The sequence below is a fragment of the Dyadobacter ginsengisoli DSM 21015 genome (assembly GCF_059568735.1).
Genome location: NZ_JCANTY010000009.1, coordinates 1 through 57,671 on the forward strand (window position 1 = coordinate 1; position 57,671 = coordinate 57,671).

Genomic DNA, 57,671 nt, shown 5'->3' on the forward strand with positions numbered 1-57,671 from the left:
AGCTGAGCAGTACTAATTACCCAACAGCTTGCACATTTAAATCTTTATCTTCATCTCTTCTACTTCCAATATGACATGAAAAGAGTCAAAAGTTCAGGAGTGAATACACTCTGAACTCATCAACTCTAACTCAAAGAGCTTGTTGGTGGCTATTGGAACGGCCGGGGTCGCGATCGACTTCACCTCTTCCCATAGCGAACAAAAAACCAACGACGAACTTGTTGGTGGCTATTGGAACGGCCGGGGTCGCGATCGACTTCACCTCTTTCCATAGCGAACAAAAAACCAACGACGAACTTGTTGGTGGCTATTGGCCCGGTGTTCACCTCTTCCCATCCCGAACAGAGAAGTTAAGCCCGGGTCCGCCGATGATACTTGGATCAAACCTGGTAAAGTAGGTAGCCGCCACAATTATTAAACACGCAAAAAGCATCCCCCATAAAGGATGCTTTTTGGCGTTTAAAGCCCCACAAGCAAACACATACCCCACAATATTTATAAAGCGCCCTATCTACTAATCTTTCACGATTGAAATGCCAAGGGGTACAAGAACTTAACATCTGGTAAGAATCAATCCTTCTTAGTAGATTCCCTTATTACTAGATTAGTAGGTAGGACGATTTCCTGAATGGGGTAGCCGGGTTTTTCAATGTGCCTGATCAAGATTTCACAGCTTTTTTGCCCGATTTCAAAAGCGGGTTCGGCGATGGTAGATAAGGATGGCGATATAATTTTCGATGTGGGATCATTTGTAAAGCCTATTACACCTACTTCCTTACCGACCGGGATGCCATTCTCTTTTAACCATAAGATAGCCCCGATAGCTTTTCGATCATTCACCGCAAACACTGCATCGGGAATCGACTTATTAGTGAACAAAATTTTCAGATCCTCTTTACCATCTTCATCACTGAATCCGGAATGGATGATACCATGGGGGTTAAGGTGATATTTCTGCAGCGTATCCAAATAGCCCTGCATACGATTTCGCGTCAGATTCAATTCAAGCGGGCCTGTGATATGTGCGATCTTTCGGTATCCTGAATGAATCAGATGCTCTGTTGCCATGCAGGCGCCTTTGTAGTCGTCCTGCGTAATAACGGATGTGCCCACAGACTGGGCAACCCGATCAAAAAATACGAGTGGCAAGTCGGCGTCTGCAAGCTCATGATAATGAGTGAAATCGGTGGTTTTGGACGTGATACATGCAAGAATTCCATCGACGCTGGTTGGAGATAACTCCCTTACGATTTTGGTTTCCCAGGAGGGGGAGTCGCTGGTTAGGTACAGTATCACCTGATATCCTTTCCCGAACGCAAAGTCCTGAATACCGGTAATAACAGTTGAAAAATAATAGTTGGTGATGGAAGGGATAATGACCGCAATTTTATGTGTACTTCTTTTTACAAGCCCTGTTGCATTGAAATTAGGGCGATAGTTCATTTTGGCGGCGGCATCCAGCACCAGTTTCCTGGTTTCAGAGCTCACATCATAAGTGTCACGCATCGCTCGCGATACGGTCGCAACCGAAATACTCAGCGCTTTGGCTATGTCTTTAATCGTGGTATACTTCCTGGGCATGGATTTTAGTATTCTCAGGCAAAATGGAATCTTGATTTCGATAACGTTCTCGCTACTATTTAAGGTAAAATTCTGAAATGACGCTATAAAACATTGTAAAATTGCAGGAAGACAATAGTTTTTGTTTCTTATCCTATACTGGAATAAAATGAAGAAGCGTGAATTTTTAAAAATAGCGGGACTAGGCGGTATCGGCCTGGCCAACATGAGTGCAACTCAGAGCGCGCTCCCGGACAATGCTCATAATCTGAAAGACAGAAAGCAGCTTTTTAACATGAGCGGTTACGCAGCCCCAAAAATCGACACGGTACGTATAGGGTATATCGGTATGGGTAACAGAGGCGGGGGAGCAATAAAACGAATTGTCCATTTGGCCAATGTACAAGTCAAGGGTGTTGCAGATATCATCCCGGAGAAAGCAGATAACGCGAAAAAGCAGCTCATGGAAGCAGGACACAGTCCGGATGCTTATTCCGGTTCACCGGATGCCTGGAAAAAATTGTGTGAGCGCAAGGATATAGATTTGATCTACATCACTACGCCATGGAATTTACATGCCCCAATGGCACTTTACGCAATGGAACATGGAAAACATGTGGCAGTGGAAATTCCTGCCGCGACAACTGTTGAAGATTGCTGGAAACTCGTGGAGACCTCCGAACGTACCAAAAAGCATTGCATGATGCTGGAAAATTGTTGCTACGATTTTTTTGAATTGCTTACTCTCAATATGGCACGTCAAGGCTATTTTGGAGAGATTGTTCACGTGGAAGGCGCGTATATCCATGATATTTTTGATTCACTTTTTGCAAAAGAGAAACGCTATGATCTCTGGAGACTGAAGGAAAACCAGAGAAACGGCAATTTGTATCCAACACACGGCTTAGGACCTGTTGCACAAATATTGGATATCAATCGGGGCGATAAAATGGACTACCTCGTTTCCATGAGCAGCAATGATTTCATGCTGCAGGCAAAGGCAAAAGAGCTTGCTGTGAAAGATTCAGATTTTAAATCTTTTGGAGATAAAACATTTCGGGGGAATATGAATACGACGACTATTAGGACGGCGAAAGGGAAGACCATGATGTTGCAGCATGACGTGTCGTCACCACGCCCCTATTCACGACTTCATCTTGTGAGTGGTACCAAAGCCGCTGCACAGAAATATCCTTTGCCGGAGGAAGGAACGTCCGGTCGCATTTCCCACGGACACGAATGGATGAACGAAGAAGAATTCAAGGCACTGGAAAAGCAATATCAGCCGGAAATAGTGCGGCGGGTAGGTGAGCTGGCCAAAAAGGTCGGCGGCCATGGTGGAATGGATTTTCTGATGGACTGGCGTCTGATCGACTGCCTGCGGAACGGGCTGGCATTGGACCAGGATGTTTATGACGCTGCGTCATGGAGTGTCATATCGCCCCTCAGCGAATGGTCGGTTGCAAATAAATCAAACTCGATAGATATACCCGATTTTACGAATGGATCGTGGAAAAAAAATAAGCCGGTGGATATCACACTAAAAGAAGGAGGAAACACGGAAGTAAAATCATAAAAAGATGAAAATTTTTATTTCAGAAAGCAAGGAGGAGTTGGGGCAAAAGGCGGGAACCCATGCGGGTAACATAATCAGGGATATAATTAGTGAAAAGGGCTATGCCAATGTAATATTAGCAACAGGAACAAGTCAGTTTGAAACGCTCAGCCAGCTGGTCCTTGAAAATGATATTGATTGGTCGAAAGTCACCATGTTCCATCTGGACGAATATATCGATTTACCCTTGTCGCACCCTGCCAGTTTCAGAAAGTATCTGCAGGAGCGTTTCCTGGCAAAAGTGAAACCCCTGAGGGCCGTATACCTGATCAATGGAGAAAATGAGCCGGCATCAGAAATTGAGCATTTGAACGACGCGATCAGCAAACACCCCATCGACGTTGCCTTGGTAGGTATCGGAGAAAACGGGCACCTGGCGTTTAATGATCCGCCGGCTGATTTTCACACCGAGACTCCCTACCTCATTGTCAATCTGGATGAACCCTGCCGGCGTCAGCAAATGGGAGAAGGATGGTTCGCGTCGTTAGATGAAGTACCCTCTAGGGCGATTAGCATGTCAGTGCAGCAAATCATGAAATCGAAACATATTATTTGTTCGGTACCCGATGCAAGAAAGGCGATCGCAGTCAGAGACAGCCTTGAGAATGAGGTGAGTAATCTGTTTCCGGCCAGCATTCTGCAACGGCATGCAGATTGTGTTTTCTTCCTCGACAAAGAGTCGTCAGAGTTATTGCTGGAAAATGAGTTCCGTGGCTAGCCTTCCGTCATCGGGAAATTACTAGTGTTCAGAGGTAAAAATCAGTAGTAGAGCTACTTATTAGATAAACCTAAACCTAAGAATTATGGAGGCACCGTCAATGACTGTTGAAAACAATGTCAAAAAAGCCAGTATACCCGGCAGACTGGCATCTATGGATGCCCTCCGGGGATTCGATATGTTGATGATATCGGGCGGCGGCGCCTTTATTTTTCTACTGGGAGGTAAAACGGGGATCGGTTTCATAGACGCCGTAGCAGCTCAGTTCGAACATCCCGAATGGAATGGATTTACCTTTTTTGACTTCATATTTCCGTTATTTTTGTTCCTTGCAGGTACTTCGCTTTCTTTCAGTGTGTCGGGTGCGCTGGGCAAGGGTATTTCCCGGCGCGAGATTCTGGCGAAGATATTTAAGAGAATGCTTATTCTGATTGCGTTGGGTATTCTCGACAAGAATGCGCCAATGGATATCTTCGACCCTGCGCACATACGCTATGGAAGTGTGCTCGGGCGTATCGGGCTCGCGACTTTTCTGTCGGCTGTTTTATTCATGAAGTACGATTGGAATCAGAGGCTATACATTGCAATCGGAATTCTGATCATATACTATCTTACGTTAATCCTGGTTCCTGTACCCGGGTATGGCGCGGGCGATCTGTCATTCGAAGGGAATCTTGTCGGCTGGGTAGATCGTAATTTCATGCCAGGGAAGCTCAAACAAGGGACCTATGACGAGCTTGCCCTGCTCACGCAATTTCCTGCACTTTGCCTCACTATTCTCGGATCGCTTGCCGGCGACATTCTGTTGAAACCAGATAGCAGCGCCGAAAAGCTAAAAAAACTGCTTCTAATGGGTGTAATAGGGGTGATCGTTGGCTTAACATGGAACATGCTATTTCCAATTAATAAACACCTCTGGTCAAGCTCCTTCATTATGCTGACAAGCGGAATGGCCTTCATCATGCTTTCGGTTTTCTACTGGATTATAGACGTGAAAGGTTATCAAAAATGGTCGTTTCCCTTCCGCGTCATCGGGATGAACTCGCTGGTGATTTATCTGGCAGTACGCTTTGTCGACTTCAATGCCTCATCCAAGTTGTTATTTGAAGGTATCTATAAGTACGCGGCCGAACCATGGCATGAGGTCTACAATGCATTGGGCGGCTTTGTGCTCGTATGGCTGTTCCTATATTTTCTTTATCGCCACAAGATTTTCGTCAAAGTTTAAAATCAATCATGAAAACAGAACCAGAAGGCACTTTCGCAAGCAGTAACCGAAGGACATTTCTGAAAACTGCGGCGAAGTCCGCGGCATTTCCGTTGCTCGGAGCGCCAGTGGTGTTTTCAAAGAGAGCTCCTGATTTTATCAATACTCAAAATGCATTGCCGATGATCCCTGAAAAAAGCCTGATAGGCGCTTATGGCCCTTGGGCCGTTTCGTTATTACCTTCGGTCCCGCCACTGTCTTTCCGTAATTCCAAATGGAGTAATCTCAATACCTGGCACAAAGAAGCTCTCGCCAAGACCCGCGAACTGGTTGCTGCGCCGGAAAAGCCTGCGACGCCAAAGGTCACTGTTCTCAAAAAGTACGTTTACGATGGGCTAGAAATAGAAGAGCTATCGTGGCAACTGCCTTATGGTCGGCCAACGCAGGCAGTTTTGCTGAAACCGCAGGGAGCGAAGAAGCCATTGCCAGGTATTTTGGGTTTGCACGATCATGCCGGAAAGAAATATTTTGGTTATAGAAAGATCGTAAAAACGTCTGATGAGCAGCATCCATTGTTACAGGAACATCAGAAAGAGGACTATGGAGGCAAGGCCTGGGCCAACGAGATTGCAAAGCAAGGCTATATCGTTTTGGTTCACGATACCTACGCTTTCGGGAGCCGGAGAGTTTACTTTGAAGATGTGAAAGGTCTGAACTGGGGAGCCGTAAATACAGCGGGAAAAAGCGATCTTGATCCTGAGAAAACGGAAAATATTGAGATTTACAATCAATGGTCGTCTGAGCACGAACATGTGATGTCGAAATCACTTTTTTGTGCCGGGACTACCTGGCCGGGTGTTTTTCTGACAGAAGACCAGGTAGCACTCGATATCCTATGCAACCGCCAGGACGTTGATGCGGGGCGTGTCGGCTGCGGCGGGCTATCGGGAGGTGGTTTGCGTACCGTTTATCTGGCGGGGCTCGATCCCAGGATCAAATGCGCGGTATGCGTGGGATTTATGACTACCTGGAAGGACTTGATACTGAATAAATCATTCAATCACACCTGGATGACTTACACACCGCTACTTCCCCAATATCTTGATTTCCCTGAGATCCTCGGTTTGCGGGCTCCGCTTCCAACACTCGTGCTGAACAATAATCAGGACGAACTTTATACCCTGCCCGAAATGAAAAGCGCTGACAGCATCCTGAGGGAAGTCTATCAGAAAGCCGGGGCATCGGAAAAATACAGGGCTTCATTCTATGATGGGCCGCACAAATTTGATGCCGATATGCAGAAAGAAGCTTTCGCCTGGTTCAGCAAATGGTTGTAACATTATCTCAAGAACACTTCCGCCCAGCGAAGATCTTCCGGCGTCGTAATTTTGATGTTCTCATAACTTCCCTCGATCAGACGGATGGGGTATCCTCTGCTTTCCAACACGCTGGCACAATCGGTAAACGATTCGTGGTAATCGGATGAGAATGCATCGCGCATCCAATCTATTCTGAAAGTCTGAGGAGTTTGTACCAGCCTGAACTGGTTGCGATCCATGGCTTTGTTGCTGTCATTTTGGCCTATTGCCCGGATCGAATCTTTCAGCGGGACGCTCACCACCACCGCGCCGTGTTCGGACGCCTGAGCGAAGCTTTGGGAAATGATCTTTTCGGAAATCATTGGTCGCACGCCATCGTGTACGGCCACAGTACATTGTTCTTCGGTGATGTGATTCAAGCCGTTCCTGACCGAGTGAAACCGGGTAGCTCCGCCGGCCACGAGTTCGTGTGGTGTAGTGTATTGATGCGCACCGCACAGCTCTTCCCAGTACTTGAACTGACCTCCCGGCAATACAACAATAATTCTCAATGCTTCCGAATACCGATTAAATGCATTGATGGTATGCATGAGTACGGGAATGCCATTGATATTCAAAAATTGTTTGGGGATGTCGCTTTTCATGCGGCTCCCGCTTCCTCCCGCTACAATGATGGCGTATTCCTGCATGGTGTTACATCATAAAAAAATGGTCATCTATGTCAGGATCCTCATCGCTGTCCATAAATGACCATTGGTTTTTAGAAATCAGGATTATATGATCAACATAGCGTCGCCATAAGTAAAGAATTTATACTTCTCCTTGATTGCTATTTCGTACGCCTTCATGACCAAGTCAAACCCGCCAAATGCGCAGGCAGCCATCAGTAGGATCGATTCAGGTAACTGGAAATTCGACAATAATGCATTGGCGATTTTGAAATCGTAGGGAGGGAAGACAAACTTGTCCGTCCAGCCTTCGACCGCTTTGAGATGCCCGCTGGCAGAAACTGACGATTCTATCGCTTTGAGAGAGGTGGTTCCTACCGCACATATGCGTTTTTTTGCGTCGATCGCCTTGTTGACGACATCAGCACTCGCCTGGGTAATGCGGTAGTTCTCTGAATCGGTTTTATGCTTCGTCAGATCCTCGACGTCGACGGTCCGGAAAGTCCCCAAACCCACGTGAAGCGTAATGGGCGAAAAGTCAACCCCTTTGATTTCAAGGCGTTTCATGATCGCCTTGGTAAAGTGCATACCTGCAGTAGGTGCTGCAACAGCCCCTACATGTTCGGCAAAAATCGTCTGAAAGCGTTCACGATCGGCACTCTCGACCTTGCGGCGGGAAATGATTTCGGGAGGAAGCGGTGTTTCGCCCAGTTCGTCCACGAGTTTCATGAATGCGTCATTATCGCCGTCATAAAGGAACCGGATCGTGCGTCCGCGTGAAGTGGTATTGTCAATCACCTCGGCTACGAGGTCGCTATCTCCAAAATATAACTTGTTTCCAACGCGGATTTTGCGGGCCGGATCTACCAGCACATCCCAAAGGCGCATTTCGCGATTCAGCTCGCGCAGAAGAAATACTTCAATTTTTGCGCCGGTTTTTTCTTTTTGACCATACAGACGGGCGGGAAATACTTTGGTGTCGTTGATCGCCATGACATCGCCGTCATCAAAATAATTGATCACGTCGGCAAAGGTTTTATGCTCGATTTCGCCGGTTTTGCGGTGAACAACCATCAGGCGGGACTCTCCGCGGTCGGAAGGATGAAGTGCAATTAAACTCTGGGGAAGATCAAACTTAAATTCGGATAGCTTCATAGCTGGATATTCTGTGAAATGCTTTGGTCGTAGAAATGTGATGATCAAGTGCAGAAGTGCTTTCTGACATTCAATACAACGGTATTATAGCAATAATTAACGTATAAGGTACACCCCTAGTGAAAGAAAATTTATCACGGAGAATACTTGCAAACGAATTTCAAAATCCATGAATTTTGTGAAATTCGACCTTATCTTAAATAAGTCCGCAAAAGTACGAATTTTTTTAAAATATTTCAATAATTACCGTTGATTTAACGCGGGGAAAAACGACGATCCCTCCATTTTGATGGTTTTGCACTCAGTATCTCATCCTGAACAGGTTCGCTTTCCGGTCCCGACCGTAATAGGTATGCTGAAATCAAAGCGGCAAGGGCCGTATCGCCGGAAGCGGTATTTGTACTTAATCTATCCGGGTGAAAATGCTTCGATACGAAATTGGTGTCGAAGCTGCCGTTTACAAAGGCATCATGTTCCATCACAAACCGGCAGAACGGCAAGGTAGTTTCCACGCCGGTAATCTGGTACTCATCAATCGCACGGACCATCTTCCGGATTGCAGTTTCCCGGTTTTCACCGTAAGTGATCAGTTTCGCGATCATCGGATCGTAATAAATCGGGATTTCCATACCCTGCTCAAATCCATCGTCGACGCGGACGCCGTTGCCATCCGGCTTGACATAAGTATGTAATGTGCCGATGTCGGGCAGGAAATTATTTCGCGAGTCTTCGGCGTATACCCGGATTTCAATGGCGTGTCCACGAATTGCGAGATTTTCCTGCGTCAGGCTCAATGGTTTCCCTTCTGCGATCAGGATCATCTGTTTGACCAGATCGACGTTGGTGATCAGTTCGGTCACCGGGTGTTCGACCTGAAGTCGGGTATTCATTTCGAGGAAGTAAAAACGATTGTTTTCGTCCATGATAAATTCCACGGTACCGGCACCGTAATAGCCGCAGGAGCGCGCCACATCAACGGCGCAACGCCCCATCTCCGCCCGAATTTCAGGTGTGATGGAAACAGACGGCGCTTCTTCCACGACTTTCTGGTGCCGTCGCTGAATGGAACATTCGCGCTCGAAGAGATGAATGATGTTTCCATGATGATCTCCCAATACCTGAATTTCGATGTGTTTGGGTGAGGTAATGTATTTTTCTATAAAAACGGAACCGTCGCCAAAGGCCGCCCGTGCTTCGCTGACGGCCCGGTCCATTTGTTCGTCAAATTCTTCTTCGCGCTCCACCACGCGCATGCCTTTGCCACCTCCACCCGCACTCGCCTTGATCAGGATCGGGTAGCCAATGGTATTGGCCACGCGTTTGGCTTCGTCGCGGTTATCGATGGCGTGCGGTGTGCCCGGTACCATGGGTATATTGTATTGCGAGGCGGCTTGTTTGGCGGCCAGTTTACTGCCCATGATCTCGATCGATTCCGGTGACGGACCGATAAACAGCAGGCCGGCATCGTTGACTTTCCGTGCAAATCCCGCGTTTTCGGAAAGGAATCCGTAACCTGGATGGATGGCATCCACATGCAGGTCAACGCAGACTTTCAGGATTGTATCGATATTGAGATAAGACTCCGACGACGGCGCCGCGCCTATGTACACAGCCTCGTCCGCATAACGCACGTGCGGGGATTTCCGGTCGGCCTCGCTGAATACGGCGACCGTGGCGATATTCATTTCACGCGCGGTACGCATAACGCGTAATGCGATTTCGCCACGGTTGGCGACCAGGATTTTTTTGATCTGGGTCATTTAATTGTTTGTCAATGCTGCTGTTAACGGTAAAAGCATGCATTGTAATTGACACTACTCATCGCAACTGGTTACTGCTATGCCGGAGATTCATTTTTGTGATTGCCTTTGGGCTTTTTGAAGAACGTGATAAACATGTGTAACAAGATCCCAACGTTTTCCGGTATGTTTCAAGCAAACCGATAGGATATGAATAGAACCGGAGGCTGCTCCGGTTTACTCTGAGAATGGGAAGCCGGAATTAATGCGGGGTCAACTTTTCGGCGAGGAAGGGCTGGCTTGTGTAACAAACGGCAGGTTGACAATGAGCAATGGCTACGTGGATAATTGGACCAGCAACTGGCAATAGAGCTCGAAAAAATTGTCATAGAAAATGGCACCCTCCCCATGTTCCCGGCCTTCTCTGCCGGGAAATCATTGTATGATTGCCGCCAGATTGTTAAAGGAATACTGCCATTGCATATGAGAAATCGCTGAGCGTATTTTTAGTGTACTTAGAACAAAGAGTTAGTGTACTTAGAACAAAGAGGATGTTAAATGAAAACAAAATCCATTACTCGCCATTTTATAGGTCTTGCGTGCATCGGTCTGATGTTCAGTGTAGTTGGTTGTCGGACCGATAATGCCCAGCCGGAACCACAATCGCCACCTTTGCGAACGGTTGGCGAAAAGTTGCTGATCGCTTCAAGTTCAAACTTATTGCAAGGGATTGAAATGATCGAATATAATGCCGATCAAAAGCCGGAAAAGATCATAGTTCGGGGCGTCGGTAACGTTTTACATGTCGTTTATGAGGCCAATAAGGTGACGTATGACATCACCAAATTTGGAAAAGTATATGCGAGGAGAGTATATGAGCTGGAAAATGGGATCGCTGGAAGATCAATTTTCTACAGTGTGGATAGTAGTGGAACGGCCACTGAGAGTACAGTTACAACCTATGCATATAAAGCGGGGAAGTTATATAGGGAGACTGTAACGCCCATAGGACAGTCTGGCGGGTTCTATTGCGAGTATATTTATGACAGTGCGAATGAAAATGTGGCTACAAGAGAGATCCACGACCTTGATGGCAAGCTTCAAGAACGAAGGACTTATGAATACACGAATATTGCTGACAAATCTGTATTAGTTAACCAATGGACTGCCGCCAATGTGGACGGAATGCTTTTCCCACAGAGGTCGAAATATCTGTTAGACAAAATGACGGTGGAATATAATGGTTCCGTTTTGCATTCAACATTTAGTTATGAGCTCGATCAGCACGGTTATGTGGTGAAAGGGAGAGAAATCAGCGACGAGGGGCATCATAAGGAAGTAGAGTGGACTTACCACTGGCAGTGACTTCGTAAATTCTTTAAAAATTCCTCAGTCCCGGCACCACCGCCGGGATTTTTTGTTGGTGGGAAAATACCGGATTCATTCATAGGCATATGGCTCCATTTCTGCTATTTTACTAACTTACCGTAAGTTGCAATGACAACGGTCTTTTTAAAGTAAGTGTAAATTATTTATTTTTGCATTTATCTAACATTTATATCATTGCTTACCCACATAAATTAAGAGAGAGTGGATATTTTCGAGAAATTGCGTAACAACTCAGGTCCGATCGGAACACCGGCCAAAATGCTGAACAGCCACCATTATTTTTCGTTTCCGATGCTGGAAGGAGAACTTGGGCCGCGCATGAGGTTTATGGGCCGTGAAGTGCTGAACTGGAGCCTCAACAATTATCTGGGGTTAGCCAATCATCCGGAAGTACGCAAAGCGGATGCAGAAGCCGCGGCTAAATGGGGACTTGCCTATCCGATGGGTGCCAGGATGATGTCCGGGAATTCCGTTTTGCACGAAACTTTTGAAAAAGAGCTGGCGCAATTTGTCGGTAAAACAGACGCATTTCTATTAAACTACGGTTATCAGGGTGTCATGTCTGCCATCGAATGTTTGTGCGATCACCGCGACGTGATCGTGTACGACGCTGAATCGCACGCCTGTCTGATTGACGGAATTCGTCTTCACAAGGCTAAGCTGGGCGAATACTACAAGTTCAATCATAATGATATGGTGAGTCTGGAAAAGAACCTGATCCGGGCTACTAAGCTTGCCAACGAAAAAGGCGGCGGCGTTCTCGTGATTACCGAAGGGGTTTTCGGGATGTCAGGCAAGGTGGGTGACCTCAAGGCCATTGTGGAGCTGAAAAAGAAATATGATTTCCGCTTGCTGGTCGACGATGCGCACGGTTTCGGAACCATGGGCGAAACAGGCGCCGGAGTTGGCGAATTGCTGGGTGTTCAGAAAGAGATCGATCTGTACTTCTCAACTTTTGCGAAGTCCATGGCGGCGATCGGCGCATTCATTGCTTCGGACGATCCGGAGATCATTATGTTCCTGAAATACAATATGCGGTCGCAGACTTACGCCAAGGCACTTCCGATGCCGTACGTGGAAGGTTGCCGCAAACGTCTCGAGATGATCAAGCAAATGCCTGAACTGCGTTCCAAACTGTGGGAGAATGTGAGGGCAATGCAAGATGGCTTGCGTAGCCGTGGATTCAACATCGGTGAAACTGAGTCGCCTGTAACGCCGGTGTTCCTGCATAGCGAAGGCGGTGTGCCGGAGGTGACGCGCATGGTGCGCGACCTGCGCGAAAATATGGGTGTGTTCTGCTCGATCGTGGTGTACCCCGTGGTACCGAAAGGCCAGATCATGCTCAGAATCATCCCTACTGCGTCTCATACGCTGGACGATGTCGAATATACTTTGAATGCATTTACAACGCTGGCTGAAAAACTTAAAAACAGGGTTTATCAGAGCGACGACGTCCAGGAGGTCGTGGAATAATCATAAAACCGCGTTTTTTCGCGCACAGAGGGCTTTTTTTAGAGAGGCCCTCTTTTTTATTGAATTTTTGAAAATATTTTTACTAGATATAACTAACTGTTATTGAATGACTTACTTGATGGTAAATAGTTAATTGTATTTTAGGAGTGTTTTTTTTTGTTTTTTGGGTTGCTAAAATGGTTTTAATTACTAAATTTCGGTCAAAACATGCGTTTTTAGCGTGTGAGAGGCATTTTTAAAACTAAAAAACAAAGAAAACATGGCAAGATTCGATGAAGTAAAGGATTTAATTCTTTCGCTTGAAGGCGATTTCGATAAGTTCTATAACAAGGGAAACCAGGCAGCTGGAACGCGCGTTCGTAAAGGCATGCAAGATCTGAAGACGTTGGCTCAAGACATTCGCGCAGAAGTTCAGAACAAGAAGAACGAAGGCGAAAAATAACGAAGCACACGGAAGATTTTTGAGCCCCGGCGGATACCGTCGGGGCTCTTCCTTTTTCAGAACTTTTCTTGGTTGATCATCGATGCAACACCGCGGGTAGTAACCTTCTTGGTCGTGGCATCATAGATTTCCGTAGAAATTTCGGCGATGTGTTTTTCGGGATTGATGGACACGATTTTGAAAACAGCACGATACTGTGTATCGACAAACATAGGCCGGAGAAACTCGACGGTTTGTTTGAGGTAAATGGAGCCGAAGCCCGGGAATTGGGTCCCCAGCACTTTGGTAAAAACAGTTATGCCGAGCATTCCGTGAATGATCGGTTTTTTGAATGAGGTCGTGGCTGCATATTCGGCATCGAGGTGGACCGGATTGTTATCACCAGTCAGGTCGGCAAAGGCCTGTACCTGTTCCTGTGTAAACTGGAAAAAATAGTCGAATGTAGCATCGACAATGGGTTCTATTTGCATATCGGGTAGGTTACCTGCTTTAAAAATACTGGCAAATATTGCATCCTTCCACCTGAAACGCAAGAAGCCGCCTGGCGGTTGGCGGCTTCTTGTATCAGAAAGTTTACGAGTCTATTCTTCGGCTTCTTCTGCCATTACGGTTACTCCGTCATCTTCGTTCAGTCCATCGATGTTTTTGGTAACCCTGGAATTGTTTCGCTTGTTTTTAAATTTCTTAACCTGCATTTTCAATGTATCTATTGCTAAGTCAGTGGCTTCTTCAAATGTTGTTCCCTGCTCTCTCACAAACATCGTTCCGCCAGGGACGTAGAGCTTAACTTCCAGGAGTTTGGTATGTAACTTGGCATTGTCATTTTTGTCGAGCTTAAGGAATACCTCTCCACTGGTGATCCGGTCATAGAACGTATCCAGTTTATCCAATTTTTGTTGAATGAAGCTCAACAGCTTGGGATCGGCATCAAAGTGAATTGCTTGCATCTGCAGTCTCATAAGCACACGTCATTTAAATGTAAAACATATTTCCAACCGCCTTCGCGATATTCATACCGGAGTCCTATTCATCTTCGGATAGTTATAAAAACTGTCTCTAAACCGAGTGACCTCCTGGCTAAATCCGTCCTAACGGTAGATTAAATAAAGGGAAATATTAAGTTAATGTCAAGTAATGTCCGTGGTTTTTAGGGATTATTATTTATGCCCAAAATTAGGGGAATGAGGTACTAAGCCTCCTCCAAAAGTGTCCTGAATGAGACATATTGCCCGTTGAAAAGCGCGTGATGGCGTTCCTGCAACCCGGGCTGAAAGCTGGTTTGGTAAGCCAGAAAATCCTCCATCGTCCGAAACCTGAACTGAGTGGTGTAAGTGGAGCCCTCGTTCTCGATTTCGGTCAAAAGCCTCAGCACTTTGCACTCGAGAGGCAATGTCGTTGCCAGAATTTCAGGAATATGGACGGACTTCATATAGTTCAGCCAATCTTTTTCAGCCTGATGGCTGATATTGACCGTAATGTTATAGATGATCATTTTACAAAAGTTTATTGTTTGCGAGTTACATTTGCGTGCATATAGTTATTCACCGTAATCAGTAGTATCATGAATATTCTTCTACACGCCCATTCGGGCCTCCGTTATGTGGTGTTAGGACTTTTGATCGCAGCTGTTTTTGCAGCTTATTCCAATTGGCAGAAAGGCAGCCAGGAGGACAGCAAACTTTATCTGTTCACATTGATCGCCACGCACACGCAGCTGCTGATTGGCCTGGTACTTTACTTCATGAGTCCCAAAGTTAACTTTGATCTGATCAGCGAGAAAGTATTTCGCTTCTATTCGATAGAACATGTGTTCATGATGCTGATCGCCATCGTGCTGATTACATTGGGAAGGGTTCGCTCGAAGAAGCTCAACGGCGCTGAAAAGCACCGCACTGTCTTGTATTTTTATGCAATGGCACTGATTATTATATTGGTCGCGATTCCCTGGCCGTTCCGTAACCTTGGATCAGGTTGGTTTTAAGGGCCATCGGCAGCCGGCTATCGGCCTTTTGATTCGATAGCCGACTGCTGACAGCCGAAGTATTAACCGAACAGATCGCTTGACAAGTAGCGATCGCCCCGATCGCAGATAATGAATACGATCACGCCTTCCTTTAATTCCTTGGCCAGTTCTATGGCACCCCAGGCCGCTCCTCCGCTGCTCATTCCTGCAAAAACAGCCTCTTCGCTGGCCAGTCGCCGGGTCGTCAGAACCGCATCTTCCTGCGTAACCTCGATAACGCTATCGACGCGGTCCCGCTCGAAAATTTTAGGCAGGTATTCTACTGGCCATTTACGGATTCCGGGAATGCTTGAACCGTCCGTAGGCTGGCAGCCCACGATCTGAATTTTGTCGTTTTGCTCCTTTAGATATCTCGATACACCCATAATGGTACCGGTGGTGCCCATGGATGATACGAAATGTGTGATTTGCTGATCCGTATCCCTATAAATCTCAGGTCCTGTTGTACGGTAATGTGCTTTCCAGTTGTCGGGATTGGCAAATTGGTTCAGCATAAAATAATCGCCATTAGCGGCCTTTTCTTCCGCGAGGTCACGGGCACCTTCCATAGTTTCGGTAAGAACGACTTTGGCTCCGAACGCTTCCATGGTCAATACACGCTCCCGCGTGGAATTTTGAGGCATGAGCAGTTCGAGTTCCAGATCGAAGAGGCGGGCAATCATCGCCAATGCGATGCCGGTATTTCCGCTGGTGGCCTCAATAAGTTTCATGCCCGGCCTTATTTCTCCGCGGTCCAGCGCCCCTTTAATCATGCTGTATGCTGCACGGTCCTTGACGCTTCCTCCGGGATTATTCCCTTCCAGTTTACCGAAGAGTCTTACGTTGGGGTTGGGATTGATTTTCTTTAGTTCAACAAGAGGTGTATTGCCTACCAGATCCAGTAATGATGACATGGGATTGCTATTCGTGATATTGTGATTCAAAAAGGTACGCACGTATTAAAAGATAGACAGAAGCTTCGTCTTTCTTTTTTAACACAAATCAACAACATCGAGAAGGCACAAAGAATGCCCGCACGCAGGAAAATGTGGAAAAGTAATGGGTTAAAAGCATATTTACCCTATTAAATTAATGGGATGCAAATATACCTGAATATTTATTTGGTTTGGGTAAAAAAGTCCAGCGTGCCGAGGAGGAACGCGGCGATGGAGCTGCTGTGTGTACCGCCGGGGACTGGTATGAGCTGTACATTCGTGGCTCCCTGCGCTTGCATCGCGTTAAACGCTTTCTCGGAATTGAAGTAGAAAACCAGTGGATCTCCGGTGCCATGGTAGAGTCGTGTCGGTGTTTTGGGCTTCCAGTTGTAAACGTCGTTGTCTGCAATGGCATCGATAAAACCTTTGTCAATACCGTCGTTTAGTGCTTTTTTAAATGAATCGTTAAGCGCCAGATGAAAACTTCCGGAAATCAGAACATCTTTACCCGAAGCGGTGATTTGGGAAGCATATTTGTCGGTGAAGTAATAGGAAGCAGGTTTGTTGAGTTTGTAAATACGGTCGTATGTCAGCAAGACCCAGAGATAAAGGGAGTTGTAACCGGCAACACCTTCTGTTTTTGTATTAATAATATACTTCATAAAGGCCGTTTTATCATAAGCACCCGCTCCACAGCTGGATGCCCTCAGATTGAATTCGGACGACGCTTCCTCTTCAATTTTCTTTTGCAGCGACATCGTAGCATATCCACCTTCGGAATAGCCTGCTACATACAATTTTTCGTCCCATTTCACTTCCGTCTGGCCTTTAAGGAACTCTTTGGCTGCCCGTAGCATGTCCAGCGTAGCCGAAGCAAGGCTTGCGCGATGCTCATACGGGTGCGGGAGATCTGACGAAGCACCGTAACCAATATAGTCGGGATAAGCTATAATGTAGCCCATGGAACCGAAAAGCGACCCGAAAGACGCTGCTTCAGAGTCGTCCTGAAAGTTGGACGGCGCGTCGTTTTTATCGGTGATCGTACCGTGCTGGACGCTGATCATGGAAACGGGCCCGGTTACGGACGGTACTATGAGGGCGCCTGAAGCAGTGATGTCGGTACCGTCGGTGTTTTTAGTCTTGTAGGTAATTTTATAAACCTTGACGCCATTTTTGATATAGCCTGCTGCCAGAGGAATAGCCTGTTGAAGGATCTGTTCTTTGGTCAGCGTCTTGATGGAGGTGCTTTCCTTAAGATAGATATTTTCCTCCACAGGAGGTACCGGGGTACCGTCATCCTTGCAGGAATTGAGAATAATAAGGCTCCAAAGAAGAAAAAAGGACAGTTTTCGCAGCAGGGCAGAGTAGGTAGATTTTTGCATAGCTAAAAGATGAACAGGTCATTATACTCTGCTAGTAACGCATAATGACCTGTTTTTGATGACAGTTTGTCCTTTTTCTCGAATTAAATTTTACTCATGTACCAGTTGATCATTCGGGCCGTGGCGTCTGGACGCTCCACCATGCCCATATGGCCGGCTTCTGAGAGTATCAGCGGGTAGCTTTTTTTCGGAAATTCGGAGACACTGATTACGCTTTCGAACGGGATCAGCTTGTCTTGCATTCCGATGATGAACAGTACAGGAAATGGCATTTTGGCCAGCACTCCTGTACGGTCCGGACGGTTTCGCATGGCGGTAATACCAGCGATGAGCGCGTCGGCGGGTAATTTTCCGAAGTAGCTGATATGTTCCTTGATACGCTCGGGGTAAAGTTCCTTGTAACGGTCGCCGAATAGGTTCGGAGCTGTATTCTTGATGAATGATTCGGTACCGTAATTGCGCAGAAGATCGATCATCTGGTTGCGTTGGTGCTTTTTGGCCTCATCGTCGGCATAGGCCGTAGAATGAAATAATCCGAAGCCTTCCAGCATACTCCCGTATTTTTCGGCGAATGCCAGCGAAATATACCCACCCATGGAGTGGCCGATCAATGTACATTTCCGGATGTTGGCGTTAGTCAGAAATCGATGTAATTCATCGGCATAATCTTCAACCGACTGGCAAGAGGTGAATAGTGAAATATTAGGTCTCACCACTGTATAGTACTCATTGATAGCGGCGTCGAGACTGTCCCAAATCGTGTCGTCTATGCCATGACCATGTAGTAAAACCAAAGTTTTCCGGTGTAGATTCATATAGATTTGCATTCAAGGTTGAGAACTTGTTTGCCTAAATATACTAAACCTTCTCCCGTTTATGGCCTTAGTGGGCAACTTTCGCCATTTCCTCTTCGCGCAGCGCACGGCGTAATATCTTACCCACATTGGTTTTCGGCAACTCTTTGCGGAACTCTATTTGCCTTGGACATTTGTAGCCGGTCAGGTTTTCCTTGCAGAATGCCCGTACTTTTTCCTCGGTGAGTTCGGGGTCTTTTTTGACTACATAGATTTTGACCATTTCCCCGGATTTGTCATCGGGAATACCCACACAAGCGACCTCCGCCACGCCCGGGCACTGGGCTACTACATCTTCGATCTCGTTGGGATACACGTTAAAGCCGGAGACCAGAATCATGTCTTTTTTTCGATCTACGATTTTGAAGAATCCATCCGGGTCTTCGATGCCGATGTCTCCCGTTTTGAACCAGCGTCCGCTTTCATCTTCCAGGATCACTTTGGCTGTTTCATCGGGGCGGTTGTAATAGCCGAGCATTATCTGAGGGCCCTTGGCACATATTTCACCTTTTTCCCCCACAGTTGCCCAGGTTTCATCGTCCCGGAGAATACGCATTTCGGTGCTGGGGAACGGCAGACCGATCGTACCTTGTTTGTGACGTCCGTTCAATGGGTTCACAGACAGCACCGGAGCAGTTTCGGAAAGCCCGTAGCCTTCGACTAACGGACAACCGGTTGCTTTTTCCCAGCGTTCTGCCACTATTTTCTGGAGTGCCATTCCACCTGCAATCGTTATTTTGAGGTCGGTGAAATCGACAGAAGCAAAATCGGGATTGTTCAGCAGGCCGTTGAAAAGCGTATTAAGCCCCGGAAAAATGTTGAAGCGGTATTTTTTAAGTTCTTTAACAAAAGCAGGGATGTCCTTGGGATTGGTGATCATGACATTCAATGCGCCCCACTTGATTCCGCATAATCCGTTGATTGTCATCGCAAATACGTGATAAAGCGGCAATGCTGCAATCAGGGTCAGCTGGCCCGAAGTTTCGGAGGTACGCATTTTTGACATGAGCCATTCATTGATCCCCTCCACATTGGCGATTAGGTTGCGGTGCGTGAGCATAGCGCCCTTGGAAACGCCTGTGGTGCCACCCGTATACTGTATGAATGCCAGATCCAGGCCGGAAACATTGGGTTTTTTATAAGTAATACCCGACCCGATCGACAAGGCGTTGGCCAGACTTGTGGTATTTTTCAGATGGAAAGGAGGCACCATCTTTTTTACATATTTCACTACGGCATTCACGATCAGTTTTTTAGGAAAGCCCAGCATATCGCCGATTTCCGTAACGATCACGTGTTCGATATTGGTGTTTTCTATGATCTTTTCCAGGTTGGAGGCAAAATTGGCCAGTATCACAATGACCTTCGCTCCCGAATCCTTAAACTGATGCTGCATTTCACGGGGCGTATACAGCGGGTTAGTGTTGACGATCGTCAGCCCGGCCCGCAAGGAGCCCATCATGACTACCGGATATTGCAGGAGGTTAGGCATTTGTAATGCGATGCGGTCCCCTTGTTTAAGGCCTATGCTTTGCAGGTATGCAGCAAAATTCCGGGAAAGCTTATCCAGTTGCCCAAAGCTGAGTTCCTTACCCATATTCGCGTATGCCGGCTTATCTTCGTTTTCTGCAAAACTCATTTCCATCAGCTCAAGCAGGGAGGAATAGGCATCCGGATTTATTTCGTAGGGAATTCCTTCGGGATAGTTTTTAAGCCAGGGGTACGTGTCCTTGGATATCGCCGTCATAATATGCAGAGTAAAGGGTATGATAATCTATTTGTGATTAAGGTAATCAATTAAGCCAAAAAAATATCGAACAAATCCAATATATTTTTGACATTGAAAAACCCCCAAATATGTATCGAATTGAATTAACAGGCGCTACCGCCGGGTAATTTCCCAGCGCCAGAGCAGGCCTTCTTCGGGATCGTTCACGTCCTCTGTTTGTGAAAACCCCAGTTTTTCGAGAATATGGCCGGATGCATTTTCCTCAGCAAGGGTATGGGCGATCACCCGGTGAACGGATTGATGCCGGAAGGCGTGGTCCAAAAGGGCTTGAGCAGTTTCTGTCCCCAACCCCTTCTCCCTGTGAGAATGCATGATTTCATAACCAATTTCAACCATCCCGCTGGAATCCGGTTCGCCTTTATAACCGCATGAACCGATGAGCATATTGTCGGGTGTGTAAATAATGAGATAGACCCACCAGTCGCGCAATGGGGGATGGGCTTTCCAGCGATGGTAGGAGGGAGTAAAAGTGTCCCGGAACTCAGTCCATTTTTTGGGGACATTAACGCCCATGACACGGGCTAATGTATTGTTTCCCATGCGGATAGCGTCATAAAGCGTATCATCGCAGGAGATGATTCTTAAATGGGGGGTTTCAATCATAATCGGTGATATAATCCCCCCAAGTTAAGAAACTATGAATTGTTTTCGTCAAAACGGTCGGTAATTGCCTTTCGGATCGCCTGGTGAGGCCGCATACCTGTGCTGCGCGTCCGCGGAACTGCGCGATCCGCTGTTGCATTGGATTTAGCACGTAAAGCAAGGTCTGAGACAGTCAGATGACTGTTTCGCCAGGAATCATATTCTTCCTCGCCCATCACATCGCGGGTCACCTGCCCGTGGGCATAGCCATCTCCGAAGGACTGTATCCGGCTGTCGGTCAGGGCTTGGCGCCTTTCATTTTCCAATGTCTCGATTTCCGCCCTTATTTTGGCTTCCTCCGTTTTCAGCTCTTCCAGTTTTGGTAAGATTGCAATGTCGTTTTCGAGAATGGTTTTCTGCGTCATGTGCCGCGTTACAGTTTGCTGTAAAGGCTCCATTTGTTTCAATATCCGTTTTCTCCTTCTCCTTAATCGCCATAATTTCGGATCGACCTGCAACCAGCGGTACCAGAAGCCCTGCAATACGGGGAGGGCCATGCCCAGTGAGACGGCGCCTGCAATAGCAAACAGCACCCCGCTTAGCACGAATGAAAGCAATGCCCATGGACTATTGACAAGGTCGAGGTTAAGCTGATCTGAATTATGTAGTGCCTGCTCGATCTTGTTGGTCAGCTCCGGACTATTGATCGGCGCGCCAGTCAACGGATCGACGGCATTCAATTGCAAATTTTTCACTGACTTATTGATGGCCTCTTTCAGCTTGTCGGTGCGATAGGCTTCATAACGGAACCAGCCCAGCACGACCAGCGTAACGATCGCAAATATGGAAAGAGCCAGTTTGAATCCCGCGTATCTGGATCGGGCTTTGGGTGTATCGTCCCGGTGGTAAGGTTCCTCCACAAGCCTGTCGTAAGCCGGTTTCAGCAATATCGAAAGCATAGCCAAACCAATTGCAAAAGCCCAGGCTTCGTTGCTGTTCCGGATATTGAGTGCATAGGCCACGATCTCATGAGAGATGATCAGGTCGCCCGCGATGAATGAAATCCCGGCAGCGAGGAAGATCAACCCGGCGATCAGCGAATAGGAAGGAGCTTTCTCTGCACGTTTTGTTTTCAGTTCCTCGGTCTCTGCGTCGATTTCGGTCATCGAGCGTTCCATATCTTTCATCTGGGTGGCGGCATTGTTGAGGCCCATTACCTCATTCTGCAACCTGTCATAGGCAGATCTGTGCTGGTCCAATGCCTGCTGATTATTAGCCCGCACGGAGGATAGCTCTTCTTTCTTTTCATTAAGCCTGTCCTGGATCCAGTCGTGGTTGACATTACTGGACAAATAGTTTTCATATACCTGACGGTCGATACCCTCTATCCCACGTGTGTAGCCGTGTTGGTAATCTCCGTTTTCATTTAAATTTTGCTCGTTCATGACCTTTATTGGGGTTGATCGAATGTAAATAGGGGTAAAAAATCGCGCCACCGGCGATTTTAGTTCAACTCAGTTGCCTTATTTGCTACCCTTCTGAATGAGATTGAGTTGACGCGTGGTCAGTTCATTTTTCATGTGGCGCGCAAGGAAAAACTCGCTCTCAAAGAGCTTAATCAGCATATCCCGTTTTGCAGACAACCGGTCCCGCTCTGTCTCGGCGTGGCTCTGGTCACGGAGTACCTGCCATTTTTTTACACGCAATTCGTCGATTTCTTCTTCCAAAGTCTGGCATTCTGACTCCCAGTTGTAGTTATTTTCAACATAATCCTGCCGGTCACGACGAATATTGAACCATGCTTGCAGGTCATTGCGGAGTACTGTGATGTTGCTCAGCAGTAGTTTGCCGGCGAAAAGGAAGAGGAAGAAAACGAATATGAATAACGCAAAAGCCTGCCACCAGGTCTGATGCGTGATGACATTTGCAAATACGAACAATGCAGCTGCAAACGGCAGACCTACTTCTTCCAGCAGTGATTTCCAGGTAACCCGGGAATCAGTATCATGAAATAGGGAGATCCGGCCAAATAGACTGAACATCCCTGCCAGGAAGACGCCGAGGGCGATCCAAGAATTATCTGCAAAAACCGGTTTTAGTGATTCGCGGATCAGGAAGAAGTTCCCTATGCACATGGCTACACAAAGCGAAATGCCGATGAGCGTGCGCGGTAGCTGATGTTCCCCTTCGGTACGTGACTTGGGGCTTTTCAGCTTTTCCTGCAACTCATCAATCCGGTTGGTCTTCTGGCCAATAAAGAGGTTCAGTTCCTGAATGCGCTCATTATGTTGTTCAATGCTTGCAATGTGCGAAGCTGCCAGGTTCGAGAAATATTTGTGGATAATGTCGGTTTTCTCGTGCGGGTCGGATTCGGATAAACCGAAAAGTACGCCCTCATCCCGGAGGGTGTCTTCATCTTCCAGCCAATACGGGATGGTCACCTCCACTTTAGGGAGCTCTTGCCTCTCAGGGGCTGGTGGCATTATGGCTTGCGAGGGTTGCGGCCGTGCCTCGGCAAATGTCGTTGGTTTGATCGGGGTGTTTTCCACTGATTGGGTAGGGGTGTCGTTTGCCTCAACAGGCTCATCATCATCATAAAACTGATTCTCGTCGGATTCTTTGGGACGAAACCAGCCTGCAAGTAATTCAGTCAGTTTGGCCATAGTTTTTCATGGGTTAGCCTGCGATTATCCATGAAAACAAACAAATTCCCTATAATATTGTGATGACAGGCTATTAAAAAACGTAAGGTGCTCGTAGTTAGGACATTTCGAACATCTTCTGTAACGCTTGCCAGAGTTTTTTCTTGAGGTTACGATCTGCTTCGATGACCACGAGCGGATCGACCAGCAGGAACCAGATCCCTTCGATTGCTTTGGGGGTGTAAGGAACCAGGAGCAGGTCCAGGTGAAGTTTGATCAGCGGCACCCCGAATGAGATGAAAAAGTTGGTTTTCCGCCCTGATAGCACATCCCGCGCATCCTGGCCGGGAAGGAAGCTGAAATTCAGGATATCGCTTGTTTCTATCGAGTGTCCTACGGCTTTGAGGATGTTGTCCAGGAACAACGCCTCGGACATAATCATGTCCTGCTGCTTGGGCTCGTCGTTGAGTACGAGGACTTTGTGTTTTAATGCGGGGAAGGGTGTCACCACCGGAGCTGGTGCCGCAGCGGGAGCAGACGGTGGTTTTGGAATGGCCGGTGTGGAAGGTAATGCAGGTGCAGGCTGAACGGGGCTCGCCACGGGAGCGGGGAGCGCTTCCTTCACGGGCGGAGCAGCTGCTGGAATTTCGGCAGGTATACGGTCCTCCAACTGAAACAGTGTTTCATTCTGGTACAGTATCCGAAAAAGTGCTACCGATGACGGCTCCATTGGATTCGCTTTTTTACAAATGTCCGAGAACCATTCCCGGCTGGCTCCAAATTCCTATCTTCTGCTTTTTGGCATTAACTTCCAGTCTGGCATATTCCTGGTCGCTCGAATATTTTTTAAAGTGGACGGCTAATCCCTTCTTTACCAGTTCCTTGTTCAGCACCTGGCCGCTTGGTAATACAATCTCACCCAGCAACCTGCCATATTTATCGAACTCTCCCTTGTGTCGGATGCTGACCGTTTTGCGGAAGCATTGTGACGCAGTAAATTGCTTTGCATTGCTGTAAAAAGGGGTGTTCCGCTCCGGACAATTGATATGCAGAAACCGTATTCTTACATTTTTACCCATTCTCCGGCCTGCCTTTCTACCCGAATATATGAATTTCAACTCAATCGTGTCGCCGTCCTGAATACCGATCACCTCCGCTCTTAGCGGATTGGGTAAATCAGTGTTGTTTGAAGGCAAACTACGGTCTTCCGGTGCCGGCGCGCACGATGCGAGCATAGATGGCGCGGAAACAAAAATGATAAGAAGCAGGCAGACAAAGGATAATCTGGAAGTCGGAAAACGGAACTTAGGCACGCGTATGATTCATGAAGTTTGAGTGCCCAAAGATAGGGATTGTTTCCGATCAGTTTTGATCCAGTTTATACCATTTAATGTCTTTCAACGGGGCTCTCCTTGCGACTGAGGCAGTTGGGGAGTAATTTTTTTCGAGATAGTCGAGCACCTGCTTTTCGGTATCGCCAAGTTCCCACAGGTTATGGTTTGCCTGCATCCACCGGATCTTCTGTTTCCATCCGTCACGTGTAAAACGGTTGGCAACAATGAGCTTGGAGGAATGGCAACTCGTGCATTGCGCCTTGACCATATAGAGGTTTTCATCGACAACGAGGCCTGTCTCAGCGTCTTTTTTGACGGTGTCGGCCAGTGCCACAATGGGAACAGTCTGTTCTACCGGCCCATCCGGCAACACCTGGGAGGCAATGCCTGCGCTCAGCAGCATCAATAACAGCGTTTTCATGGGTTATATGATTAGCCCGGAGGCATTTGAATAAGGTCTTTAGCCTACTTTTACCGCGATGCGTTCGCAGGCATTGTTCAGATATCCACCCGGATTCCAGGCAGGTGTGAGCATAGGTTGCGCATTGCCGGCATCATCAGTAGCTTTTACCCACACCTCATAGTAACCGCTGGTAGGAAACTTCACATTCGCAGTCCAGTGCTGCCACGCCAGCCGGTTGACGGGTTCTTCCAACTTACATTCCTTCCACGTGGCGCCAAAGTCGATAGAAATTTCAACCTTCTTCACGGTGTGGTCGCCTGCCCATGCATGTCCGCGTAAAGCGAGATCGGTTTTATCGATCATCGCGCCGGATTTGGGATAAGTGATGAGTGATTTCACAGGCATCGATTCGATAATTCTGTAGTACTCGTCGGTAGTCGGTATGTCGGTGCCGGGAGCAACCGGATTTCGGGGCATTTTGTAACTATGCCCTTCCATCTTGGCGCCATCATGTACTTTATTCCTGACTGAAATGCTGCTTAGCCACTTCCCGGACACGGAAGCCGGCCAGCCTCCGATAACAAGGCGTAACGGATAGCCGTGGAATTCTGGAATATCCTTGCCGTTCATCTGCCAGGCAATGAGCGTTTCATTTTCCATGGCTTTTGCAATGGGGACGCCACGCGAAATGGATTCCTTTTTTGGGTCACGGCTTAAATGCAGGTCTTTGCCGTGATAACCGATATATACAGCGTCACTCTTGACACCGACATCATTTAATAGGTCTTTTAACCTGATGCCGGTCCATTGTGCACAATGAACGGCACCCTGCCCCCACTGATTGCCGGAGGCCTGGGGCTGGTAACCCGAGCGTCCGTTACCGCCGCATTCGAGTACCAGTTGATAGGTGTAGTGCTTGAATTTGCTTTTAAGGTCGGCAAGAGAGTACGTTTTCGGGGCTTTTACCGATTCGCCGTCGATCGTCAGTGTCCAGTTCGCGACATCTATTTTCTCCGGAATTAGTCCGTTGTTACGGATAAACATTTTCTCGACCGGTGTAACACGGTCGTCCAGCAGATGTACGGGCGTCTCCACATTCCAGGGTTTATCGCCCTGAACTATCATTTCTGCGCTTTTACCTTTCAATGCATCCTTTTCGTCGAGAAACAACGGTGTGTAGCCTTGGGGCATATGATGGGAAAAGACAATGCGGGAGCCCATAGCGGTGGCTAGCGCCGTAAGGCCGCTTTGTTTGAGAAAACCTCTTCTATTCAACTCGGGAATCATTACTAGGTTCAGGAAAACGGGTGTAACATGTTTTCCAAATTTACATAAACGATCCTTGTTAAGCCATATCGCGACGCTATTTAAGAAGTGTTTTAAATAAAAAGGAAGTTACCGCTGATGGTAACCTCCTGATCATTAATAGTGTGTAGTTGCATTTCGAACATTACTCACTTTAGAAGTGCATGTATATGCTCAACAGGGAGGCGGCTTATGATTTGATAAACGGCCCTGCAATGGCGAGTACCTCCTCTTTTTTCAACGGCTCGTCGAAAGCTTCGGTAATGGCGGCGTCGGATTTAGATGCCAGCCCTTTGAGGTCTTTACCGCCTTGCATCATATTGTCTTCCCCGGCATAAATCGGAGCTACCGCACCTTCCTTGCCTGTGATCCAGCCTTTCATGGCCGGATTCCCCAATAAAGTAGCGGCAAGCCTGCGAGCCACCGCAGCGTGGCGTGCTTCCACCGAATGTATCTGTAAAGCATATTCAAGGATTTGCGGATCGGCGATCAACGCGCCTGCCTGGCCTTTGTAAGCACGCACACCAGTGTCTTCCAAAGCGCTGGAAACCGTCACGAACGTCTTGTAATTGGTAAAAACATCGCCGAATGCGCCGCCGTATTTGAAATCAAACGTCGGTTTCGGGATCGCTTTGTTCCCCAAGGCTTTGGCCAGGAATGCTACGTGCTGGGTCTCGTGTTTACCAATTTGCGTGAAGATCGCTTTGTCGGAGGCGGGAATGAGGTTGGCAGCTGCATTACCCGCTTTGTAGAATTCATCTTCCAGGTATTCGAGCGTCAGGGCGTAATTCAGTACTTCAATCGCACCAGCCGACTGCGCGAAAGCCTTGTTGACCACGGCCGCAAATGTAGTGGGAACGGCCGCTGCTGCGAGCTTGCTGCCTATTCTGTTCATAAAATGACGGCGCGATGCGTACTCAAGGCGTCCAAGGGCGTCGCCGTCGATTTGCTGAAATTGATCTATGATCTTGAAAATATTCATTGTGTCTGATCCGGTTTGTGTTAAAAACTATTTACCCACGTTGGCTCCTGTGATTGTATCCTTTACGTAAACCTTCACGGCCAACAGAATATCGGCAGGTGCAACTGCCTTGTCCATTCCGTTGGCATCGATGATGTCGTCACCAGCGAAATCCGCAGACTTTGGGTTGATCAGATCGCGGATTACGGCAGCATGGCGTGCTTCCACCGACACAATTTTGCCGGCTAGCAGGAGATAATTAGAGTCCTTGATCAGTTTTCCGGCACCATTGTAGGCTGCGACGCCGGTATCTTCGAATAATTTGGCCGCGCCCAATACCGCATCCCTCTTGGTGAAGTCGATGGCGGCGAAGTTGGGTGTAAGTCCTTTGATTGCTTTATCACCCAGCGCAGTCTTGAAAAAGTCACGGTGGACGATCTCATGGTCACGGATGTCGGTAAGAATTGTTTTTTCGGCGTCGGTCATACCTGCATAAGGCGTCGCGATCACTTGTGTGTAGAATGCTGCTTCGAGTTGTTCAAGAGCGTATGCATAGTTGAGTACACCAATGTCTCCTGAACCAAGATCGACTGTGTCGCCTGTTCCTGGAATCATCTGGTCGTCGTCGTCATTGCAACCAGCTGCGATCACGATCGTTCCCAATGAAGTGGCTAATCCGGCTGAGCGCAAAAACAAACGTCTGTTAACAACCGACGCGATTTCCTCCTCTCCCTTGCCGGAGTTTTGTCTTGTTTTTGTGTTTTTGTTCATAACAATAAAGGTTTTGAGTCACCTTCCGTGTGTTCGAAAGACTTTGAAAGACCTACGTACCTTTGATTGCTTTAGATCATGAAGGGGAAAAAGAGAAAGGGGTGAGTGGCCATGACGAGCAATTGAAAACAAAAAGAGTCCCGACGGGACTCTTTTTGTTTTCAGACTAGCCGATTGTAATAAATTAAATAACGTTGAGTATTAAATGCCTGATGTATAATTCAATATATGAATGTATAGCGTTATGAGTTCTGTGGTGTGTAGTAGTTGTGCTACTTTGTTGGTGTAAATAATTTCTACGCAAATATAAGCGATAATGTTTTTAACAAAGAAATAATCATTTAAAAAAATTTGAATTTTTTTTAGTTGCTTTAATAAGATATGGGTACAATCGCAACATGGACATTGAATTTCCCTTAATGGCGCGAAATTCTACAAGTTGAGGAGTTACTCCCTTTTCTGCCGGTTACATAGTTTTGTACAAAAATTGGTTAGTATCTGATTATCAACTTTTTTTGTGCATTCCCTGTCTTGGCACAATATCTTTTTCTATATATCCTAAAAATTAAATGCCCGATCCACTATGCGAATCACCCCGATAGCCATCGCCCTTCTGATATTTGCCGGCGTTTCGAATGCCGATGCAACAACACATTTGCATGAACGCGGCTACGTTATTACCACGCAAAGCAAAGTAGCAGTAAGACCGGAAGATTTACCGGAAGCTGTCAAAAGTACACTCGCTGGCTCTTACTCAGAGTGGAAAATCAGCAGTGCCTATCTGGTTACCCGCGATGATAATTCACAGTATTACGAAATCAATATGAAGCGCGCGGAGGAAACTTCTACACTCAATCTGGATAAGTACGGAAAGAAAATAGACTAGAATCGATGTTTCTAAGCCTCTGACGGACTCATCATGAAAAGCCGGAGATTTCTCCGGCTTTTTGGTGTTTGTTTTTATAATTTTACATGTTACCCACTCGTTAATTAGTATTTATTTTTCTGAAATAGTATAACCCCATGGCTCATCTGCTCCTCATTGAAGACGATTCCACATTTTCAAAGCTGCTCACCAATTTTCTCGGCAAGCATGGTCATCAGGTAAAAGTCTGTTCAAGCATTAAAGAAGCGAAGGAAACCCTCGGGAAAAATGATCCTGACGGGCCATTTGAGGTGCTGATGCTGGACTATCGTCTCCCGGATGGCAATTCTGTGGATTTTCTCAAAACACTCCGGAGCGAAGGTAACCGAACCCCTGCCTTTATCATGACCAGTTTTCATGATGTCCGAACAGCGGTAACAGCCATGCAGATCGGAGCTTTCGACTATATTACAAAGCCGGTCAACCCGGAAGAGCTGCTGATGGTATTAAGAGAAGCGCTTAATAAAGGAGAGGTGATGAGTGTGAAAACAGCATCCAAGGCGAAACCTAATGCGAAAGCCGAAAAACAATCTCTTGACTACATCGAAGGGAAAAGTAAGATTGCCAAACAACTCTTTGAATATGTAAGGCTGGTGGCACCTACGGATATGTCAGTTATCATTCAGGGGGAAAGTGGTACGGGCAAGGAACACGTGGCGAAGTCCATTCACCGGCTGAGCAAGCGGGCCGATGGCCCATTCGTTGCGATCGACTGCGGTTCCTTATCCAAAGACCTGGCAGCCAGCGAGCTCTTTGGGCACAAAAAAGGTGCATTTACCGGTGCATTGCAAGATAAGATCGGTCAGTTCGAAGCCGCAGATGGGGGTACCTTGTTTCTGGATGAGATTGGGAACCTTAGCTACGACATACAAATCAAACTATTGAGAGCGCTGCAGGAACGGATCATCGTTCCGATTGGAGGTACACAACAGGTAAAGGTGAATGTTCGTCTGATTGCTGCCACCAATGAGGACCTGATGTCCAGTGCTGCCACAGGAGATTTCCGCGAAGATCTTTATCACCGTTTAAATGAGTTTAAGATTGAAGTGCCGGCATTACGGAAGCGGGGAGAGGATCTGCCGATTTTTGTTCAGCATTTTGTCGACAAGGCTAACCAGGAACTGGAACGTAATGTAAGGGAGCTGTCTAAGGAGGTCATGGACGTGTTTCAAAAGTACGACTGGCCCGGCAATTTGCGAGAGCTGAACAACGTGATCAAGCGGCTTGTATTGCTTTCCAAAGAAGAAGTGGCCACGCTGGGTGCGTTACCTTCGGAAATGATCACTGCCATGGAAGATCAGCAAAAACCGGCAGCCGGCTCGGATCTTAAAGCTTTGCAGGAAACGCATGAAAAGGAGATGATCGAAAAAGTGTTGCAGGAAGTACGATACAATAAGAGCAAAGCTGCGAAGCTCCTGAACATCGACCGCAAGACCTTATATTACAAAATCGAGAAATATCATATCGAGTAGGTGAGGGCTTTTTCCTCCACTTGCTCGATTACCGCCGCCGCGTCATTGACCACCGCGACCATTTCTTCCATTGCGACGTCAAGAGGGCTTTCACGAAGCCCGATTTCCAGGTTCCTGAATCGCGCCGACAAATCTTTCGCACCGATCTGGCCGGTTCTGCCTGCCATTCTGTGCGTGAGTTCCTGCGCATGTGAGAACTCCCCTGCCGCTATGTGGCTTCGCAACGAGCGAATGTCCTCTCGCGAATCTTTGACAAATTGATCCAGTATTTCACGCAAGAGGCCTTCATCACCGAAAGTCATTTCATTCAGCACTGAGAAATCAAATTCCGCATGATCGAGCGGCTTGGCGGGCAGTGGAACATCAGAGTCGGACGATGCTTCGAGCAACTCCAGTAAATCTCTGGAATGGAATGGTTTCATGAGATATCCGTCAAAGCCCATACCCAGTAATTTTTTTCGCTCTTCGGGCAGTGCCTGCGCGGTCAGGACGAAAAACCTGACATCCTCAGGGGCCGATCGGCGCAGCCTTTTGCAAAGCTCTGCACCGTTCATGCCCGACATACGCATATCGGTCAGGATGAATTTGACCTGATTGTCCCAGGGACGGCTCAGCACCTCTTCGGCGGAGGAGAATGCAGTATGCGGAATACCATTCATTTCCAGAACCGAGGAGCACCATTTTAGGATAAATGCGTCATCGTCCACGAGCCAGACTTTGCCTTGGATACGGTAACTCCTTTCGGGGGCTTCCTCTGTCAATTCCAATGTCTCTGCTTTTTTCATACTGGTGGTGACAAAAAAAGTTGTGCCCTGCCCCTGCGTACTGGTAACATGCACATTGCCGGACATGCCTTCCACCAGGGCTTTTACAATACTGAGCCCCAGACCGGTGCCACCGTATCGGCGCTGGATCGACGGGTCAGCCTGCTCAAACTGGTTGAAAATGCGTTGAACCTGCTCCGGCGAAAGCCCGATGCCTGTATCTGAAACCTGGTATTCGACCTTCACGCGATCCCCCGATTCATGTCCGTTCACTTTCAATACGACTTCACCAGTCTCGGTAAACTTGATTGCATTTGTCAGCAAGTTGTACAGAACCTGCCTCAGCCGGAACGGGTCACCATGCAGGTATAGGTTCGGAGTAAGGTTATTTTCAAGTTTCAACACCAACCCTTTTGACAGTGCATTGGGACGCAGTACCTGTATCACCTCGTTCAGCAGCGGATTAATAGAGAACACGCGGTCCTCAAATGTAAAGCGATCTGAAATGATACGACTGTAGTCCAGCACCTCATTCACGAGATATAGTAAGTGCTCGGATGCTGAATGCAATGTTTCCAGATCCTGTTTGCGTGGTTTTTCTTCACTTTTTAATGCTTCTGTATAGCCGATAATGGATTGTAGCGGCGTCCGGATCTCGTGACTCATATTCGCCAGGAACCGTTGTTTGGCCATGCTATGGTACTCCGCCTCTTCCTTGGCCTCTTCGAGCTGCTCGCGGTAATCGTTGCTTCTTGTAATGTCGGTAAAGATCAGGTAGGCCATTCCCGCTGTAAGTACAAAGAAGCCAAGCATGATCCATTCCAGATACCCGATACTTCCTTCAACGATGCTTTTGGCCTGAATACTGCCGCGATCTGAATCTTTGAGCACTTCTGCTTCCACTTCCTGCATGACGCTCAGAAGCTGTTTGACGAGTGAGTTGCCTGCGGTCGCCAGTTCCTGCTCGCGATCCACGAAGGTGTTGGTCCTTATCTTCTGTTGCTTTTCAATCGCATGTACGGCCTCGCCTACTTTTTCGATAGTACTATCTTCCTTGGCAACTCGAATGGTATCTACTTGTACATTGACCTCTTGCTTTTGAACCACCTTTGCAGGTTCGGTGGGCGCCTTCTTGTTTTTCTTGTTATTGCCGAAAACGCGTCCGAAAAATCCTTTTTTTTCACTTGCTTTCTGCGCCGTATCCGGAACCTCGGTGTATACGGTCGTGGTGGTTGTTCTTTTCTCGGTCTTGACTACCGTGCTGTCGGGTTTGAGTTTGGTCGTAATGAGGCCGGAGATGGATTTGACTTCGTCTTCGAGTGCCTTATTGCTCACCAATTTCGTCCGGACCTTCACGTAGTTGCCATAGATCTTGTCCCGCGCTTTCAGAATGTTCTTCATCGAGTCAATCCGGATGATCTGCATATCATCCCCGAGGCTCATATCACTCAGCGAGTCGAGCGTAGAGAGGAGCTCATTGGACTGGGCCATTACTTCGTCGTCCATTTCCTCCCCTTTCAGTTTTCGTTCATTCTGAAGGTGGTCGAGTTGTAATATGTTTTTGAAGGTCTTGTTGACAAGCCTGAGTTTGTCATTGGGAGTGGATAGCACTTCCAGCTTGCTGAGCATATTATCAAATGCCAGTTTGCTGGTGATCCATGAAGCAGCCATCGCAATGGAAGCAATGAAAAAACCCAGCAGGATCTTTCCCTTCACAGATCTAAAAAAAGACGGGGCACGCAGAGTAGACATAGCTTTGGTAACATTCAATATCAACTAACGCATTTTCAGTGCCAAAACGTGCAATGCGGGTGGTATCTGGCTGATTTGTAATGTGAATATAATGCTTTAAAACATAATGTGGATATCACCGGCCCAAATGAAAAAGGCTGCTTTCGCGGAGGAAGCAGCCTTTTTCGAACTTCTATTTTACAGCCTGTTTGAACTTTCCCTTATTTCGCAAGGGAGTTGATCCAGGCGGCTATTTTTGCCGCTTCTGCTTTGGGGACCTGAGGCATAGGTGCCATTGGGGTCGCATAGTCAGGCCAGTTTTCCGGTTTTGGCGCGTAAATCAGCTCTACGATTTTCTCGTTGCTGTATTTACGTTTGGCAACATCTGCATAGGACGGGCCGACCACTTTCTTGTCCGGCGCGTGGCAGGCCAGGCAAGTGTTTTTAGCCAGTAACGGCTTCACTTCTTCCCAGGTGGGTGCCTTTGCCGCACCCGCTTTCGCTGGGGTAGCTTTTCCTTTTCCGTCGGGCGAAACGTGCTCTTTTGCAGGTTCTGTCGGTACAGAGGCCGATGCTTTGCCTGAGCGGGTAGTCTTGAGGTCAGATACTTTCATTTTTTCGCCGTCAGGGATGTTGTTGAGCGTGTAGTAAGCATCCGGGTGGACGAGTGACCAGCTGTTGGTCGCTGAACGAACGCCTTCCAGCGAAATTTTGTGCACATAGTACTGACGCATACCGTCCAGAACGATGCGTACTCTCTTGTTGTCGTCGGATACTTTCACACCGGCGATTTTTACGTCTTGCAGATTGATCTGCGGACTTCCGTATACAGGATAGTGCTTGTAGAGATAGCTGCTTACATTGTACGAGTCCAGATCTTCGGCAGATTTGCGATCCACAGGCATCGTGAATTCGATCTCGAAACCATCCGGCTGTGCTTTTACGGTGTACATTTCAAATGGCATTTTACCATTCCATACCAAACGCTGCAAGCCCTGGTTGGCATCGCCGGCAGAACCCCATCCGCGGTTGGTTTCGCCTACGAACATCGATCCGTCCTTATCGAACGCCATACGCAACACGCCTGACTGGAACCCGCTGCGGAAACCGATGCTGGCACCCTGGTACTCGCCTTTCACTTTTTCCAACACCACACGCATAATGTTGCTTTGTCCCTGGTCACCCACAAAAACCTGTCCGGTGAAAGGGCCAAAATTTCCTTTAGTGTCGTCGAGGATCAACTCGGAAGTCGAAACACCGTGAACGCCATAAGGTAACCATACAGCGGGAAGCTGTACCATATCGTATTTCTGTTTCAATTGGTAAAGGAACTGAGGCTCTTCTCCCAATGTGTTTTCAGGCTTGATCGCACGGCCTTGTGCATCCTTGTTCTGGCGGTTGTCACGCTCTGCGAAGAATTGCTTTTCAGTCAATTTTACAGGTGAATTGGGAAGTCCTGCCCATTTCAGGCCCGCGGGGTGGCCCATGAAACCTCCCTTTTTAACCTGGAAAATACCTCCTGTACCCATCCAGTCGCCCTGGTTGTCGGTGTAGAACAGTTCTCCGTTCAGCATGCTGATACCCGCAGGGGAGCGCACACCGGTCGCATAAGGCTCGTATTTGCCGTCGTTGGTAATATGGAAGATCCATCCACGGCCTGGCACACGGCTCTCGCCTCTCCACCATTCTTCATCACCGAATGCAACGTTACCACTCACGAAGAAGCTGCCATCCGGTGCCAGTTTGGGACCAAAGGAGTATTCGTGATAGTGTCCTGACAATGGCCATGCGTAAACTGTTTCGTAAATGTCAGCCTTGCCGTCGCCGTTTTTATCAACCAGCTTGGTCAGTTCGCCACGCTGTGCGCAGTATAATGCGCCTTCCTTGTAAGCCAGACCCAGGATTTCGTGCAAACCGGTTGCAAACTTGCGGAAATATGGCGTGCGGCTGGTTGGGTTATCCACGATCCAAACTTCACCCCGACGTGTGGAAAGGGCTAGTGAACCATTGGGCATGGTTGTCAAACCACCCACCTCAAGGATAATGCCTTCCGGGATAGGCGGTGTAATAATTTTATAAAAATCTTCTTCTTTCGGAGACTCCTGCGCTTTCAGCGTAGAAAGGCCAGCCAAAAGAGCGAATGCTATGTGAGCAAGTTTTTTCATTATCAATCAGATATAATAAGGTTAAAATCAGAATAGGATAGAATACTTCACTTCGCCGTTGGTAACGGGTACGATCAGTTCCTGCTGTCCGTTGGCGCTTCTGATTTCCGGTTTAATTTTTTTGTCGGCAAGCTGGATGTAGTACGATTTGTCGTCTACGGCATAAAGTCCCTCCGAAATTTTTTCAATGGAAGTCCCGTCGGCCAGGCGTGCAACGAGGTCTTTCGCCGGGTTGTTTACCTTCACTATCCGCTCGAAATACTGGTTATTCACGACCGAGATATAATCGGTGATCGCAGATCCGAATGCCTGGTATTGGAAGGTAGGCGCGTCTGCGTCATCGAGTACGTATCCTTTCGGACGGTATCCGCTGCCGGTCGTGTCCGACTCCCATTTTGATTTACCTGATTTGCCCAAAAACATATCATCGCCAAGCAGGGTCACGCTGCCGCGCGGACGGGAAGAGCCATCACCGCGGTCGTGCCACATCGGGGTTGCATCGAGGAACTCGCCGCGCCATACTTGCAGGATCGTTCCCTTATCGAGGTCGTAAGTGTAATGCAGGCTCGAAGGGCTTCCTACCGAAACCGCATGTACAACGCGTGTTCTTTTGGCTTTATCGTCCTTGCGGAAATCCATAAAGCTGCGGGTAATCGTGTTGGTAGGAGCTGTGATCAGGATCGGGTCGGTTGAACCGCCGCCCATGGCTGAGCTTTTTGCGTGGTAAGCGACTTCACGGAAGCCGGGGCCGCTGGCCCAGAGTCCCAGTACAGGGCGCATCCAGCCATCTCTTTTGTTATTGAAGATCTCGATGGTGTGGTCGCCCGCTTTCAGGTTCACTTTGCCATTGCGGAACTCGTTGTTCGACTTCCATTCCGGCTTGATCACATCCTTACCGTCGATTTTCAGGTATGAATTACCCGAAGCCTGTAAACGGAAGTTGTAATCGCCTTCGGTAGCCGCGTTGAAACGTCCAATGTAAACGTAAGAATAGTTGTTGTTCTCTTTCAGAATCTCCCAGTTCAGCGACTCCGATTTGCCGGTTTCTGCAGGCGTATGTTTGGAAAGGTCTTCAATTTCCGACAAGCCGCCGTAATAGGTTTTATAGCTCAATTCGGAAAGGGTGGCTGGTTTTTTATCAAAGTTGTTGATCACAATGTTTTTGATCGCCAGCGATCCATGGTCACCCTGGATGCGGATCGGGCCCATAGGTACATCTTCTGCCGTAAGCGAACCGCGGGTAGGACCGCTTACTTCCACATTTTCGTGGATCGTTACGCCGTTCAGCACTACCGAAAGGAATACTGCATTGGCGATTTTTTTGCCATTGGCATCGAAACGGGGCGCCTGGTAAGAGATTTTGATATGTTGCCACAGCCCTGGTGCTTTGGCTACATTGAAACGGGGAGCGTAACCTTCGTATCCTTTTTCGCCTTCTGGCTTGGAGTCGTTCCAGCGTTCGTAGATGCCGCCGGCATCGTTGTATTTGGCGCCTTTTTTTCCCCAGCTATCAAAAAGCTGAACTTCGTAATTGCCTTGCAGATAGATTCCTGAGTTGGAACCTTTGCTCATCATGAAATCCAGCTCAATGTCGAGGTCGCCGTGCTTGAAATTGGAGATCAGCTCATAGTCGCTGCCATATTTGCCTTTCTCGTGCGTGCACGCGAGGACGCCCTTGCCTGGGCTGGTGACCAGCGCATTTTCTTTCGTCATGTCGGCTGTCGCATTGCCGACGATCTTCCAGTCACTGGATTTGGTCGTAAAAGCACTGAGGTCGTTGAGAGGAATGGGCTGCTGGGCATAGGCGGAATGCATGGCAAAAGCAGCTACCCCAGAGGCGATTAATTGAAAAAGTGAACGGTTGGTTTTAAACATACTTACAGTAAGCTTAGTCGGTTTTAGATTAGCAATCAGGCTACGAATGCCTTTAGCCCTGCAAATTACGTGATAAGAATCGGGAAAATTACATTTATATAGGTGAGAATCCCTTTTGTTGTTGCTTTTTGCTTAATGTTGTCTTTCGATAATATTTCAATGAGTTATTAGACTAAAACGGTTACTTTTCAATGAAAAAATTAATGCTTACCGCGTTCAGCGTGGCTACTGCATTTGCGGCACACGCACAATTGCAACCAGCTAAACAAACTCCTGAATCCAGCGAATTGTGGAGCCCGGTTCCCCGTGTTGTAACGCCTGGTAAAAGCTCTTCGGCCGTTTCCGGCTTCACAGCCCCTTCCGACGCGATCGTTTTATTTGATGGTAAAAACCTGGATCAGTGGGTTTCGGGAAAAGATGGAAAGTCTCCTGCTCCCTGGACCGTGGCAGATGGTGCAATGACCGTCGCTCCGAAATCAGGAGACATCCAGACCAAACAGACTTTCGGCGATTACCAACTACATATCGAATGGAGAACTCCCGCAAAAGTGGACGGTAACGGACAGGGTCGCGGTAACAGTGGTATTTTCATGCAGGGAGTTTACGAATTGCAGGTGCTTGACAGCTACAACAACCCGACCTATTCAAACGGTCAGGCGGGGTCTATCTACAAGCAAACTATGCCGCTCGTCAATGCCGCAGTGGGCCCGGGCGAATGGCAGACTTATGACGTGGTTTATACCGCGCCACATTTCAATAAGGACGGACACATGACGCATCCACCCTACATCACCGTGATCCACAATGGTGTATTAGTTCAAAATCACACGATGATCCAGGGAACAACTCCTTATATCGGTCAGCCTACGATCGAGCCGCATGGCAAAGGCCCTATCAAGTTGCAGGACCACAACAATACCACAAGCTTCCGCAACGTCTGGATCCGCGAATTATAATCTGCGATCCGAAATATTGGATATCAAAAAAAGGCTGCCACAACCGGGACAGCCTTTTTTAATTCATAATCCACTAGCGTTAACTAAAACTTGATCGCCAGGTTGGCCGAGAAGTTTCTGGGCATCTGCGGGGCGAGTACCCCCTGCCCTGCGAAATACTTTTTGTCGAGCATATTGTCCAGTTTCAGGCCCAGGCGCCATGCCTTGGTGTTATAGAACACGGTCGAATTCAGGACGGTGTAAGAAGGAATCGTAAAAATGCCCGTCACGGCTGAATTGGCAGTCAAATGCTCACTGATATAGTTGCCGCCGATCCCGGCTCCGACGCCTTTGAGCTTTCCAAAAGGCAGGTTATAGCTGATCCAGGCATTCGCCAGATCGGCAGGGCCCGCATTGGCCGGCCGTCGGCCTTCGAGCGCAACGGTCGATTTGGTCAGTTTGCTGTCGTTGTGGCTGTAACCGGCCACCAGGTTCAGGCCCGTTATCGGGTTAGCGATAATTTCTACTTCAAATCCACGGCTGTATTGTGTCCCGTTCTGCACGGTTATGTTGTAATTCTTGCCGTCGCGCACGAGTACATCCGTGCGGGTGGTGTTGTCGACTTTGATATCGTAGTAGCTGACAGTCATATTCAGTTTGCCCTGGTAGCTTTCCAGCTTAATCCCGCCTTCAAGCTGGTTGGCCTGCTGTGGCTTGAAAACGCCCGAAATATCAGGCAGCGGCTGGGCTACCGGCGCTATATTGGAGAAGCCGTTCATATAATTCCCGAAAACCGAGAGACGGTCTTTGATCACCTGATAAACAAGGCCTAATTTGGGCGACAAAGCCGTTTGCTTGAACTGGGTATTAGCGACGTAGGTGCGTGTAGCGTGATTCAATGTTCCTTTATTTTCAAATCGGTCGACACGGAGGCTGATCATTGCAAGCAGGCGGTCGGTTACATTGAGTACGTCGGAGAAATAGGCGCTGTACACATTGCCTGAGTTGTAGTTGCGGGTAGGCGCATCGGTACTTGCGGCCAGGCGTGCTTCCACGGATATGCGATTGATTTTTAGATAATTAGGATCGTTGTGAATGCCGCTCACATTGTCGAATACGATGTAAGGCGAGTTGTTGTTATGCGCGGTACGGTTTAGGAAATCGAGACCTACTACGATGCGATTGCGCAGGGAACCTATTTGGAAATCACCTATAAAATTTTGCTGTATGTCGATCGCATTGTTGGTCGTGTTTTGCAAGGAAATGTTGCGTTCCAGCAAAGTGTCCGCTACGGCCCCGCGAATGAACTGGTATTGGTAAAAACCATCGGATTTCCGGGTATTGCTGGAAAATGCAGTTTGCGATGTCCAGCTTGGGGAAAGTTTGTATTTCAATTGTCCGTACACATTGATCGTCGGCGTTTTCATCGTCAGATCGTTGCTCGTGTAGGACTTATCCCAATCAAAACCGAGCTCTTCAGGCGTATGTGCGACAAACTGCCGGGTCCGGTTGAGGAAAATGGCCGACGGACTGGTCATTTCTCCCTGGTAAATGCCCGCATTAAGCAGGATAGTCATTTTTTCGTTGACACGGTATTCCAATGATGGCGCTATGACCAGGCTCCTGCGAAAGCCCGCATCCTGGAAGCTGCCCTGGTATTGATAGGCGGCATTGACCCTCAATAAAAGATTTTTGGAAGCATTAATGGGTGAGTAAAGGTCGGCTGTCAAACGGTTGAGCCCGAAGCTGCCAGTCGTGTAGCCGATTTCTCCGCCCGCTATTTCAACCGGCTTTTTGGTAACAATATTCATTAACCCTCCAAACGACGTTACCGAACTGCCGAACAAAGTAGCCGAAGGCCCTTTGATCACTTCCACTTTTTCGACATTGATCGGATCGAACTCTCCATTGGTTTGCACAGGCAGGCCATCCACCATGGACAGCTCGGTGCGGAAACCGCGTAATGCGTAAAATGTAGCCCCGTCGGAGTTGATACCACGATTGGCCTGGATTTTGTAAACGCCTGGCGCATTCTTGACGATGTTTGAAAAGTCGGTAATGAGCTGTTCTGTGAATAGCGTCTTGGACAATGCACTGTAAACCTGCGGGTTTTCCATATTGCTCACAGGCAGTTTGGCTACGTATTCGCTTTCTTTTTTGGAAAATTTATTGATATCCCCGCTGATCACGACCTCCTGCAATGCCTTGCTGTCCTCGTTCAGGAATATAGGTTCCAGCGTGACGGTCTGGTCGGCTTCTATATTCATAATGCGCTCGATGGGCTCATAACCCAGTAATTGAATGACGACCCGGTGTGATCCCGCCGGAATATTGCGGATCAGAAACTGGCCATTGGCATCGCTCTGTCCCCCTCGACTCGTTCCTTTGATACCGATGTTGACAAACTCGGCGGGTTTGCCGTCGGATGTTTTCACCGTTCCCCGCAAGGCACCGCGACCTTCGGCAACTTCGATGGTAATGACGTTCTCCTGCACATGAAGCTGCTTCATCGCAGATCCGACAAGCCGTTGCAAGGCGTCTCTCAACGGTACATTCGCCAGGTTTGCATTGACTTTTTTCTCCACATTCAACTGCGTGCTGCTGTAAGAAATTGAAGTGCCGGTCTGGTTACCGAGATTGGCAAGCGCTTCGGAGAGACGGACCTCCTGCAGGCGTAAGGTCACCGGCTTTGTGAGTACGTCGGTTTGCGCCCTGGATTCAATGGAGACAAAGAGTAATAATGGACAAAGCAGGGAAACAAAGCTTTTTTTAAGAAGGACAAGGCAGATTTTGGCCCCGGTTTGGGGAGAAGTATAATCGGGCAGCATATTTTTGTTTTAATGTTAATTGATCCGCGATTGATTGGCATGGACCCGATGTTAAGTTTGGCGACAGCGCATCGGGTCTTTAGTTTTTCGCAGCTAGGGTGATTTGTTTCTGGAGTTCATTCTTTGGATGCTATTCATATAAACTGATGTATTCCCCTTTGATTTCGTATCTGAAACCTATGGCATAGCCGAGGCTGCTCAATACTACGTTCAGCGATGGGTTTCTGAATGTTCCGGTGTAACGTTGTTTTTTTAATGCGTCGGTCCCGATGTCAATGCGCACGTTGTATTTTCTTTCCAGCTCGCGGGCAACCTGTGTGAGCGGAATATTGGCGAAATACAGCGAATTATTCAGCCAGGCAATCCCGGCGTCCGTACCGGTGGTGGTACGCTTCGTTAGCTTGCCGTCTTCGATAATGCCCGATTGCCCGGCTGTCAGGATTGCGGACCCGGCAGATGTTTTATTCGAAAACCGAACCCTGCCTTCTGTGACAAGCAATGTGGCCGAACCGTCGCCGGGATACTCTTTTACATTGAATACAGTCCCAAGTACGCGCGCCTGCGACATTGGGGTTTCGACGATGAATGGCTGTACAGGATTCTTTCTGACCGTGAAATGTGCCTCGCCATAAAGAAAAACGCGGCGTATCGAATCGGTGAATTTCAGTGGGAAGCGTATTTCGCTATCATAGCTCAGCGCGGCAACTGTGCCATCGGGGAGCGTAAACCGTTTCGTTTCGCCCTTTTGTGTCCGGACCGATTGTACTGCGGCTACGGGTAATGTGTTTTTTTCAGCCCGCATCCTGGCCGAATACCAGGTAATGCCGCCAACCAACATGAGCGCAGCCGCTATTCCCGACAGATAATGCCGGTACTGTAGCCGGAATGGCCGCTCTTCCCGCTTCTGCAGGCGATCCCATACCCGTGCGCCTGCCTCCTGTCTGATCGCATCAGGAATTGCATCCATCGCGCTGTCGGGCGCATCGGGATTGTCGAGCCAATGCTCCACCGCCTGTTTTTCAGCCGGGGAGCATTCTCCCGCATTGAAACGCCTTAAAAGTTCTGGTGTAATGTCCATCGATCCCGTACTACCCGCGAGACGGAATTCGTCTCCGAGGATATAGTTGCGTGGCGGGCGCACACCCCTGGTGTGGAAACAGATTTTTTTAGTTTTGATATTCGGCCAGGTGTTTGCCGAGAAAGCGAAGGGCGCGGGTGAGGTGGTATTCGACTGTTTTTTCTGAAAGCACAAGTGAGGCTGCAATCGCTTTGTTGGACATGCCCGCCTGCCTGCTCATGACAAATACCTCCTGGCAAGGATGTGGTAAATCCGCTACCAGCTCATTGACGCGTTCCGACAGCAGTTGATAGTCGACAAGATGCTGGGTGGTTTCTTCCGAGCCGGCTTTTGGATCAGTCACCTGGCTGAAAATGATCTGCCGATTGGCCGAATCGCGGTGAAAGGCCAGAAGTTTAAGTTTTGCCGCTCTGACAAGGTAATGTGCCACCGGGCCGTGCACGCGCAGTTCACCGCGCCGCTCCCATACCGACTGGAAGATTTCGTGCATCAGGTCTTCGGCCTGGACGATATCGCGCGTTCCCTGATAGCATACCGCAAGTACCCTCTCCCAATGCAAACGGTACAGCTCTTCAAAAGCCTTTTCGGTTTGAATGAGTAATGGGGTTGTATTATTTTCCTGTAGTTCGGCCAATGCGGTACCATAATTTTGATCGGTCGCAAAGCTACAACACTATTTATATTAAGTCCAAATAATGAATTTATCCGGTGTAGTAATTTTAAGACTTAAATGATTGGTAACATCGGTTAGCTCTTTTCTGTTTTCATTTATATTCGTTTTTCATTGCCCATTCCAAATCATTGCCATGCAGGAGATAGAACCCTATTACAATTGGGAAAAACACTATGTAGCCAGTCACGATGAGCGCTCACCGTTCTTCGGCCGGACCTATAACCTGGATTATTATGAAAATGCGATTTATGGTTATTATATCCACCCGCTTTGGGATGATATCGGGTCGGAGACATTATATGTAAAAATCCTTTTTGCGGACTACAAGAAGCGTTTCGTGATCATCGAGATGTTCGGAGAATGGAACGACGCCCTGCACAACGACATTATGTTTTTCAAACGGCAGGTAATAGACCCGCTGGTGGATCAGGGAATTAATCAGTTCATACTGCTGGGGGAAAATGTACTCGATTTTCACGGTAATGAGGACGATTACTATGCCGAATGGTTCGACGACATCGAAGACGGATGGATCGCCGCGGTGAATTTCAGGGACCATGTGGAAGAGCAATGGAAAAAGTACAGGCTAGACTATTATATTAATTTCGGAGGGACGCTCCACCTCAATAACTGGCGGACGTTACAGCCTGAACCGTTTTATGAATTAGTTAAAAATTTGATGATAAGACGGTTAACGTAGTGCAAAAGCAGACCTGATTGCTTGCAACGTTGATAACTCCTTTGTAGCTTACGCATTCATCTTATCAACTGTTCCCACTTAAAAAGCATATTTCCCATGGCAGAGAATACAGAACCTACACCAGAAGAAGGAAAAGAATCGCTGGAAAATAAAGTCGAAGAGCTGAAAGTCACTACTGCGGATGCCAAAGATGAAATAGTGGAAGAGGTGCTGGAAATCAAGGATGAGGCAAAAGAAGTGGTGAAAGAAGAGGTAGCAGCATTGGAAACCAAAGCGGAAGCGAAGGTTGAAGAGGCAACGGAAGCGGCAGATGGCATCAAGACGGAAGTCTATGAAACGCTGGATGACCTGAAAGCGCAGGCCGAAACCAAGACCACGGAAGTAGTTGAGGTTGTTGAGGATAAAGCGGAAGAAGTGAAAGAAACCGTAGCCGAAGTGAAAGAGGAGGCAGCTGTGAAAGCGGAAGCGGTTAAAGAAGAAGTTATCGAGAAAGCAGCAGGAGTACAGTCGGGATTTTCCGAAAAAATAGGACAACTTCAGAACGAAGTGGAACTGGGCATCGCTGCCGGTAAAGTGAAAGCTGAAGAGGTATTTTCAGACTTGTCGGATAAAGCGGCAGATCTTAAGGAGACTGCTTCGGACAAGTTCGGGGATATCAAGGAGGCTGCTGCTGAGAAGTTTGAAGATATCAGAGAGGATGCCGCGGAGGCTTTTGAAGACGCCAAGGAAATCGCCGCAGAAAAGCTTGCCGAAGCACAGGCCAAGGCGGCAGAATTGAAAGCGAAAGCCGCTGCGGAAATCGACGAGTTGAAAGAAGCAGCTTCTGAAAAAATAGTGGAGACCAAAACCAAGGCAAAAGGCTTCTGGGCCCGCCTTTTTGGGAAATAACATCCCGATAAAAACCATCTACGCCCGGCCAGGAAATCTGGTCGGGTTTTTTTGTGTTGTTAATTGGCTGTCTTTCAACTTTGATATGGCATAATTTTATAGATTGGGTGTGGACAGGCCTATTGTTTTTCACCAAAACTCCTTCTGATGTCACAGCAAACTTTCAAGGTTCCCTATCAACATCCATTTTCAGCGGGCAAAAACTATAAAAAATCAGTAGCTTATTTTTCAATGGAATTCGCCGTCGATCAGGCGTTGAAGATATACTCCGGCGGACTGGGCTTTCTTGCGGGCTCGCATATGCGGAGCGTTTACGCGCTCAAACAGAACCTCATCGGGATCGGAATGCTGTGGAAATACGGCTATTACGATCAGGACCGGGGAAAAGACGGAAGCATGCAGCCCGATTTCCGGGAGAAGATGTATTCGTTTCTGACCGACACTCAGATCCGGTTTCAGATACAGGTCATGGGCAAGGACGTTTGGGTGGCGGCCTATTACCTGGATCCCGAAGTATTTAATTCCGCCCCGCTTTTCCTGCTCACGACCGATACGGATGGAAATGACGAGTCGGTCAGGGCGATCAGCTATTCGTTATACGATTCGGATGTTTCATACAAGGTGGCGCAATGCATGGTGCTGGGTATAGGAGGCGCACGCCTGCTGGAAGCGCTGCAATATGAGCCGCAGGTTTATCACCTGAATGAAGCCCACGCCGTGTCTGCGGTTTTTCACTTGTTTAAAAAATACAAAAAAGCAGCAGAGGTTAAGAAACGGGTCGTTTTTACAACCCATACACCCGAGGAAGCCGGTAATGAAAAACATGATATTCATTTCCTGGAAAAGCTCGGTTTCTTTTCCGGTATTGACCTGGAAACCGTCAGGAAAATCAGCGGTATGCGCGACGGGACCTTCAACCACTCGCTGGCTGCACTGAGCCTCAGCCGAAAAGCGAATGCCGTTTCTAAGTTGCACGGAGATGTTTCGAGAAAAATGTGGGGAATATATCCCAAAATCGCGCCAATCGACCACATTACCAACGCGCAGAACAATGCTTACTGGACTGACGCGACGCTTGAAAAGGCGAGAGTTACGGGAGATCTAAACCAGATTGCAGACCGGAAAAAGGAGCTTAAACAGATTTTGTTCAAAACGGTAGCTGATCAATGCGGCAAGATTTTTGATCCTCATGTACTCACCATTGTATGGGCACGCCGGTTTGCGGCCTACAAAAGACCGGACATGCTCGTGTGGGATCTCGAACGGTTCAAAAAGCTGATGTCCAATACGGATCGCCCGGTTCAGGTGATTTGGGCCGGTAAGCCGTATCCTAAGGATGAAGGAGCAGTCAATACTTTTAATCACCTGTTTTATCTCAGTCACCTCTTTCCTAATATGGCCGTGCTGACCGGCTATGAGCTGGCATTATCAAAGCAATTGAAAGACGGGTCTGATATCTGGTTAAATACACCCGTCGTAACCCGCGAGGCGTCCGGTACGAGCGGAATGACGGCAGCTATGAATGCATCGCTGAATTTGTCCACCTTCGATGGCTGGATCTGTGAGTTCGCAAAAGACCGCGAAAATGCATTCCTGCTGCCCGTTGCGCAGGGCGAGGATATTAACAAGCAGGATTGCGACAACCTGATGGAGACGCTCGAAAATACAGTCGTTCCGACTTACTACAATGCGCCCGACAAATGGAGGCAGATGGTGTTGAACAGCATGAATACGGTCAACGAGCCATTCAATTCCGATCGGATGGCACGGGAGTATTATGAGAAATTGTACAGTTGATTAAATGCTGCGCGGGCACTGACTACACTCGCCCTCGCAGCATCTGATCATTGAAGTGAATATGCCAGTATTGCAATACCTTCCCGGAATGTGTGCGGTTCGTAGCCGAGTATGTTCCGGGACTTCGTCAGGTCAAAGCCTGTGCGGGGAGGTCTGCGGGCGGGTTGCGTAAATGCGGAGGCGTCCGTGGGAGAGATCAGCGAGGCGTCGAGACCGAAATAGTCGGCTGCCATGAGTGCCATTTCATAGGGCGTGAGAAAGTCCTTTCCGGATAGGTGAAAAATTCCTTCTGCCTGTTGGTCTGCTATCAGAAAACAACCCGTGGCAAGGTCTTCGGCGAGCGTGGGCGTCCGGAACTGATCGGTGACCACTTTGATGGCTTTGCCTTCCTCCAGTGACTTTTTTACCCAGAGAATGATGTTGCTCCTGCTCATGTCGTGTGCGATGCCGTAAACCAGGACTGTTCTTGCGATTGCCCACCGGATGCCAGACGAAATGACGGCTTTCTCGGCAGCATACTTGCTCCACCCATAAAAGCTGATCGGATTGGGAGGGTCTTCCTCCCGATAAGGTCCCGAAGTTCCGTCGAAAACAAAGTCTGTGGAAATGTGTTCCAGGAATATGTCATATTTACCACATATCCGGACGAGTGTTTCGACCGCATTGAGATTTAGCTTCCAGCAAGCCTCTTTTTCCATTTCGCATTGATCCACGTTCGTCATCGCCGCGGTATGGATCACCACGTCCGGACGGACGGTTCCCAGAACGTCCTCAACAGCCTGCGGATCCGTAACATCCATTTTGAGGTACCGGTAACCGTGTCCGGAAGGCAGCCGGTTTTCACCCCGCGCCGTGGCGATGGTTTCGATATGTGATTTTGAAGCGAGCAGTTCGACCAGTTTTTGGCCCAGCAGTCCGTTGGAACCGGTGACGAGGATCTTCTTCTTTTTCAATTTAAGCTTCGTATTTCCAGCCGTATTTGCGGGTGATTTTTTTCTTCTTCATTTTTTTAACAGAAACCTTCATGGAAACATCCTTTTCAGGCCGGTCACGCTCGTCTTTGTCAACGGACGCGATTTTATCAATTACATCCATGCCGTCGATCAGTTGGCCGAAAACGGTGTAAGCGCCATCGAGGTGCGGAGTGCCGCCCACGGTTTCATACAACTTTTTCTGACCGTCAGTCAGCTTCCTGGCAGCGCGGGCACCTTGTTTCTCGAGATCGGCCTTACTCCATTTGCGCCCCTCCACAATGTAGAATTGGCATCCGCTGGATTCTTTTGCCGGATTGTTGTCTCTTGCAGCAGCTAATGCACCCTTCTGATGGAACAGTTTTGCATTGAACTCCGCCGGCACTTTATAGCCGTTGTCACCCTTGCCGAGCATATCGTCAGGCTTCGCATTGCGGGAGTTTGGATCACCGCCCTGGATCATGAAGTCGTCGATCACCCGGTGGAAAAGCAGGCCGTCATAAAACTTATCCTTGGCCAGTTTGAGAAAATTGGCTTTGTGTTTGGGCGTTTCATTGAACAGAATGAAGCGCATAGTCCCTTTATCGGTAGCGATCGTTACGACCTCGTCTTTTCTGGATGGTTTTTGTGCGGAAACTGAAATGCTGATGAGGCAAAATGCGCTCAGAATGATTGATCTTGCGTTTTTCATAGGTGTTAATTTACGGCCAAGGCATTTTTATCGGCCGGGAAGAATTGAAATTTCAAACCATAATCCTTACCCTCGGAAACATCTTCCATCTGAACCCGGATAGACTTATTGTTCCAGGTCATTTTTCTGGCTGCCTCTGTAGGCGATGAATAGGCTTCGCTAAAATGACGTTTGCCTGCATTCCACAGCTGTTTGGTCGCATCCGGACTATTAAGGTAGACATCGACCATGATCTTGTTTACTTTTTTATCGGGTGTCAGAAAGTACTGCACGTCGATCGTCTCGAGCCGCGCGGTCTCCGACGTATACCCAAGATGGTCAGCTGTTTCTTCAAACATTTCGAAGGTCTCAGTGGCTTTAACCTTCGCGATCGGGTCGCCAAATGAAATTCCTCTGAGGATAGTCTGCGCCGCTGCGTCCTGCTGTGGGCCCAAAATCGTGCTGAGCAATTCCGACTGGTCGCTGTTCAGGTCTGCCGGAGCTGTGTCATGCAGCACTACGGAGTCTGCAGCGGCCTCGGTCTTTTCATTGGTTTTGGTGTCACATCCCGTTGAGAGTAGTGCGAGAATCAATACCGCAGCACCATTTTTTAACGTATTCATGCGTGTAGAGGTTGTAAGCATTCAGTTATTGATATAAGTGGAAAATTATCGTGCCTTGTAACTACTTTGATGTTGCCTTCGCAATTTAGCCATATTTAAAACTTTTGAAAATGACGTCAGAATTCCCTGGAAAGGTTAAAAAAGAACCTGCGTTCGCCTTCCCCGTTAAGTGTGAGGTTAAACCTTGCCACGATATTGTAGAAAGTCACAATATCGAGGCCGGCCCCGGCTCCATACAACATATTGTTCCCCAGCCGCGTGTTGCTGAACTCGGGATAACTGTTTTTGACGTAACCGGCATCTGCAAAAGTGTTGATGTAGGCAGCCAGCGGTATGGTGTTAAATTGCCGTACCGGGATAAACGAAAAGTGTTTTTGAAAGGAGAACAGCTTGTATTTCAGCTCGTTCTTAATTAAAGCATAATCCTGACCGTCGATCACGTAAAGCTCGTAACCCCGCACCAGATCATTGCGATAGCCAAGGCCGACTGTCTGAGTATAAGGCTGCTTTTTCGGGAAAGAAACCCGTCCGCGAAGATTGGTGTTGAAAAACCATTTTTTGCCAAGCGGAATAAATTTGCGGAACGAGCCATACATGTATAAGGTGTTCACATCGTCGTTGGGCAACAAGCCTGTTTTTGATATTTGTACCCCGGCTGTTTGCCCTTGCAATGGGTATTGTGCGTTATCCCGCTTGTCGTAGCTATAGGTGTAGGTCAATTGAAAATAACGTTGCCGTTTATTCCCATTGAGTAGATAATTGGGATTCAAAGTGGCAATCGTGTCCGAAATACCCGTGAAACTCCACCGGAGATCCAGTGAATGGAAAGTATAGTATTTATTGCGCCGTGTAAGGCTGACGTATGTGTAAAAGCGTTCGCGATTGATCTCCTCACTGCTCAGGTATTGAAGCTTGTCGCGCCAGGTCCTGTATGCGGTGTTTTTATTAATAGAATAGGAGGTGCCGATCGTAATTCCGGTTTTCTGCGCTTTATCGATGTAGGGAAGGGTATAGGCGACTTCAAACTTGGGAATAAATCCGAATTCGGCCAGAAAGCGAAGTTTGTCGGCCCGGCCGGTTACATTTCCGTAACTCAGGTACACGCCGTAGGTCGTGCGGGAGAGGTCGCGCTTTCGCTCGTACCACCATTCATTAAAATTCCGGTCGGCCAGTTGGAAAACGGGGAGTATGATGAAATACCAACGTTCCTTGACCACAATGCGGACGTCCGTATGAACCGAATCGACATTTGGCCGTGTAAGGAGGTCGACCGTGATGAAAAGGTTGGTATTAATTACCTTCCGGCGGTCGATTTCAAGCTTTTCTTGGAGTAATTCCCTGGACAGTGTATCATCCCGGCGGATCGCCATTTCCCGCATAATGATGCCGGTGCGTGTCCGGTGATTGCCTTCAACGGTAATATCCCCGATGATCACATTGCCACGACTGTCGGCTACGACCGTCTGACCGCATGAAAAATGGGAAATCAAAAGGATAAAAAGCAGAAAGTAAATCTCCTGACAGCACTTCTTAGGGTTCATTCTTCACAGCCCGGTTTCGGTATAGAAACGATACTTCCTGTTAATATGATAAAATTTTAGCAAAAATAGGGGTTAGGACCCGAACATCAATCCGTTTGATTGCCAAAATCGGCAGCTTGGTAATTTAGATTTTTCAATGAAAAAATTGAAGTTAGGTTTGTTGCGATTGCATTAGTTGGAGTCCGCGGTCGAACTAATGCTTGCTGGTGCTCACTTCGTTACATGTAGCTCTTTTTATGCGCTTCCACAGAAAGTGTGAGGTTCTACATGCATTCATTTTTACAAACTCTATCGGAATGAAAAACATAATTTCCTTGTCACTGTGCGCAGTTATGCTTTTAGTCGTCCCTGGGCTGGCTCAGGTGAAGCACTTCACTATCGACAGCGTGAAAGCGGGTAATATTCCCAAAATGTTGTTGAGTACTCAGGAGCACATACCTAAAGCGCCCAAAACAATCCAAAGCCCGAATGCTGCCACATTGGGTGCTTACGGCGAAATACCCGTTTCTTTATATACCGGTAAGCCCGAGATTACGATCGATCTGCAGTCTGTCCAAGCTGGTAATGTAAATATACCCATTGCATTGCATTACAATGCAGCAGGAGTCCGGCCAGATGTACGCGCTGGCTGGACCGGATTGAATTTTAGCCTGTCTGCCAATTACTCTGTGAGGCGAACGGTTAAAGATGGTTACGACGAGTATATTCCGATTGCTGGAATACCGGACCAGCTAGGTTACATGAATACGTACTTCATTAATAGCGGAACTAACTGGGCTCTTCCGGACACTATTATAAAGACTTCGCTTACCATGTCGATTCAAACGGGAACTTTCGTGGATACCGAGCCCGATGAGTATACATTCAATTTACCCGGACTATCAGGCAACTTTTATTTCGGAAGCGATGGAGCCTGGAAAGTACAGTGTGACCGACCGGTTAAGGTAGAATTGATCACGACTCCCAATATCCACCTTTATACACCATTTATTCCTTCTGCGAGTATTAAAGGCGGCAACCCATGGTCTACTTTCAATTCTGGGAAGTACATGGAGTATTTTCAGGGTTTTATTCTTACCGATGAGTTCGGAACGAAGTATATTTTTGGCGGGAGCGATATGGCGTTTATGGAGTACAGCATCGACTTTTTTGATCAGGGAAAAGATACTTGGGCATGCAATGCGTGGTATTTGAAGTCGATTGTCAGTCCTACGGGACAGGAGGTTAATTTTGTCTACGAACGTGGCGATTTCGGAAATCAAATGTATTTCTCCGTATATAGAAAGTTGGCGAGAGTCGACGGCGGATGGTGGTTTGGTTGCGAAAACTGGTCGTCGCTAATCAGTGACTACGGACGGCAGGGTCGTTAAAAAGTATTTGCCCTATGCGGCAGCGGGTATTGGAGCCTTTCATGGCAATGCTGCGACTGAGGCTTTAAGTTGGTACGCAACCAACACGGCAGGTTTACAATCATCGGATCTGGGAAGACCTTGTCAGGAAACATTTTTTGATCCATCGCCCCTAGGGCGCGTGTCTGGCGAACGAGCACCGGGAAATAAAAGTAGCAACTCGGTTATCAAACAGAAGATAAACGGAGCCAACCAAGTCAATCGCTATGACTATGACCCAGCAGCGAATACGATCGTACAAATGGGGCAATATGCGCCGGGGACATTGACTTATAAGAACATCACGGACGAACAGGGTAATGTGATCAACGAATTTACGGACATGTTAGGACAATTGATCTGTCGTCAGATGGTGGCAGGAGCAGGCAATTCGTTATCGACTTATTATGTGTATGACGACGGGGGTCTTCTCAGGGGTGTTTTACAACCAAATTACCAGGATATCGCCTCGCTAACCGATTACGCGTTCACGTACGACTATGATGATCGGGGGAGAATGACGGTGAAGCGCATACCTGGTGGCGGAGTAACGGAGCTGGTTTATGACCAATATGATCGCCCGGTACTTGCAAGAGACGCCAATCAGATGGCCCGAGGCGTTTGGGCATTTACCAAGTATGACGCGTTGGATCGCCCTGTTTTGACCGGAGAGATCCTTTCCAATGCAACACGACAGAACTGGGCGGCGGCCGTCGACGCTAGTACCGAACATCATGAAGAGCGCAGCAATGGGACAATCCAGGGCTACACCATGGACAAAACGGCGCCGAAAACTGCCACGGAAGCGAATCTCTTGACCATCACATTTTACGATGACTATTCATTCTCAAAGAATGCAAATTTGAGCTACAATCCCGTATATTATCCGGCGGCCAATGCGGCCGTAAAAGGACAGGTTACAGGAACGCGTGTGAGGTTGCTTCCCGGAAGTGGGGCGACAGGAGGTTGGTTGACCAGCGTTACGTACTATGATGTTGAATACAGACCGGTCCAAGTCAGCAGGGAACTAAATGATCTCGGAGCAAACAGTCTGGAACGAGTGTCGAACCAATACAAATACGATCTGGCGCCAGTGTTTTCCGAACAAAAGACTGAGCAGATGCTGGCAGGTAATGTAACGCATAGCCATACAGCTGCCTTTCAATACGATCATGCGGACAGGTTGCTGAGTGTCAAAGAAAAAGTCATCAGCGGGAACAAGACTAAAGAGGCGTTCACGACCGCGCAACGCTACAATGCCCTGGGGCTGCAACAGAGCCAATGGCTGCATTCGGCGGACAATATCCACTATCTGCGGAAAATAAGTTATACCCACAATATCCGGGGCTGGCAGACTGAGGGGAAAGCCGTTTATAAACAGCAGGACAATAGCCCTGAGCAGAATGTGTTTGGATACAGTTTGGCGTACGCTAACGGGAACAATTATACCAACGGCAATGTGAGCCAGATGCAATGGCTCAACAAGGATGAGGTTGCTTATACTAATGGCCTGAACTTAACTTATGACGGTGCAAGCCGAATAACACGCTCTGCGGGCATTGGCGGATATGGCGACACCGAAAGCGGCATTACCTATGATAAGAATGGGAATATCAAAACGCTCACCAGAGCTGGGGCCGTGACTGACAACCTGACCTACACCTACCTGGGCAACCGACTCTCAACCATCACGGACGGAAGTGGTAGCAATCTGGGCGTCAAAAATGGGGTTAGTAACTACGGCTATGATGGCAACGGTAATATGACTTCGGATGGCAGCCGCGGTGCCACGCTAACTTACAACTACCTGAACCTGCCTAAAACAATCACTATCGGTCCCAAGACGGCAACCTACGATTACGACGCAACGGGCAGCAAGCAGAAATATGTTTTCGATACCTTGACTTTGAAATACGCCGGTAAATTCGAGTATCGGCAGGTCGGGAATGCAAACAGTCCCTATCGCGTTTCGCTTTCGGAAGGTCAGGCTGTTTTCAGAAACAACAATATCAAGTTCGAGTATTACCTGAAAGACCATCTGGGCAATGTGCGGCTTGTATTTGACGAGAAAGGGCAGACCTTGCAACGGACGGATTACTACCCTTTCGGACTTGAAATCGATCGAAACAATCCGGTGCAACAGGCAGTGATTAGGAACGGATATAACCGATACCTTTATAATGGCAAGGAATTGCAGGTGGGGATCGGGTATCTGGATTACGGGCCGAGGATGTATATGCCGGAGGTAGGCAGGTGGGGTATTGCGGATCCGTTGGCTGAAAAAGGAGGAGGTTGGAGCCCGTACGGTTACGCTTTTGATAATCCTATGAGATTTGTTGATCCCGATGGAATGTGGCCGGGAGAGGGAATTTGGAGTAGAGTTAAGGATTATGTGAAGGAGAAGGTTCACTGGAACTCTTTTCAACTTCATTTTAGAGATTATGCCAAAAGGCATCCAATTAATGCGGCGGCTGGCTACTATGCTGGAACACAGGGAGAAAGGTTAGAAAGGCAGTTGGGAGATAACCCTTTAATGAATGGAGAAACTACTGTAAAAACGTTTGCTCCACACGACGGGGGATTGAAAAATGCAATTAAGCATACGTTTACAACTGCTTTACTGTCGAGTAAGATTGGGCAGTTGGATGCGCAGGAAGTCGCCGACTTAAATGAACAAACGCAGATTAATGGTGTCTTACGTGAGATGGATCTCTTAAATAACGAGGTAGGGGTAGAAATTGGTGGTGATTTGTCAATTTTAGTCTCGAGTTCGGATGTGCTGAGTAGGGTGCTGGACGCTGGACTTGCAGGGAAATTGACAATCGTAACTTATGATGAAAACAAAAAAGAAAGAGTAACAAAATTAAACTTAGCCGACGAAAAGTATAAAGAACAGGTTGCAAAGATTAGAATGGTGATTGAAAACATGAGAAAAGATAAAGAAGCTATCAAAACTAATTAACGATGTAGATATGAGCAAGATATTATTCATTTGGATGTGGTTTTTACCATTATTTTATTCATGTGAGCCCATTAAAAAATATGAATCTATTGAAGATAAAGAATTTAAAAATGGGCTAAATAAAGTTCTGAAAAGAGCCTCGTTCAAGTTGAAAGAATCAGAATGCATAATCTTGCGACTAGATACTTTAACGAAATTTGATTGGGACAGAATGTATGCGATAAAAGGAAGTGCGCGGAAAGAGGATATAGAAAGACAACTAGGAATGGAATGGGAGTTTGAGGGTGGGGTTGGTATTTTTACGGAAGGAAATTTGCTTCTTGTTTTTGTCAAAAATAAAAAAATCGTGTCGACTGTTAAATATCTGGAAGGTGATCCAAGCTTTGAAAGTTTTTCGATCGGTGTATTAGGGGCTTATGCGCAAAAATCGAACGCATTCTATTATATCTACAAACAGTTCTATGCTCCTTATGAAGGATTCTATCTTAAACTAGTTCCAATTGAAAAAAAACAATTGCTGTCAGACAGTAAATGGATCGATAGTTTGAGAATTGTTCCAATTGATGATCAATGAGCGAATTTTTAGAAAATGGCTAATAGCGATAATCACACAATCTTAAACACACCTATGAAGAATCTTTTCACACACATTGTTTACATATGCATTCATTTTTCTTCCAAAAGAGTTATCCTGCTATCTCTCATCCATTTGATCATCCCGATCAAACTCCTGGCTCAGGGTAAATTTGTTGAAGGATATATCATCAACAGCAAAAATGATACTATCCATGGATCGATCAGAGATGAAAACTGGGCGGAAAGCCCGAGAAGAATTCAATTTAAGATTTTGAATGCAGCGCCCCAGACAATTTCGGCACAGGATATCAGGGGATTTGGCGTTATTCCCGCCAGAGAAATCTACAAAAGCAGAAAAGTCGGCTTGTTGAATATTACGCTGAATCAAACGTATAGATATAGCCCGTCACTGGAAACCGACGATTCTGTTCAGGTATTTTTGCAGGAATTGGTTGCAGGCGGTAAGGTTGCGCTGTTTGAGTTTACCGATGCGTCAGAACATTCTCATTTTTTTCTGGAAAAGAGTGATTCTTTAAAAGAACTATATAACTATCCATTTTATAAATTAATTGGCGGGCAAACGTACCTTTTAATATATGATAAATATAAAGAGCAACTTGCACGTTTCTGCGGGGATGCGGATCGGTTCAGAGACTCCCCACCGCTGTATCAGGAAAAGTATCTGAAACGGTACATTGAAAGGTATAACAGATCATTTCTGACCGACAATGTGTCGTATAGCGCCAAGGATGATAGACTTACCTGCGATCTTGAGGCAAATATTTGTCTCGAAAATTGGAAAGGTCGCTCCTTTGCGGCCCAATATAAACCTACCTGCGGCGTTGGGATCAGGTTGAACTTTCCAAGAAGATTTCATAACGGATACACTAAAATCAGCTTTTTGTTAACACCTAACGTACCGCTTGGTTTCTATCCCGATCCGATCCGGAAGCGGGTTCTGAAAACATTTGAAGTGGCCGTTGGTACACACCTGGGCGCAGGAAAAACACGCCCTTACTTTGGTTTTTGCGGCAGCGCAGTACACCGCGGCTATCGAATGGATATTTTGGGATTACAAGCTGGCATAAGCTATAACCGGCGCGTTAATCTGGAAATGGGGAACTTTTGTAATTTCTACACATTCATTACGAAAACAGGATTCTTCTTACCGCCAAGGATCAGCCTGCAATGCTACATTCCATTGGATGGGGTGCTGGACCGGATCCTTTGACCCATTGATGGTCGTCGAAGTACAGGCGCTGTTGCGGTACTTTTCCTTTCCAAGCCCTCATACGGCCAGTCAGGGGGGCGGTCCTATAAATTATAGTCCACAGAGTAGAATGCCCTTTCCCGGTCTGTAAATTACTGACAGCGCCGGGTTTGTTATGAAGATGGGGGCGTCAAGCGCTTTTTTGTTTTAGCCAAATAACGGGACCGCCCGGGCTTTGGAGGGGAAGCAGGCGGGCAGCGGAAAAATCCGTTGAAGGTGAATAGTCCTTTATATTCGCATGCCAGTATCCTACACAGACTAAACCAGCTAATGTTATGGCACTTTCCCGGGCAGAAAAATTGATTGATAAACTGATCAGCAACAGGATATCCGGGGAAGAATTGTCGGAACTGCTGGCAGGTATTACCAGCGAAGAAGAGCAGCAGAAGTATTCGGATGCGCTGGAGATCTATTTTGACAGGCTCCTGAAAGAAAGTCATACCAATGGTCAGGCCCCGGAAGGGAATTAAGTAAAGTAAACCCTATATATGGAAACCGTTACCCAATCTACTAATATGAATTCAGTTTCTACATTTCGACAATTTTTGCTGCGCACACGATTTGCCATTGTTCTGGCTGTGTTGCTGGCCTCGGCAGCCGAGGCCCAGGTGGTGAAAGGGAAGGTGACGTCCAGAGAGGACGGCACGACTATGCCAGGAGTTAACATTTTGATCAAAGGAACACAGAGTGGCACAACGTCCGATGCTTCCGGGAATTACTCGCTGGAAGTGGGCGCTGGCAACCCTACACTTGTTTTTTCATTTGTGGGTTACGTGCAGGAAGAAGTGCCTGTTAACGGGCGCAGCGTGATTGATGTGGCCATTGCGCCGAGCGCGGAAAATCTGAAAGAGGTTGTTGTAACAGCCCTTGGAATCAGCCGGGAGGCGCGGTCGCTGGCTTACTCAGTGAGTAATATCAAAGGGGAGGATATGGTGAAAGCCGGTAACCCTAACCTGCTCAAATCGCTGGACGGTAAGGTCAGCGGGGTGAATTTCACCAACCTGAGCAGCGACCCGACATCTTCGGTGCTGGTCAATATCCGTGGTACGACGGCCATGCCGACTACCGGGAATGGCGGTACCAACGTGTCAGTGAAATCGCAACCGCTCTATGTGATTGATGGTATCCCGGTGGGGACACAAACCTTCACCCAGAAAGACGGCGTCGATTTCGGGAATATCCTTTCACAGCTGAACCCGAACGATATCGCGTCGATTACGATCCTGAAAGGCGGTAGCGCCGGTGCATTGTACGGAGCAGAGGGTGGTAACGGGGTCGTGATGATTACGACTAAATCCGGCAAAGGAGCAAAAAAAGGGCTTGGCATTTCGTTCAGCAGCATGGCGAGCGTTGAAAAGCCTTACCAGTTCATCGAAAGCCAGACGGAGTTCGGACAAGGTGAGCGGGCATACGAATGGCAGTATGATAATACCGATACCTGGGGGCCTAAGCTCGATGGCAGCTTCGTGTCAGATTACTGGGACGTAAAGGCCAAGATGTGGAAAAACGGGCCGATGGTTTCGTCGGGTGAGAACCGTATGAAGGCTTATTTGCGGACCGGAAGCACATTCACCAACAATGTCGGTGTTACCGG

General features: G+C 47.7%; 50 protein-coding genes, 1 rRNA gene and 1 pseudogene (1 of these 52 running past the window's edge). 22 read left to right on the plus strand and 30 right to left on the minus strand.

Going from position 1 to position 57,671, the window contains the following annotated elements; all coding sequences use genetic code 11:
* Positions 1-299: 299 nt before the first annotated feature.
* A 5S ribosomal RNA gene (gene rrf, locus BP71_RS29380) occupies positions 300-411 on the plus strand.
* A gap of 159 nt (positions 412-570) precedes the next feature.
* Here the strand turns inward: rrf and BP71_RS29385 are convergent.
* Positions 571-1,581, minus strand: coding sequence for a LacI family DNA-binding transcriptional regulator (locus BP71_RS29385; protein ID WP_496385177.1), 1,011 nt, complete (start codon positions 1,579-1,581; stop codon positions 571-573).
* 148 nt (positions 1,582-1,729) lie between these two features.
* On the opposite strand from BP71_RS29385, the gene BP71_RS29390 reads away from it, so the two are divergent.
* From BP71_RS29390 to BP71_RS29405, 4 genes are all read left to right on the plus strand, one after another.
* A complete protein-coding gene (locus BP71_RS29390; RefSeq protein ID WP_496385178.1) occupies positions 1,730-3,136 on the plus strand; it encodes a Gfo/Idh/MocA family protein in 1,407 nt (468 codons plus the stop codon).
* A gap of 4 nt (positions 3,137-3,140) precedes the next feature.
* Positions 3,141-3,893, plus strand: coding sequence for a glucosamine-6-phosphate deaminase (locus tag BP71_RS29395; protein ID WP_496385179.1), 753 nt, complete (start codon positions 3,141-3,143; stop codon positions 3,891-3,893).
* An 85-nt stretch (positions 3,894-3,978) separates the two neighbouring features.
* Positions 3,979-5,121: an acyltransferase family protein gene (locus BP71_RS29400; protein ID WP_496385180.1), complete on the plus strand. Its 1,143-nt coding sequence runs from the start codon at positions 3,979-3,981 to the stop codon at positions 5,119-5,121.
* Positions 5,122-5,129: 8 nt separating this feature from the next.
* A complete protein-coding gene (locus tag BP71_RS29405; RefSeq protein WP_496385181.1) occupies positions 5,130-6,437 on the plus strand; it encodes a dienelactone hydrolase family protein in 1,308 nt (435 codons plus the stop codon).
* Between the two features lie 2 nt (positions 6,438-6,439).
* On the opposite strand, the gene BP71_RS29410 is transcribed toward BP71_RS29405, so the two are convergent.
* The 3 genes from BP71_RS29410 to BP71_RS29420 form a co-directional block, all read right to left on the minus strand.
* Positions 6,440-7,108, minus strand: coding sequence for a 2-C-methyl-D-erythritol 4-phosphate cytidylyltransferase (locus tag BP71_RS29410; protein ID WP_496385182.1), 669 nt, complete (start codon positions 7,106-7,108; stop codon positions 6,440-6,442).
* 84 nt (positions 7,109-7,192) lie between these two features.
* Positions 7,193-8,242 carry a tRNA preQ1(34) S-adenosylmethionine ribosyltransferase-isomerase QueA gene (gene queA, locus BP71_RS29415; RefSeq protein ID WP_496385183.1) on the minus strand — a complete coding sequence of 350 codons (1,050 nt, stop codon included), beginning with the start codon at positions 8,240-8,242 and terminating at the stop codon, positions 7,193-7,195.
* Between the two features lie 254 nt (positions 8,243-8,496).
* On the minus strand, positions 8,497-10,002 hold the full coding sequence (locus BP71_RS29420) for an acetyl-CoA carboxylase biotin carboxylase subunit (RefSeq protein ID WP_496385184.1): 1,506 nt from the start codon (positions 10,000-10,002) through the stop codon (positions 8,497-8,499).
* Between the two features lie 537 nt (positions 10,003-10,539).
* Here BP71_RS29420 and BP71_RS29425 point away from each other — a divergent pair.
* From BP71_RS29425 to BP71_RS29435, 3 genes are all read left to right on the plus strand, one after another.
* The gene (locus BP71_RS29425) at positions 10,540-11,346 is read left to right on the plus strand and encodes a hypothetical protein (RefSeq protein WP_496385185.1); all 807 of its coding nucleotides are present in this window, start codon (positions 10,540-10,542) and stop codon (positions 11,344-11,346) included.
* Between the two features lie 225 nt (positions 11,347-11,571).
* Positions 11,572-12,843, plus strand: a complete 1,272-nt coding sequence (locus tag BP71_RS29430) for an aminotransferase class I/II-fold pyridoxal phosphate-dependent enzyme (protein WP_496385186.1) — start codon at positions 11,572-11,574, stop codon at positions 12,841-12,843.
* A 259-nt stretch (positions 12,844-13,102) separates the two neighbouring features.
* Positions 13,103-13,285 carry a BF3379 family histone-like protein gene (locus BP71_RS29435; RefSeq protein ID WP_090374548.1) on the plus strand — a complete coding sequence of 61 codons (183 nt, stop codon included), beginning with the start codon at positions 13,103-13,105 and terminating at the stop codon, positions 13,283-13,285.
* A 56-nt stretch (positions 13,286-13,341) separates the two neighbouring features.
* Here the strand turns inward: BP71_RS29435 and BP71_RS29440 are convergent, their stop codons facing one another.
* The 3 genes from BP71_RS29440 to BP71_RS29450 all read right to left on the minus strand — a co-directional run bounded on the left by BP71_RS29440 (position 13,342) and on the right by BP71_RS29450 (position 14,777).
* Positions 13,342-13,755: a MaoC family dehydratase gene (locus BP71_RS29440; protein ID WP_496385187.1), complete on the minus strand. Its 414-nt coding sequence runs from the start codon at positions 13,753-13,755 to the stop codon at positions 13,342-13,344.
* A gap of 111 nt (positions 13,756-13,866) precedes the next feature.
* Positions 13,867-14,244, minus strand: a complete 378-nt coding sequence (gene hpf / locus BP71_RS29445) for a ribosome hibernation-promoting factor, HPF/YfiA family (protein WP_496385188.1) — start codon at positions 14,242-14,244, stop codon at positions 13,867-13,869.
* 230 nt (positions 14,245-14,474) lie between these two features.
* Positions 14,475-14,777: a DUF4286 family protein gene (locus BP71_RS29450; RefSeq protein ID WP_496385189.1), complete on the minus strand. Its 303-nt coding sequence runs from the start codon at positions 14,775-14,777 to the stop codon at positions 14,475-14,477.
* 69 nt (positions 14,778-14,846) lie between these two features.
* On the opposite strand from BP71_RS29450, the gene BP71_RS29455 reads away from it, so the two are divergent.
* Positions 14,847-15,266 (plus strand): cytochrome B, encoded by a 420-nt coding sequence (locus BP71_RS29455; RefSeq protein ID WP_496385190.1) that lies wholly within the window; start codon positions 14,847-14,849, stop codon positions 15,264-15,266.
* A gap of 62 nt (positions 15,267-15,328) precedes the next feature.
* Here BP71_RS29455 and cysM read toward each other — a convergent pair whose 3' ends face one another.
* The 13 genes from cysM to BP71_RS29520 form a co-directional block, all read right to left on the minus strand.
* Positions 15,329-16,201: a cysteine synthase CysM gene (gene cysM, locus BP71_RS29460; protein ID WP_496385191.1), complete on the minus strand. Its 873-nt coding sequence runs from the start codon at positions 16,199-16,201 to the stop codon at positions 15,329-15,331.
* A 203-nt stretch (positions 16,202-16,404) separates the two neighbouring features.
* Positions 16,405-17,604 (minus strand): alpha/beta hydrolase family protein, encoded by a 1,200-nt coding sequence (locus BP71_RS29465; RefSeq protein WP_496385192.1) that lies wholly within the window; start codon positions 17,602-17,604, stop codon positions 16,405-16,407.
* Positions 17,605-17,687: 83 nt separating this feature from the next.
* Positions 17,688-18,419 (minus strand): alpha/beta fold hydrolase, encoded by a 732-nt coding sequence (locus tag BP71_RS29470; RefSeq protein WP_496385193.1) that lies wholly within the window; start codon positions 18,417-18,419, stop codon positions 17,688-17,690.
* A gap of 67 nt (positions 18,420-18,486) precedes the next feature.
* Positions 18,487-20,205 carry an AMP-binding protein gene (locus tag BP71_RS29475; RefSeq protein WP_496385194.1) on the minus strand — a complete coding sequence of 573 codons (1,719 nt, stop codon included), beginning with the start codon at positions 20,203-20,205 and terminating at the stop codon, positions 18,487-18,489.
* 135 nt (positions 20,206-20,340) lie between these two features.
* Positions 20,341-20,850 (minus strand): GNAT family N-acetyltransferase, encoded by a 510-nt coding sequence (locus BP71_RS29480; RefSeq protein ID WP_496385195.1) that lies wholly within the window; start codon positions 20,848-20,850, stop codon positions 20,341-20,343.
* A gap of 32 nt (positions 20,851-20,882) precedes the next feature.
* The gene (locus BP71_RS29485) at positions 20,883-22,274 is read right to left on the minus strand and encodes a hypothetical protein (RefSeq protein WP_496385196.1); all 1,392 of its coding nucleotides are present in this window, start codon (positions 22,272-22,274) and stop codon (positions 20,883-20,885) included.
* A 78-nt stretch (positions 22,275-22,352) separates the two neighbouring features.
* Positions 22,353-23,492 (minus strand): hypothetical protein, encoded by a 1,140-nt coding sequence (locus tag BP71_RS29490; protein ID WP_496385197.1) that lies wholly within the window; start codon positions 23,490-23,492, stop codon positions 22,353-22,355.
* Positions 23,493-23,589: 97 nt separating this feature from the next.
* Positions 23,590-24,201: a hypothetical protein gene (locus tag BP71_RS29495; protein WP_496385198.1), complete on the minus strand. Its 612-nt coding sequence runs from the start codon at positions 24,199-24,201 to the stop codon at positions 23,590-23,592.
* 13 nt (positions 24,202-24,214) lie between these two features.
* On the minus strand, positions 24,215-24,706 hold the full coding sequence (locus BP71_RS29500) for a thermonuclease family protein (protein WP_496385199.1): 492 nt from the start codon (positions 24,704-24,706) through the stop codon (positions 24,215-24,217).
* Between the two features lie 127 nt (positions 24,707-24,833).
* The gene (locus tag BP71_RS29505) at positions 24,834-25,226 is read right to left on the minus strand and encodes a hypothetical protein (RefSeq protein WP_496385200.1); all 393 of its coding nucleotides are present in this window, start codon (positions 25,224-25,226) and stop codon (positions 24,834-24,836) included.
* Positions 25,227-25,265: 39 nt separating this feature from the next.
* On the minus strand, positions 25,266-26,495 hold the full coding sequence (locus BP71_RS29510) for a sulfite oxidase (RefSeq protein ID WP_496385201.1): 1,230 nt from the start codon (positions 26,493-26,495) through the stop codon (positions 25,266-25,268).
* Positions 26,496-26,703: 208 nt separating this feature from the next.
* Positions 26,704-27,495, minus strand: coding sequence for a ferritin-like domain-containing protein (locus BP71_RS29515; RefSeq protein WP_496385202.1), 792 nt, complete (start codon positions 27,493-27,495; stop codon positions 26,704-26,706).
* 27 nt (positions 27,496-27,522) lie between these two features.
* Positions 27,523-28,245, minus strand: a complete 723-nt coding sequence (locus BP71_RS29520) for a ferritin-like domain-containing protein (protein ID WP_496385203.1) — start codon at positions 28,243-28,245, stop codon at positions 27,523-27,525.
* A gap of 583 nt (positions 28,246-28,828) precedes the next feature.
* On the opposite strand from BP71_RS29520, the gene BP71_RS29525 reads away from it, so the two are divergent.
* Both BP71_RS29525 and BP71_RS29530 read left to right on the plus strand, forming a co-directional pair.
* Entirely contained in the window at positions 28,829-29,131 is a 303-nt protein-coding gene (locus BP71_RS29525; protein WP_496385204.1) for a hypothetical protein, read from the plus strand.
* A 137-nt stretch (positions 29,132-29,268) separates the two neighbouring features.
* A complete protein-coding gene (locus BP71_RS29530) occupies positions 29,269-30,642 on the plus strand; it encodes a sigma-54-dependent transcriptional regulator (RefSeq protein WP_496385205.1) in 1,374 nt (457 codons plus the stop codon).
* Here BP71_RS29530 and BP71_RS29535 read toward each other — a convergent pair.
* The 3 genes from BP71_RS29535 to BP71_RS29545 form a co-directional block, all read right to left on the minus strand.
* A complete protein-coding gene (locus tag BP71_RS29535) occupies positions 30,630-33,158 on the minus strand; it encodes an ATP-binding response regulator (RefSeq protein WP_496385206.1) in 2,529 nt (842 codons plus the stop codon). The genes BP71_RS29530 and BP71_RS29535 overlap by 13 nt on opposite strands.
* A 200-nt stretch (positions 33,159-33,358) precedes the next feature.
* Positions 33,359-35,302, minus strand: a complete 1,944-nt coding sequence (locus BP71_RS29540; protein ID WP_496385208.1) for a c-type cytochrome — start codon at positions 35,300-35,302, stop codon at positions 33,359-33,361.
* A gap of 27 nt (positions 35,303-35,329) precedes the next feature.
* Positions 35,330-37,177, minus strand: a complete 1,848-nt coding sequence (locus BP71_RS29545; RefSeq protein WP_496385210.1) for a 3-keto-alpha-glucoside-1,2-lyase-like domain-containing protein — start codon at positions 37,175-37,177, stop codon at positions 35,330-35,332.
* A gap of 191 nt (positions 37,178-37,368) precedes the next feature.
* On the opposite strand from BP71_RS29545, the gene BP71_RS29550 reads away from it, so the two are divergent.
* Entirely contained in the window at positions 37,369-38,133 is a 765-nt protein-coding gene (locus BP71_RS29550) for a 3-keto-disaccharide hydrolase (RefSeq protein WP_496385211.1), read from the plus strand.
* 83 nt (positions 38,134-38,216) lie between these two features.
* Here BP71_RS29550 and BP71_RS29555 read toward each other — a convergent pair whose 3' ends face one another.
* The 3 genes from BP71_RS29555 to BP71_RS29565 all read right to left on the minus strand — a co-directional run bounded on the left by BP71_RS29555 (position 38,217) and on the right by BP71_RS29565 (position 42,652).
* Entirely contained in the window at positions 38,217-40,940 is a 2,724-nt protein-coding gene (locus tag BP71_RS29555) for a TonB-dependent siderophore receptor (protein WP_496385212.1), read from the minus strand.
* A gap of 130 nt (positions 40,941-41,070) precedes the next feature.
* Positions 41,071-42,081 carry a FecR family protein gene (locus BP71_RS29560; protein WP_496385213.1) on the minus strand — a complete coding sequence of 337 codons (1,011 nt, stop codon included), beginning with the start codon at positions 42,079-42,081 and terminating at the stop codon, positions 41,071-41,073.
* Between the two features lie 25 nt (positions 42,082-42,106).
* Positions 42,107-42,652 carry an RNA polymerase sigma factor gene (locus BP71_RS29565; protein WP_496385214.1) on the minus strand — a complete coding sequence of 182 codons (546 nt, stop codon included), beginning with the start codon at positions 42,650-42,652 and terminating at the stop codon, positions 42,107-42,109.
* Between the two features lie 172 nt (positions 42,653-42,824).
* Here BP71_RS29565 and BP71_RS29570 point away from each other — a divergent pair, with 172 nt between their 5' ends.
* The 3 genes from BP71_RS29570 (at position 42,825) to glgP (ending at position 46,076) form a co-directional block, all read left to right on the plus strand.
* A complete protein-coding gene (locus BP71_RS29570) occupies positions 42,825-43,391 on the plus strand; it encodes a hypothetical protein (protein WP_496385215.1) in 567 nt (188 codons plus the stop codon).
* Between the two features lie 96 nt (positions 43,392-43,487).
* Positions 43,488-44,279, plus strand: a complete 792-nt coding sequence (locus BP71_RS29575) for a hypothetical protein (protein ID WP_496385216.1) — start codon at positions 43,488-43,490, stop codon at positions 44,277-44,279.
* Between the two features lie 147 nt (positions 44,280-44,426).
* Complete coding sequence (glgP, locus tag BP71_RS29580) at positions 44,427-46,076, plus strand: alpha-glucan family phosphorylase (protein WP_496385217.1); 1,650 nt, start codon at positions 44,427-44,429, stop codon at positions 46,074-46,076.
* 47 nt (positions 46,077-46,123) lie between these two features.
* Here the strand turns inward: glgP and rfbD are convergent, their stop codons facing one another.
* The 4 genes from rfbD to BP71_RS29600 all read right to left on the minus strand — a co-directional run bounded on the left by rfbD (position 46,124) and on the right by BP71_RS29600 (position 49,881).
* On the minus strand, positions 46,124-47,029 hold the full coding sequence (gene rfbD, locus BP71_RS29585; RefSeq protein WP_496385218.1) for a dTDP-4-dehydrorhamnose reductase: 906 nt from the start codon (positions 47,027-47,029) through the stop codon (positions 46,124-46,126).
* Between the two features lies 1 nt (position 47,030).
* A complete protein-coding gene (locus BP71_RS29590) occupies positions 47,031-47,738 on the minus strand; it encodes a peptidylprolyl isomerase (protein ID WP_496385219.1) in 708 nt (235 codons plus the stop codon).
* A gap of 5 nt (positions 47,739-47,743) precedes the next feature.
* Positions 47,744-48,340, minus strand: a complete 597-nt coding sequence (locus BP71_RS29595) for a hypothetical protein (RefSeq protein WP_496385220.1) — start codon at positions 48,338-48,340, stop codon at positions 47,744-47,746.
* 116 nt (positions 48,341-48,456) lie between these two features.
* Entirely contained in the window at positions 48,457-49,881 is a 1,425-nt protein-coding gene (locus BP71_RS29600; protein WP_496385221.1) for a BamA/TamA family outer membrane protein, read from the minus strand.
* 296 nt (positions 49,882-50,177) lie between these two features.
* Between BP71_RS29600 and BP71_RS29605 the strand changes: the two genes are divergently transcribed.
* The 7 genes and pseudogenes from BP71_RS29605 to BP71_RS29635 form a co-directional block, all read left to right on the plus strand.
* Positions 50,178-51,251 carry a hypothetical protein gene (locus BP71_RS29605; RefSeq protein WP_496385222.1) on the plus strand — a complete coding sequence of 358 codons (1,074 nt, stop codon included), beginning with the start codon at positions 50,178-50,180 and terminating at the stop codon, positions 51,249-51,251.
* Positions 51,226-51,390 (plus strand): annotated as a pseudogene (locus tag BP71_RS29610) (hypothetical protein); the annotation flags it as partial. The gene BP71_RS29605 and the pseudogene BP71_RS29610, both read left to right, overlap by 26 nt.
* A gap of 21 nt (positions 51,391-51,411) precedes the next feature.
* Positions 51,412-54,231: an RHS repeat domain-containing protein gene (locus BP71_RS29615; RefSeq protein WP_496385473.1), complete on the plus strand. Its 2,820-nt coding sequence runs from the start codon at positions 51,412-51,414 to the stop codon at positions 54,229-54,231.
* 10 nt (positions 54,232-54,241) lie between these two features.
* Complete coding sequence (locus tag BP71_RS29620) at positions 54,242-54,805, plus strand: hypothetical protein (protein WP_496385223.1); 564 nt, start codon at positions 54,242-54,244, stop codon at positions 54,803-54,805.
* Positions 54,806-54,859: 54 nt separating this feature from the next.
* Complete coding sequence (locus tag BP71_RS29625; protein ID WP_496385224.1) at positions 54,860-56,038, plus strand: hypothetical protein; 1,179 nt, start codon at positions 54,860-54,862, stop codon at positions 56,036-56,038.
* Between the two features lie 314 nt (positions 56,039-56,352).
* Positions 56,353-56,547 carry a hypothetical protein gene (locus BP71_RS29630; RefSeq protein WP_496385225.1) on the plus strand — a complete coding sequence of 65 codons (195 nt, stop codon included), beginning with the start codon at positions 56,353-56,355 and terminating at the stop codon, positions 56,545-56,547.
* 45 nt (positions 56,548-56,592) lie between these two features.
* Positions 56,593-57,671, plus strand: the start of a protein-coding gene (locus BP71_RS29635) for a SusC/RagA family TonB-linked outer membrane protein (protein ID WP_496385226.1). Its footprint extends 2,287 nt past the window's final position; the window shows 1,079 of its 3,366 coding nt (coding positions 1-1,079); the start codon lies at positions 56,593-56,595; its stop codon lies beyond the right edge, outside the window.

Coding starts and splice junctions, on each gene's coding strand:
- BP71_RS29495 (WP_496385198.1), bottom strand. CDS start 24,201: ATGGAGCCGTCATCGGTAGCACTTTTTCGGATACTGTACCAGAATGAA.
- BP71_RS29575 (WP_496385216.1), top strand. CDS start 43,488: ATGGCAGAGAATACAGAACCTACACCAGAAGAAGGAAAAGAATCGCTG.
- BP71_RS29570 (WP_496385215.1), top strand. CDS start 42,825: ATGCAGGAGATAGAACCCTATTACAATTGGGAAAAACACTATGTAGCC.
- BP71_RS29440 (WP_496385187.1), bottom strand. CDS start 13,755: ATGCAAATAGAACCCATTGTCGATGCTACATTCGACTATTTTTTCCAG.
- BP71_RS29545 (WP_496385210.1), bottom strand. CDS start 37,177: ATGTTTAAAACCAACCGTTCACTTTTTCAATTAATCGCCTCTGGGGTA.
- BP71_RS29590 (WP_496385219.1), bottom strand. CDS start 47,738: ATGAAAAACGCAAGATCAATCATTCTGAGCGCATTTTGCCTCATCAGC.
- BP71_RS29470 (WP_496385193.1), bottom strand. CDS start 18,419: ATGAATCTACACCGGAAAACTTTGGTTTTACTACATGGTCATGGCATA.
- BP71_RS29500 (WP_496385199.1), bottom strand. CDS start 24,706: ATGCTCGCATCGTGCGCGCCGGCACCGGAAGACCGTAGTTTGCCTTCA.
- BP71_RS29510 (WP_496385201.1), bottom strand. CDS start 26,495: ATGATTCCCGAGTTGAATAGAAGAGGTTTTCTCAAACAAAGCGGCCTT.
- BP71_RS29425 (WP_496385185.1), top strand. CDS start 10,540: ATGAAAACAAAATCCATTACTCGCCATTTTATAGGTCTTGCGTGCATC.
- glgP (WP_496385217.1), top strand. CDS start 44,427: ATGTCACAGCAAACTTTCAAGGTTCCCTATCAACATCCATTTTCAGCG.
- BP71_RS29395 (WP_496385179.1), top strand. CDS start 3,141: ATGAAAATTTTTATTTCAGAAAGCAAGGAGGAGTTGGGGCAAAAGGCG.
- BP71_RS29420 (WP_496385184.1), bottom strand. CDS start 10,002: ATGACCCAGATCAAAAAAATCCTGGTCGCCAACCGTGGCGAAATCGCA.
- BP71_RS29520 (WP_496385203.1), bottom strand. CDS start 28,245: ATGAACAAAAACACAAAAACAAGACAAAACTCCGGCAAGGGAGAGGAG.
- BP71_RS29410 (WP_496385182.1), bottom strand. CDS start 7,108: ATGCAGGAATACGCCATCATTGTAGCGGGAGGAAGCGGGAGCCGCATG.
- BP71_RS29515 (WP_496385202.1), bottom strand. CDS start 27,495: ATGAATATTTTCAAGATCATAGATCAATTTCAGCAAATCGACGGCGAC.
- BP71_RS29600 (WP_496385221.1), bottom strand. CDS start 49,881: ATGAACCCTAAGAAGTGCTGTCAGGAGATTTACTTTCTGCTTTTTATC.
- BP71_RS29480 (WP_496385195.1), bottom strand. CDS start 20,850: ATGATTGAAACCCCCCATTTAAGAATCATCTCCTGCGATGATACGCTT.
- BP71_RS29485 (WP_496385196.1), bottom strand. CDS start 22,274: ATGAACGAGCAAAATTTAAATGAAAACGGAGATTACCAACACGGCTAC.
- BP71_RS29630 (WP_496385225.1), top strand. CDS start 56,353: ATGGCACTTTCCCGGGCAGAAAAATTGATTGATAAACTGATCAGCAAC.
- BP71_RS29450 (WP_496385189.1), bottom strand. CDS start 14,777: ATGATCATCTATAACATTACGGTCAATATCAGCCATCAGGCTGAAAAA.
- BP71_RS29595 (WP_496385220.1), bottom strand. CDS start 48,340: ATGAATACGTTAAAAAATGGTGCTGCGGTATTGATTCTCGCACTACTC.
- queA (WP_496385183.1), bottom strand. CDS start 8,242: ATGAAGCTATCCGAATTTAAGTTTGATCTTCCCCAGAGTTTAATTGCA.
- BP71_RS29530 (WP_496385205.1), top strand. CDS start 29,269: ATGGCTCATCTGCTCCTCATTGAAGACGATTCCACATTTTCAAAGCTG.
- cysM (WP_496385191.1), bottom strand. CDS start 16,201: ATGTCATCATTACTGGATCTGGTAGGCAATACACCTCTTGTTGAACTA.
- hpf (WP_496385188.1), bottom strand. CDS start 14,244: ATGAGACTGCAGATGCAAGCAATTCACTTTGATGCCGATCCCAAGCTG.
- BP71_RS29400 (WP_496385180.1), top strand. CDS start 3,979: ATGGAGGCACCGTCAATGACTGTTGAAAACAATGTCAAAAAAGCCAGT.
- BP71_RS29490 (WP_496385197.1), bottom strand. CDS start 23,492: ATGGCCAAACTGACTGAATTACTTGCAGGCTGGTTTCGTCCCAAAGAA.
- BP71_RS29435 (WP_090374548.1), top strand. CDS start 13,103: ATGGCAAGATTCGATGAAGTAAAGGATTTAATTCTTTCGCTTGAAGGC.
- BP71_RS29505 (WP_496385200.1), bottom strand. CDS start 25,226: ATGAAAACGCTGTTATTGATGCTGCTGAGCGCAGGCATTGCCTCCCAG.
- BP71_RS29390 (WP_496385178.1), top strand. CDS start 1,730: ATGAAGAAGCGTGAATTTTTAAAAATAGCGGGACTAGGCGGTATCGGC.
- BP71_RS29535 (WP_496385206.1), bottom strand. CDS start 33,158: ATGTCTACTCTGCGTGCCCCGTCTTTTTTTAGATCTGTGAAGGGAAAG.
- BP71_RS29605 (WP_496385222.1), top strand. CDS start 50,178: ATGAAAAACATAATTTCCTTGTCACTGTGCGCAGTTATGCTTTTAGTC.
- BP71_RS29555 (WP_496385212.1), bottom strand. CDS start 40,940: ATGCTGCCCGATTATACTTCTCCCCAAACCGGGGCCAAAATCTGCCTT.
- BP71_RS29465 (WP_496385192.1), bottom strand. CDS start 17,604: ATGCAAAAATCTACCTACTCTGCCCTGCTGCGAAAACTGTCCTTTTTT.
- BP71_RS29625 (WP_496385224.1), top strand. CDS start 54,860: ATGAAGAATCTTTTCACACACATTGTTTACATATGCATTCATTTTTCT.
- BP71_RS29405 (WP_496385181.1), top strand. CDS start 5,130: ATGAAAACAGAACCAGAAGGCACTTTCGCAAGCAGTAACCGAAGGACA.
- BP71_RS29455 (WP_496385190.1), top strand. CDS start 14,847: ATGAATATTCTTCTACACGCCCATTCGGGCCTCCGTTATGTGGTGTTA.
- BP71_RS29525 (WP_496385204.1), top strand. CDS start 28,829: ATGCGAATCACCCCGATAGCCATCGCCCTTCTGATATTTGCCGGCGTT.
- BP71_RS29620 (WP_496385223.1), top strand. CDS start 54,242: ATGAGCAAGATATTATTCATTTGGATGTGGTTTTTACCATTATTTTAT.
- BP71_RS29540 (WP_496385208.1), bottom strand. CDS start 35,302: ATGAAAAAACTTGCTCACATAGCATTCGCTCTTTTGGCTGGCCTTTCT.
- BP71_RS29550 (WP_496385211.1), top strand. CDS start 37,369: ATGAAAAAATTAATGCTTACCGCGTTCAGCGTGGCTACTGCATTTGCG.
- BP71_RS29385 (WP_496385177.1), bottom strand. CDS start 1,581: ATGCCCAGGAAGTATACCACGATTAAAGACATAGCCAAAGCGCTGAGT.
- BP71_RS29475 (WP_496385194.1), bottom strand. CDS start 20,205: ATGACGGCGATATCCAAGGACACGTACCCCTGGCTTAAAAACTATCCC.